Origin of the sequence: Streptacidiphilus sp. EB103A (assembly GCF_041261405.1) — a bacterium.
In the GTDB taxonomy this organism is placed as follows: domain Bacteria; phylum Actinomycetota; class Actinomycetes; order Streptomycetales; family Streptomycetaceae; genus Streptacidiphilus.
In genome coordinates this window covers 399,334-454,879 of sequence record NZ_JBGCAQ010000001.1, presented here as the reverse complement: position 1 = coordinate 454,879, position 55,546 = coordinate 399,334, and the positions used below count along the sequence as shown (strand labels likewise).

General features: G+C 72.5%; 58 protein-coding genes (2 of these 58 running past the window's edge). 28 read left to right on the top strand and 30 right to left on the bottom strand.

The genetic code is table 11. From position 1 onward, the window contains the following. On the bottom strand, positions 1-635 hold the beginning of the coding sequence (pgm, locus tag ABH941_RS02060) for a phosphoglucomutase (alpha-D-glucose-1,6-bisphosphate-dependent) (protein ID WP_370126773.1). The gene continues 1,009 nt to the left of window position 1, outside the view; 635 of the gene's 1,644 nt are visible here — the first part of the coding sequence; it begins with the start codon at positions 633-635; its stop codon lies off the left edge, out of view. A 289-nt stretch (positions 636-924) separates the two neighbouring features. Between pgm and ABH941_RS02055 the strand changes: the two genes are divergently transcribed. Then, positions 925-1,806: a phosphatase PAP2 family protein gene (locus ABH941_RS02055; RefSeq protein WP_370126772.1), complete on the top strand. Its 882-nt coding sequence runs from the start codon at positions 925-927 to the stop codon at positions 1,804-1,806. 22 nt (positions 1,807-1,828) lie between these two features. Here ABH941_RS02055 and ABH941_RS02050 read toward each other — a convergent pair whose 3' ends face one another. The 6 genes from ABH941_RS02050 to ABH941_RS02025 all read right to left on the bottom strand — a co-directional run bounded on the left by ABH941_RS02050 (position 1,829) and on the right by ABH941_RS02025 (position 7,905). Further along, positions 1,829-3,085 (bottom strand): RNA polymerase sigma factor, encoded by a 1,257-nt coding sequence (locus tag ABH941_RS02050; protein WP_370126771.1) that lies wholly within the window; start codon positions 3,083-3,085, stop codon positions 1,829-1,831. An 87-nt stretch (positions 3,086-3,172) separates the two neighbouring features. Next, the gene (sthA, locus tag ABH941_RS02045) at positions 3,173-4,576 is read right to left on the bottom strand and encodes a Si-specific NAD(P)(+) transhydrogenase (protein WP_370126770.1); all 1,404 of its coding nucleotides are present in this window, start codon (positions 4,574-4,576) and stop codon (positions 3,173-3,175) included. Between the two features lie 47 nt (positions 4,577-4,623). Next, the gene (locus tag ABH941_RS02040; protein ID WP_370126769.1) at positions 4,624-5,067 is read right to left on the bottom strand and encodes a nuclear transport factor 2 family protein; all 444 of its coding nucleotides are present in this window, start codon (positions 5,065-5,067) and stop codon (positions 4,624-4,626) included. 63 nt (positions 5,068-5,130) lie between these two features. Next, positions 5,131-5,568, bottom strand: a complete 438-nt coding sequence (locus ABH941_RS02035) for a VOC family protein (RefSeq protein WP_370126768.1) — start codon at positions 5,566-5,568, stop codon at positions 5,131-5,133. A 51-nt stretch (positions 5,569-5,619) separates the two neighbouring features. Further along, positions 5,620-7,377, bottom strand: coding sequence for a cholesterol oxidase substrate-binding domain-containing protein (locus tag ABH941_RS02030; RefSeq protein ID WP_370126767.1), 1,758 nt, complete (start codon positions 7,375-7,377; stop codon positions 5,620-5,622). A 117-nt stretch (positions 7,378-7,494) separates the two neighbouring features. After that, positions 7,495-7,905: a PPOX class F420-dependent oxidoreductase gene (locus tag ABH941_RS02025; protein ID WP_370126766.1), complete on the bottom strand. Its 411-nt coding sequence runs from the start codon at positions 7,903-7,905 to the stop codon at positions 7,495-7,497. A gap of 503 nt (positions 7,906-8,408) precedes the next feature. Between ABH941_RS02025 and ABH941_RS02020 the strand changes: the two genes are divergently transcribed. Both ABH941_RS02020 and ABH941_RS02015 read left to right on the top strand, forming a co-directional pair. Further along, complete coding sequence (locus ABH941_RS02020) at positions 8,409-9,251, top strand: xanthine dehydrogenase family protein subunit M (protein WP_370126765.1); 843 nt, start codon at positions 8,409-8,411, stop codon at positions 9,249-9,251. Next, complete coding sequence (locus tag ABH941_RS02015; protein WP_370126764.1) at positions 9,242-11,989, top strand: molybdopterin-dependent oxidoreductase; 2,748 nt, start codon at positions 9,242-9,244, stop codon at positions 11,987-11,989. The genes ABH941_RS02020 and ABH941_RS02015 overlap by 10 nt, the downstream gene beginning before the upstream one ends. Here ABH941_RS02015 and ABH941_RS02010 read toward each other — a convergent pair. After that, entirely contained in the window at positions 11,950-12,885 is a 936-nt protein-coding gene (locus ABH941_RS02010) for an alpha/beta fold hydrolase (RefSeq protein WP_370126763.1), read from the bottom strand. The genes ABH941_RS02015 and ABH941_RS02010 overlap by 40 nt on opposite strands. Before the next feature lie 159 nt (positions 12,886-13,044). Next, positions 13,045-13,953 (bottom strand): aldo/keto reductase, encoded by a 909-nt coding sequence (locus ABH941_RS02005; protein ID WP_370126762.1) that lies wholly within the window; start codon positions 13,951-13,953, stop codon positions 13,045-13,047. 119 nt (positions 13,954-14,072) lie between these two features. On the opposite strand from ABH941_RS02005, the gene ABH941_RS02000 reads away from it, so the two are divergent. From ABH941_RS02000 to ABH941_RS01985, 4 genes are all read left to right on the top strand, one after another. Further along, a complete protein-coding gene (locus ABH941_RS02000) occupies positions 14,073-14,573 on the top strand; it encodes an AAA family ATPase (RefSeq protein WP_370126761.1) in 501 nt (166 codons plus the stop codon). 67 nt (positions 14,574-14,640) lie between these two features. After that, entirely contained in the window at positions 14,641-15,582 is a 942-nt protein-coding gene (locus ABH941_RS01995; protein WP_370126760.1) for a C45 family autoproteolytic acyltransferase/hydolase, read from the top strand. Between the two features lie 90 nt (positions 15,583-15,672). Next, the gene (locus ABH941_RS01990; protein ID WP_370126759.1) at positions 15,673-16,470 is read left to right on the top strand and encodes a phosphodiesterase; all 798 of its coding nucleotides are present in this window, start codon (positions 15,673-15,675) and stop codon (positions 16,468-16,470) included. A 69-nt stretch (positions 16,471-16,539) separates the two neighbouring features. Continuing rightward, a complete protein-coding gene (locus ABH941_RS01985; RefSeq protein ID WP_370126758.1) occupies positions 16,540-17,529 on the top strand; it encodes an Lrp/AsnC family transcriptional regulator in 990 nt (329 codons plus the stop codon). Between the two features lie 58 nt (positions 17,530-17,587). Here the strand turns inward: ABH941_RS01985 and ABH941_RS01980 are convergent, their stop codons facing one another. Further along, positions 17,588-18,334, bottom strand: a complete 747-nt coding sequence (locus ABH941_RS01980) for a class I SAM-dependent methyltransferase (RefSeq protein WP_370126757.1) — start codon at positions 18,332-18,334, stop codon at positions 17,588-17,590. A gap of 126 nt (positions 18,335-18,460) precedes the next feature. Here ABH941_RS01980 and ABH941_RS01975 point away from each other — a divergent pair, with 126 nt between their 5' ends. Next, entirely contained in the window at positions 18,461-19,216 is a 756-nt protein-coding gene (locus ABH941_RS01975; protein WP_370126756.1) for an EI24 domain-containing protein, read from the top strand. 1,034 nt (positions 19,217-20,250) lie between these two features. Here ABH941_RS01975 and ABH941_RS01970 read toward each other — a convergent pair. Continuing rightward, entirely contained in the window at positions 20,251-20,754 is a 504-nt protein-coding gene (locus ABH941_RS01970) for a hypothetical protein (RefSeq protein ID WP_370126755.1), read from the bottom strand. A gap of 175 nt (positions 20,755-20,929) precedes the next feature. Between ABH941_RS01970 and ABH941_RS01965 the strand changes: the two genes are divergently transcribed. The 5 genes from ABH941_RS01965 to ABH941_RS01945 all read left to right on the top strand — a co-directional run bounded on the left by ABH941_RS01965 (position 20,930) and on the right by ABH941_RS01945 (position 24,009). After that, on the top strand, positions 20,930-21,676 hold the full coding sequence (locus ABH941_RS01965) for a hypothetical protein (protein WP_370126754.1): 747 nt from the start codon (positions 20,930-20,932) through the stop codon (positions 21,674-21,676). Between the two features lie 62 nt (positions 21,677-21,738). Continuing rightward, positions 21,739-22,260, top strand: a complete 522-nt coding sequence (locus ABH941_RS01960; protein ID WP_370126753.1) for a histidine kinase — start codon at positions 21,739-21,741, stop codon at positions 22,258-22,260. A gap of 39 nt (positions 22,261-22,299) precedes the next feature. Further along, the gene (locus tag ABH941_RS01955) at positions 22,300-22,641 is read left to right on the top strand and encodes a GNAT family N-acetyltransferase (RefSeq protein WP_370126752.1); all 342 of its coding nucleotides are present in this window, start codon (positions 22,300-22,302) and stop codon (positions 22,639-22,641) included. Between the two features lie 166 nt (positions 22,642-22,807). After that, a complete protein-coding gene (locus ABH941_RS01950) occupies positions 22,808-23,398 on the top strand; it encodes a hypothetical protein (RefSeq protein ID WP_370126751.1) in 591 nt (196 codons plus the stop codon). After that, entirely contained in the window at positions 23,398-24,009 is a 612-nt protein-coding gene (locus tag ABH941_RS01945; protein ID WP_370126750.1) for a hypothetical protein, read from the top strand. Before ABH941_RS01950 ends, ABH941_RS01945 begins: the two co-directional genes overlap by 1 nt. A gap of 12 nt (positions 24,010-24,021) precedes the next feature. Here ABH941_RS01945 and ABH941_RS01940 read toward each other — a convergent pair whose 3' ends face one another. Together ABH941_RS01940 and ABH941_RS01935 are read right to left on the bottom strand one after the other, a co-directional pair. Further along, entirely contained in the window at positions 24,022-24,477 is a 456-nt protein-coding gene (locus ABH941_RS01940) for a response regulator (protein ID WP_370126749.1), read from the bottom strand. Then, a complete protein-coding gene (locus ABH941_RS01935) occupies positions 24,474-24,878 on the bottom strand; it encodes a hypothetical protein (RefSeq protein WP_370126748.1) in 405 nt (134 codons plus the stop codon). The genes ABH941_RS01940 and ABH941_RS01935 overlap by 4 nt, the downstream gene beginning before the upstream one ends. Positions 24,879-25,049: 171 nt before the next feature. On the opposite strand from ABH941_RS01935, the gene ABH941_RS01930 reads away from it, so the two are divergent. Both ABH941_RS01930 and ABH941_RS01925 read left to right on the top strand, forming a co-directional pair. Next, positions 25,050-25,280 (top strand): hypothetical protein, encoded by a 231-nt coding sequence (locus tag ABH941_RS01930; protein WP_370126747.1) that lies wholly within the window; start codon positions 25,050-25,052, stop codon positions 25,278-25,280. A gap of 115 nt (positions 25,281-25,395) precedes the next feature. Beyond that, on the top strand, positions 25,396-26,385 hold the full coding sequence (locus tag ABH941_RS01925; RefSeq protein WP_370126746.1) for an LLM class flavin-dependent oxidoreductase: 990 nt from the start codon (positions 25,396-25,398) through the stop codon (positions 26,383-26,385). Positions 26,386-26,407: 22 nt separating this feature from the next. Here the strand turns inward: ABH941_RS01925 and ABH941_RS01920 are convergent, their stop codons facing one another. Both ABH941_RS01920 and ABH941_RS01915 read right to left on the bottom strand, forming a co-directional pair. Further along, positions 26,408-26,869 (bottom strand): HIT family protein, encoded by a 462-nt coding sequence (locus tag ABH941_RS01920; protein ID WP_370126745.1) that lies wholly within the window; start codon positions 26,867-26,869, stop codon positions 26,408-26,410. A 7-nt stretch (positions 26,870-26,876) separates the two neighbouring features. Next, complete coding sequence (locus ABH941_RS01915) at positions 26,877-28,370, bottom strand: MFS transporter (protein WP_370126744.1); 1,494 nt, start codon at positions 28,368-28,370, stop codon at positions 26,877-26,879. Between the two features lie 138 nt (positions 28,371-28,508). Between ABH941_RS01915 and ABH941_RS01910 the strand changes: the two genes are divergently transcribed. The 3 genes from ABH941_RS01910 to ABH941_RS01900 all read left to right on the top strand — a co-directional run bounded on the left by ABH941_RS01910 (position 28,509) and on the right by ABH941_RS01900 (position 31,047). Beyond that, positions 28,509-29,093 carry a DUF421 domain-containing protein gene (locus ABH941_RS01910; RefSeq protein WP_370126743.1) on the top strand — a complete coding sequence of 195 codons (585 nt, stop codon included), beginning with the start codon at positions 28,509-28,511 and terminating at the stop codon, positions 29,091-29,093. Between the two features lie 260 nt (positions 29,094-29,353). Continuing rightward, a complete protein-coding gene (locus ABH941_RS01905; protein ID WP_370126742.1) occupies positions 29,354-30,151 on the top strand; it encodes a class I SAM-dependent methyltransferase in 798 nt (265 codons plus the stop codon). 26 nt (positions 30,152-30,177) lie between these two features. Continuing rightward, positions 30,178-31,047 carry an arylamine N-acetyltransferase gene (locus tag ABH941_RS01900; protein WP_370126741.1) on the top strand — a complete coding sequence of 290 codons (870 nt, stop codon included), beginning with the start codon at positions 30,178-30,180 and terminating at the stop codon, positions 31,045-31,047. Here the strand turns inward: ABH941_RS01900 and ABH941_RS01895 are convergent. From ABH941_RS01895 to ABH941_RS01880, 4 genes are all read right to left on the bottom strand, one after another. Next, positions 31,001-32,260, bottom strand: coding sequence for a low temperature requirement protein A (locus ABH941_RS01895; RefSeq protein WP_370126739.1), 1,260 nt, complete (start codon positions 32,258-32,260; stop codon positions 31,001-31,003). The two genes, ABH941_RS01900 and ABH941_RS01895, sit on opposite strands and share 47 nt — an antisense overlap. A 56-nt stretch (positions 32,261-32,316) precedes the next feature. Continuing rightward, a complete protein-coding gene (locus ABH941_RS01890) occupies positions 32,317-33,492 on the bottom strand; it encodes a cation:proton antiporter (protein ID WP_370126738.1) in 1,176 nt (391 codons plus the stop codon). 90 nt (positions 33,493-33,582) lie between these two features. After that, positions 33,583-35,367, bottom strand: a complete 1,785-nt coding sequence (locus ABH941_RS01885) for a gamma-glutamyltransferase family protein (RefSeq protein ID WP_370126737.1) — start codon at positions 35,365-35,367, stop codon at positions 33,583-33,585. 71 nt (positions 35,368-35,438) lie between these two features. Further along, a complete protein-coding gene (locus ABH941_RS01880) occupies positions 35,439-35,780 on the bottom strand; it encodes a hypothetical protein (RefSeq protein WP_370126736.1) in 342 nt (113 codons plus the stop codon). 180 nt (positions 35,781-35,960) lie between these two features. Here ABH941_RS01880 and ABH941_RS01875 point away from each other — a divergent pair, with 180 nt between their 5' ends. Together ABH941_RS01875 and ABH941_RS01870 are read left to right on the top strand one after the other, a co-directional pair. After that, a complete protein-coding gene (locus ABH941_RS01875) occupies positions 35,961-36,248 on the top strand; it encodes a hypothetical protein (RefSeq protein ID WP_370126735.1) in 288 nt (95 codons plus the stop codon). After that, positions 36,245-36,661, top strand: coding sequence for a type II toxin-antitoxin system VapC family toxin (locus ABH941_RS01870; RefSeq protein WP_370126734.1), 417 nt, complete (start codon positions 36,245-36,247; stop codon positions 36,659-36,661). Before ABH941_RS01875 ends, ABH941_RS01870 begins: the two co-directional genes overlap by 4 nt. A gap of 12 nt (positions 36,662-36,673) precedes the next feature. Here the strand turns inward: ABH941_RS01870 and ABH941_RS01865 are convergent, their stop codons facing one another. From ABH941_RS01865 to ABH941_RS01850, 4 genes are all read right to left on the bottom strand, one after another. Then, the gene (locus tag ABH941_RS01865; protein WP_370126733.1) at positions 36,674-39,034 is read right to left on the bottom strand and encodes a glycoside hydrolase family 65 protein; all 2,361 of its coding nucleotides are present in this window, start codon (positions 39,032-39,034) and stop codon (positions 36,674-36,676) included. Next, on the bottom strand, positions 39,031-39,807 hold the full coding sequence (locus ABH941_RS01860; protein WP_370126732.1) for an HAD family hydrolase: 777 nt from the start codon (positions 39,805-39,807) through the stop codon (positions 39,031-39,033). The genes ABH941_RS01865 and ABH941_RS01860 overlap by 4 nt, the downstream gene beginning before the upstream one ends. 74 nt (positions 39,808-39,881) lie before the next feature. Beyond that, positions 39,882-40,988: a S1C family serine protease gene (locus ABH941_RS01855; protein ID WP_370126731.1), complete on the bottom strand. Its 1,107-nt coding sequence runs from the start codon at positions 40,986-40,988 to the stop codon at positions 39,882-39,884. A gap of 103 nt (positions 40,989-41,091) precedes the next feature. After that, positions 41,092-42,105, bottom strand: coding sequence for an ABC transporter permease (locus tag ABH941_RS01850; RefSeq protein ID WP_370126730.1), 1,014 nt, complete (start codon positions 42,103-42,105; stop codon positions 41,092-41,094). Between the two features lie 119 nt (positions 42,106-42,224). Between ABH941_RS01850 and ABH941_RS01845 the strand changes: the two genes are divergently transcribed. Then, on the top strand, positions 42,225-42,686 hold the full coding sequence (locus ABH941_RS01845) for a MarR family winged helix-turn-helix transcriptional regulator (protein WP_370126729.1): 462 nt from the start codon (positions 42,225-42,227) through the stop codon (positions 42,684-42,686). A gap of 142 nt (positions 42,687-42,828) precedes the next feature. Further along, positions 42,829-43,311: a hypothetical protein gene (locus ABH941_RS01840; RefSeq protein ID WP_370126728.1), complete on the top strand. Its 483-nt coding sequence runs from the start codon at positions 42,829-42,831 to the stop codon at positions 43,309-43,311. Positions 43,312-43,315: 4 nt separating this feature from the next. On the opposite strand, the gene ABH941_RS01835 is transcribed toward ABH941_RS01840, so the two are convergent. The 4 genes from ABH941_RS01835 to ABH941_RS01820 form a co-directional block, all read right to left on the bottom strand. Then, the gene (locus ABH941_RS01835) at positions 43,316-43,846 is read right to left on the bottom strand and encodes an NUDIX domain-containing protein (protein WP_370126727.1); all 531 of its coding nucleotides are present in this window, start codon (positions 43,844-43,846) and stop codon (positions 43,316-43,318) included. Between the two features lie 64 nt (positions 43,847-43,910). After that, positions 43,911-46,046: an alpha-galactosidase gene (locus ABH941_RS01830; protein ID WP_370126726.1), complete on the bottom strand. Its 2,136-nt coding sequence runs from the start codon at positions 46,044-46,046 to the stop codon at positions 43,911-43,913. Positions 46,047-46,170: 124 nt separating this feature from the next. Continuing rightward, a complete protein-coding gene (locus tag ABH941_RS01825) occupies positions 46,171-46,911 on the bottom strand; it encodes a DUF2470 domain-containing protein (RefSeq protein ID WP_370126725.1) in 741 nt (246 codons plus the stop codon). Positions 46,912-46,971: 60 nt separating this feature from the next. Further along, entirely contained in the window at positions 46,972-47,694 is a 723-nt protein-coding gene (locus ABH941_RS01820) for a transglycosylase SLT domain-containing protein (protein WP_370126724.1), read from the bottom strand. 67 nt (positions 47,695-47,761) lie between these two features. Here ABH941_RS01820 and cobF point away from each other — a divergent pair, with 67 nt between their 5' ends. The 3 genes from cobF to ABH941_RS01805 all read left to right on the top strand — a co-directional run bounded on the left by cobF (position 47,762) and on the right by ABH941_RS01805 (position 50,016). Further along, a complete protein-coding gene (cobF, locus tag ABH941_RS01815) occupies positions 47,762-48,532 on the top strand; it encodes a precorrin-6A synthase (deacetylating) (protein WP_370126723.1) in 771 nt (256 codons plus the stop codon). Next, a complete protein-coding gene (locus tag ABH941_RS01810; protein WP_370126722.1) occupies positions 48,529-49,302 on the top strand; it encodes a cobalt-precorrin-6A reductase in 774 nt (257 codons plus the stop codon). Before cobF ends, ABH941_RS01810 begins: the two co-directional genes overlap by 4 nt. Positions 49,303-49,446: 144 nt before the next feature. Then, positions 49,447-50,016 carry a hypothetical protein gene (locus tag ABH941_RS01805; protein ID WP_370126721.1) on the top strand — a complete coding sequence of 190 codons (570 nt, stop codon included), beginning with the start codon at positions 49,447-49,449 and terminating at the stop codon, positions 50,014-50,016. On the opposite strand, the gene ABH941_RS01800 is transcribed toward ABH941_RS01805, so the two are convergent. Then, entirely contained in the window at positions 50,010-50,657 is a 648-nt protein-coding gene (locus ABH941_RS01800; RefSeq protein WP_370126720.1) for a DUF6629 family protein, read from the bottom strand. The two genes, ABH941_RS01805 and ABH941_RS01800, sit on opposite strands and share 7 nt — an antisense overlap. A 69-nt stretch (positions 50,658-50,726) precedes the next feature. On the opposite strand from ABH941_RS01800, the gene ABH941_RS01795 reads away from it, so the two are divergent. After that, positions 50,727-51,356, top strand: coding sequence for an NADPH-dependent F420 reductase (locus ABH941_RS01795; RefSeq protein WP_370126719.1), 630 nt, complete (start codon positions 50,727-50,729; stop codon positions 51,354-51,356). Between the two features lie 2 nt (positions 51,357-51,358). Here ABH941_RS01795 and ABH941_RS01790 read toward each other — a convergent pair whose 3' ends face one another. Continuing rightward, on the bottom strand, positions 51,359-52,186 hold the full coding sequence (locus ABH941_RS01790) for a putative protein N(5)-glutamine methyltransferase (RefSeq protein WP_370126718.1): 828 nt from the start codon (positions 52,184-52,186) through the stop codon (positions 51,359-51,361). Between the two features lie 334 nt (positions 52,187-52,520). Here ABH941_RS01790 and ABH941_RS01785 point away from each other — a divergent pair, with 334 nt between their 5' ends. Continuing rightward, positions 52,521-52,736 (top strand): hypothetical protein, encoded by a 216-nt coding sequence (locus ABH941_RS01785; RefSeq protein ID WP_370126717.1) that lies wholly within the window; start codon positions 52,521-52,523, stop codon positions 52,734-52,736. A gap of 55 nt (positions 52,737-52,791) precedes the next feature. Here ABH941_RS01785 and hrpB read toward each other — a convergent pair whose 3' ends face one another. Continuing rightward, positions 52,792-55,401 (bottom strand): ATP-dependent helicase HrpB, encoded by a 2,610-nt coding sequence (hrpB, locus tag ABH941_RS01780; protein WP_370126716.1) that lies wholly within the window; start codon positions 55,399-55,401, stop codon positions 52,792-52,794. A gap of 62 nt (positions 55,402-55,463) precedes the next feature. Between hrpB and ABH941_RS01775 the strand changes: the two genes are divergently transcribed. Further along, on the top strand, positions 55,464-55,546 hold the 5' portion of the coding sequence (locus tag ABH941_RS01775) for a carbohydrate kinase (protein ID WP_370126715.1). Its footprint extends 832 nt past the window's final position; 83 of the gene's 915 nt are visible here — the first part of the coding sequence; the start codon lies at positions 55,464-55,466; its stop codon lies beyond the right edge, outside the window.

Genomic DNA, 55,546 nt, shown 5'->3' with positions numbered 1-55,546 from the left:
ACATAGGAGCCCAGGAAGTCGAAGCGTCCGGTGGTGTCGGCGGCCAGCGCCCGGGCGTAGGGGATCCGGCGGACCTCCGACATCCCCTTCTCGATCAGCTCGTTGGCGCGGTCCTGGATCCAGGAGGTCGCGGTCGAGTCGGCGGGGCCGCCGTGCGGGGGGTTGTACTTGAAGCCGCCGTCGCCGGGCGGATTGTGCGAGGGGGTGACCACGATGCCGTCCGCAAGGTCCGAGGTGCGGCCCCGGTTGTACGAGACGATGGCGTGCGAGACGGCGGGGGTGGGCGTGTAGCCGTCCTCGGTGTCGATCAGGACGGTGACGCCGTTGGCCGCCAGCACCTCCAGGGCGGTGGCCCGGGCCGGCTCGGAGAGGGCGTGGGTGTCGATGCCCAGGAACAGCGGCCCGGTGGTGCCCTGCCTGGCCCGGTAGTCGCAGACGGCCTGGCTGGTGGCGGCGATGTGCGCCTCGTTGAAGGCGGTGTTGAAGGAGGAGCCGCGGTGGCCCGAGGTGCCGAAGGCGACCCGCTGGGCCGGGTCGGCGAGGTCGGGGGTGAGCGCGTAGTAGGCGGTCACCAGTCGGGCGACGTCCACCAGGTCCCCGGGCTGGGCCGGCTGTCCTGCTCGGTCGTGCACCATCGCTGCTCCTTCGTCCGTGCTGTCGGTCGCGTGTCGTGAACCGCTCCACCATGCTCGCGCAGAGCGGGATGTGATGCCCCAAACATCAAGCCCGCCGACATCATGCCCGCCGACCGGACCCGCGACTCTCCGGATCGGCGACGTCAGCGTCCCGACCAGCGCGTACCCCGGGACTGACCTGCTCATTTCCCCTCATCTCGACCCGAGTGCAGCGCGTTGCACAGCCAGGGGAGAAGATACGCGGGTGTCTAATGACCTGCCGGTACCGCCCGGCCCCGATGAAGCTCCCGTGAACTCGCGGGAGAGTGCGTCAAACGGCGCGCGAACCCCGAAGGTCCGGCGCCTCAGATGGCGCTGGCGCTCGACCTGGCAGTGGGAGATCCTCCTGGTGGTCTACGCCGTCTACGACGGCAGTCGGCTGCTGGTCCACGACAAGCAGGACGTGGCGGAACGGCACGGCCGGGACCTGCTCTCGGCCGAGCGGCATGTCGGGCTGAGCCCGGAGCACTGGCTCAACCACAGCTTCTACCACCATGGCTGGCTCGGCATACCCGCCGACTACATGTACGCCACCCTCCACTACATCCTCACCGTCGGCGTGCTGTTCTGGCTGTGGAAGTTCCACCGCCAGCACTACCGCCAGGCCCGGACCTGGCTGGGCCTGACCACCATGTTCGGCCTGGTCGGCTTCATCACCTTCCCGACCGCGCCGCCGCGGATGCTGGACGGGTCGTACGGCTTCGTGGACACCCTGGCCGAGCACGCCTCGATCGGCTGGTGGGGCGGCGGCGGTGGGACGCCGAAGGGATTCGGCGATGTGACCAACGAGTTCGCGGCGATGCCGAGCCTGCATGTCGGCTGGGCGCTGTGGTGCGGGCTGCTGCTGTTCCGCTACAGCAGGTCGCGGGTGGTGCGGGTCCTGGGTCTGCTGTACCCGGCGGTGATAGCCGTGGTGGTGATGGGCACCGCCAACCACTACCTGCTCGACGCCGTCGCCGGCGTCGGGGTGACACTGCTGGGGCTGTGGGTCACCGGCCCGCTGCTGCGGCTGACCGGCCGCCTGCGCCGCCGCGGGGGCGGCGCAGGCAAGGTGGCGGCAGCGCATCTGCCGTCGCAGCGGACACCGCTGGAGGACGAGGAGAACGTGCAGGCCGCCGGGCGCCGCAGCTGAGACCGCTCGGGCCGAGGCGACGTCAGAGCAGTCTGCGGGCCCGGGCGTCCAGGTAGCGCTGCTCCGGCAGGCTCCTGGTGCGCCGCGCCGCCGCGCGGTATGCCTCCCTGGCCGCGACCGGCTCGCCCACGGCCTCCAGCAGATGGCCGCGCACGGCGTGCAGCATGTGGTGGTCGGCGAGGGCCGCGCTCTGCTGCTCCAGGGCCGCCAGCAGGTCGAGACCGGCGCGCGGACCGTGCACCTCGGCCAGGGCGACCGCCCGGTTGAGGGTGACCACCGGGTTGGGCGCGAGCCGTTCCAGCGTCTCGTACAGGGCCAGGATCTGCGGCCAGTCGGTCTTCTCCGCGGACGGCGCCTCGGCGTGGACGGCGGCGACGGCCGCCTGCACCTGGTACGGGCCGAGCCGGGTGGTGGTCAGCGCATGGGTGACCAGGGCGACGCCCTCGTCGATCTGCTCGGCGTTCCAGCGGCTGCGGTCCTGCTCCGCGAGCGGCACCAGGTTCCCCTGGTCGTCGGTGCGGGTCGCCCGGCGGGCGTCGGTGAGCAGCATCAGCGCCAGCAGGCCCTGGACCTCGCCGTCCAGCGGGGCGAGGGTGCGCAGTTGCCGGGTCAGCCGGATCGCCTCGGCGGTCAGGTCGAGCCGTTGCAGGCTGCTGCCGGCCGAGGTGCCGTACCCCTCGTTGAACACCAGGTAGAGCACGTGCAGCACGGCCTTGAGGCGTTCCGGGCGGTCCTCGGGCCCGGGCATGGCGAAGGTCGCGCCGGCGTCGCGGATCCGCTGCTTGGCGCGGCTGATGCGCTGGGCCATGGTGGCCTCGGGGACCAGGAAGGCCCGGGCGATCTCCGCGGTGCTGAGCCCGCCGACGGCGCGCAGGGTCAGCGCGATCTGCGAGGGCGCGGTGAGCACCGGGTGGCAGCAGAGGAAGAGCAGCGCGAGGGTGTCGTCGGTGCCGTCGTCGGCCCGCTCGTCCGGCGCCGGGGCCAGCAGCTCGGCCGCGGGTGTGGCCGCCACGACGCGCTGCTCGCGCTCGCGGCGGGCGCTCTCGCTGCGGATCTGGTCGATCAGCCGCCGCGAGGCCACCGTGAGCAGCCAGCCCTGCGGATTGTCCGGCACGCCCTCGTCCGGCCAGCGCAGCGCGCCGGCGAGCAGCGCCTCCTGGACGGCGTCCTCGCAGGCGTCGAACTGGCCGTGGCGGCGCACCAGCGCGCCGAGGACCCGCGGCGCGAGCCGCTGCAGCAGGTCCTCGACGCGCCGGTCGCCGGGTCGTTCCGTGGTCACAGCTGGGAGACTCCTCGCGGCGGTCGGTACCCTGCTGGGAAGCCTTCCACAGGAGGGCCGGCGCCGCACCGCAGCTCGTTCCCTCCCTCAGTCCCGCATCCGGTCGATCTGGCGGATCTTGTTGGTCGCGTCCAATGCCGCCACCTTGTAGGACTCGGCCAGGGTCGGGTAGTTGAACACGGCGTCCACCAGGTAGTCCACGGTGCCGCCGCAGCCCATCACCGCCTGGCCGATGTGGATCAGCTCGGTCGCCCCGGTGCCGAAGCAGTGCACCCCGAGCAGCCGCCGGTCCTCCGGGGAGACCAGCAGCTTGAGCATGCCGTGGGCGTCGCCGATGATCTGGCCCCGGGCCAGCTCGCGGTAGCGGGCGACGCCGACCTCGAAGGGGACGCAGTCCTCGGTCAGCTGGTCCTCGGTGCGGCCGACATAGCTGATCTCGGGGATGGTGTAGATCCCGATCGGCTGGAGCTCGGGCATCGGGTTCACCGGCTCGCCGCAGGCGTGGTAGGCCGCCGTGCGGCCCTGCTCCATGGAGGTCGCGGCCAGGGCCGGGAAGCCGATGACGTCGCCGACGGCGTAGATGTGCGGGACCGCCGTGCGGAAGTGCTCGTCCACGGGTATCCGGCCGCGCGCGTCCGCCGACAGCCCCGCCTTCCCCAGGTCGAGGGCGTCGGTCAGCCCCTGCCGTCCGGCCGAGTACATCACCGCGTCGGCGGGGATCTTCTTGCCGCTCTCCAGGACCGTCAGGGCCCCGCGCGGATGCCGCTCCACCGCCGCGACCTTCTCGCCGAAGCGGAAGGTCACCGCCAGGTCCCGCAGGTGGTACTTGAGCGCCTCGACGACCTCCATGTCGCAGAACTCCAGCATCCTGGCGCGCTGCTCGACCACGGTGACCTTGCTCCCCAGGGCGGCGAACATGGAGGCGTACTCCAGCCCGATCACCCCGGCTCCCACGATCACCATGGAGCGCGGCACCCGTTCCAGGTTGATCACGTTGTCGGAGTCCAGGATGGTCTGCTCGTCGAACTCCACCAGGTCGGGGCGGGCCGGGCGGGTGCCGGTGGCGATGACGATGTTCTGGGCCGTCAGCAGCCGTTCCTGGCCGGTCACATCGCAGACCGAGACGGTGTGGTCGTCGACGAAACGGCCCGTGCCGGCCACCAACGCCACCTGGTTGCGGGAGAGCTGACTGCGGATCACATCCACTTCCCGGCCGACCACATGCTGGGTCCTGGCGGTCAGGTCGGCGACGGTGATCTCGTCCTTGAGCCGGTAGCTCTGCCCGTAGAGGTCGCGCTGGGTCAGCCCGGTGAGGTAGAGCACCGCCTCCCGCAGCGTCTTGGACGGGATGGTGCCGGTATGGATGGACACCCCGCCGACCCGATCGGGGCGTTCGACGACGGCGACCCTGCGGCCGAGCTTGGCGGCGGCGATGGCGGCCTTCTGGCCGCCGGGTCCGGAACCGATCACGAGCATGTCGAATTCGGGCACGTTGTCGAGTCTGACAGCGGATCATGTCCCAGCGGAAGAACGGGCTGTTACGAGTGCTCGTCGGACGGTTGCGGATTCAGCACCGCCGAGTAGGCCTTGTCCTCGGAGCGCTCGCTCAGCCGCCAGCCGTCCGGGGTGCGCACCAGCGTGTCCACGTACCAGAGCCCGCACAGCAGCACCGACTCCGAGTCGGAGACGGCCATCGGGTTGTGGCACATGGTTCGGGCCGTGGCGCGGTCGCCGTCCAGGGTGACGGCGCAGTTGGCGACCAGGTGCTGGGTGGCCGAGAACAGCGGCATGGTGAGCTCCAGGAACGAGGTGACCTCGTCCACGCTGCCGCGCGGGCCGCCGAAGGCGGAGTAGTCGATGACGGCGTCGTCCGTGAACAGCTCCTTGAAGAGGGTCCACTCACGGGTGTCCACGGCATGGGCGTAACGGACCATCAGATCCTGGATCTCCAGCCGGTCGGAGATCTCCTGAAGTGTCAGCATGGCCGCCAGTGTGCGGACGGCGGCCGGAGAAGTGAAGGGCGAGGAGACGGGAACCGGGGCCGGTTACCGCGCCTCGCCGCGATAGGTGCCGAAGGACCAGCGGTTACCCTCCGGATCGCGGGCGGCGAAGTCCCTGGAGCCGTAGTCGGTGTCGTGCAACTCCGCGGTGATCTCGGCACCGGCCGCGCGGGCACGGGCGCACAGCGCGTCCGGGTCGTCGGTGACCACATAGGCGCCGAAGCCGCCCGGACGCAGCGACCAGTTGTCGGCGTCGTCGTCCGGGCGGGCGGAGCCGAGCATGATCCCACCGCCGGGCGGCCAGGCCAGCTCCGCATGGTGCACGATGTCGCCGTCGCCGTAGCGGCAGCTGACCTCAAAACCGAAGGCGTCGACCAGGAAGGCGATCAGCGCCGGGGCGTCGGCCGCCCGCAGGGTCGGCCAGACCTGGGGCGGGGGCGTCTTGTCAGTCGGCGTCTTGTCCGTTGAAGTCGTGGCAGTCATGGTGGGGACCTCCTCGTCGAGTGCCGCTCCCAGTCTGGCCCCCTCAGGCCGTCACTGCAGGACGCGGTCCAGGAACGCGCTGCTGAACACCCCGGACGGGTCAAGCGCCTTCAGGGTCGCCACCGCGGCGTCCCAGCCGTCCCCCGTGGCCTGGCCGGCCCGGTAGGAGTCGGGGATGGCGCCGCTGATGACCGAGGCGTCGGTCCAGGCGCCGGAGGAGGTGTTGGCCCACTCCTTGGACCACTCGGCGTGGACCTGCCCGTAGGCCCCCATGTTGCTGCGGATGAATGCCTCCATCTCGCCGGCGAACCGGTGGTCGTCGGGGGTCGCCGGAATGGTCGTCATGTCGAACCAGACCGCGGTGTCCCACTCGGGGTGGTCCGGGCGCGGGCGCAGGGTGGAGAGCTGGGCCCCGAGCGCGCCGGTGACCTGGCAGTCGGCCGGGTCGTCCAGGCCGGTGACCCGGATCTCCAGCGGCCCGTTCATCGGGTACAGGCCCTCGGCCGCGTACGCGGCGAGCCTGGCCGTGTAGGCGGCGTAGAACTCGCTGACGGCGCGCTGGACGTTGGCCCGGCTGGTGACGACGTTCCAGCAGGTCGAGGTGATCCGCAGGGTGGTCGGGCGGACGTAGAGCAGCACATCGCTGGACCATCCCCAGATGTCCCAGCTGGCGGTGGAGATCAGCCCGGCGCTGACGCCGGCCATCTGCGCGGCGGTGAAGCTGGGGGTGGCCGCGGCGTCGCCGCCGATGATCTGGGCCAGCAGGTCCGAGATGCCCTTGGGGACGATGTCGTTGAACGGGAAGTTGTAGGGGCCGGTGACCGCGCGGCTGGTCCACGGCTGGGTGGGGGTGGGCGTGATGACCCGCAGCCAGGGCGAGTCGGTGTTGGGGAACCAGATGCAGACCACCCGGCCCGAGCTGTTGACGTAGCTGGCCAGCGACTGCGATCCGGCGCTCGCGGGCGCGGCGAACAGGTTGGCGGCGGTGACGTTGAACCAGCTCTGGCAGCGCAGCCGCTGGTCGGCGCCGACGCGCAGGGTGACCTCGGTGACGAAGGCCCGTCCGACGTGGGTGATCAGGGCCTGGATCTGCGGGTCGGTGCGCTGGAAGGTGCGCAGCACATAGGCGGAGGAGGCCGCGTCCCAGACGACCGCGGTGAGGCTGGTGACCAGGTTGCCGACCGAGCCGTAGGTGTGCCCGGGCACCTTGGTCTCGCCGGTGGCCGGGACGCCGGTGCCGCGGCCGCCGGTGGCCAGGACGCCGCCGAGGGTGGCGGCGCCGAGCACCGGGAAGCCGGTGAGACCGTAGCCGGCGGTCTTGAGGGTGCCGAGGAAGGTGTCCATGGTGACGCCGGGCTGCGCGGTGACGCCGGCCGGGGTACTGCCGCCGGCGGCGTGGACGGTGACCGCGGTGAGGTGCTGGGTGCAGTCCACCAGCAGGGTGTTGGCGGCCGGGGTCGCCGGGTCGACCACCACCGGCGACCAGCTGTAGGCGGCGCCGAGCGGACGCAGCCGCCAGCCCTGCGCATGCGCCCAGTTGGCGAGGGTGACCACGTCCGCCGGGGTGGCCGGGGCGCAGCTCCACAGCCCGTTGACGGTGACCTCCTCGGACCAGTTCTGGAAGGTCTGCTGGTAGAGGCTGATGCCCGAGGGGAAGGACGGCGGCGTCGCCAGAGTGCTGGCCGCGCTGGCTGCCGGTATGCGTCCGAGCGGCGTCCACTGCACGGCGGTCGCGGCCAGGGCGGCCGCCGCCCCGCCGAGCAGCGTCCTGCGGCTCGGACCGGTGGCGTCATGGCTGGTCAGGTCCATTGCTGCGGCCCTCCGGGCGTCAGTCGCACCGTTTCTGACGGTACGTCAGCTGACAACCTGGAACCTTGACCCTGAGAAGTCAAGGCATACGCGGAGGGCCGCGGCAGCCGAGCCGTGTCAGGCGTTGCCCTCCGGGGTGCTCTCGTCCAGGGTGATCCGGATCGCCACGGTCCCCTCCGCGCCCCGGCGCAGCCTGCTGCCGAGCAGGGTCGCCCGGCCCAGCAGGCCGTACTTGCGCTTCAGCAGGTCGCGGTAGTGCCCGGTCTGCTCATGGGGGAGAATCTCCGCCCTGGCCGGAACGTCCTCCCCGGACCGCTTGCCGCGCACGTCGCAGGGCGCCACAAGCACCTCGGCCCGGTTGCGGATCCGCTTCACCTTGCCCGAGTCGGCGGTCGTCCACACCCCCAGCGCGTCGCCGTCGCGCACCGTCCAGACCGGGGTCGGCACCGTCCTGCCGTCCTTGCGATAGGTGGTGACCAGCAGGTACTTGCCGGAACCGAGTCGGTCGAGGGTGCTGGAGTCAGTCATGCCGACAGCCTAGAGGGCCGTCGGCCGGTTCTGCCGCGGCACGCAGAGCAGGACGGCGCGGACGTTGGCCCGGCCGGGCCGTGCCTGTCTCCGTTTCGGGGACGGGTTCGGAGGCGGCGCCGACAGCGGAGTCGGCGCGTGCGGGCGGTGGCGGGTGCGGAGACTGTAGGTGGCTTTCATGGCGCCACCGTTGCGCCCGCCCCCGCCCGTGGCTTGTTGCTGCTGCTCGCTGCGCTCGCGGGCCGCAGCAGGTCTCCCACGATCATGCGTAGCTCCTTGTGGTGCCGCGCACTCCCTGCCGGAACCGGGGTGTCCATCCGCAGAAGCGAGGGCAGGGTTCGCTCCAGCATCGTAGATGCGAGCCGGATCGGCGCATGTCCCTCTTGGTTGATTCACCAGTTCCACTGCCGGATGATCGTGGTCTCGGACAGTCGTCGCCCGTAACAGGCCGCTGATTCAATCGGCTGGTCGGGACCGGACATCGGGAGAGGAGCGGGAGCCGGATGGATCTGCACACCGTGACCGAGGCCGGGCCGGTCCACTGGGCCGAGCCCTGGCGGCCCGGCGACGCCTGGCTGGGCGGGGGCACCTATCTGTTCTCCGAGCCCCAGCCGTGGCTGCGCCGGCTGCGGGACCTCTCCACGGCAGGCTGGCCGCCGCTGACCGAGCACGCCGACGGGCTGGAGATCGCCGCGACCTGTACGGTCGCACAACTGTCGCGGCTGGTGCTCCCGGACCGCTGGGCGCACAACCAGCGGCTGGTCGAGCAGTGCTGCCGGTCCTTCGTCGCCTCGTTCAAGATCTGGAACATGGCCACCATCGGCGGCAACCTCGCCAACGCACTCCCGGCCGGCCCGATGATCTCACTGACCGCCGCCCTGGACGGGGTCTGCACCCTGCGGGCCATGGACGGCTCCGAGCGCCGCCTGCCGGTCACCGAGCTCATCACCGGCAACGGCCGCAACGCCCTCGGCGAGGGCGAGCTGCTGCGCGCCGTCACCCTGCCGGACGCCGCGCTGCGGCAGCGCACCGCCTTCCGCCGGGCCTCACTGCACGAGCACGGCCGCTCGGCCGCCCTGCTGATCGGCCGCAGCGACCCGGCGGACGGCTCGCTGACGCTGACGATCACCGCGTCGACGGTGCGCCCGGTCCGGCTGTGGTTCCCGCTGCACCCCGGCGCGGCGCAGCTGCGGGCGGCCGTGGAGGCGGCCGTGCCGCGCGGGGAGTGGTTCGACGACATCCACGGGCTCCCGGAATGGCGGCGCCATATGACGCTGCGGCTGGCCGAGGAGATCCGCCGGGAGCTGCGGGGCGCAGCGGAGGAGAGGGGCGCCGCATGCGGCTGACCGTCAACGGCGAGGAATCCGACCTGCCGGTGCGTCCGGGCCAGTGCCTGCGCACGCATCTGCGCGAGCGCGGCTGGTTCGGCGTCAAGAAGGGCTGCGACGCCGGCGACTGCGGCGCCTGCACGGTCCATGTCGACGGCGAGCCGGTGCACAGCTGCCTCTACCCGGCCTTCCGGGCCGAGGGGAGGTCCGTCACCACGGTCGAGGGCCTGGCCAGGCCGGGCGGGGAGCTGCACCCGGTGCAGCAGCGATTTCTGGACGCCCAGGGATTCCAGTGCGGTTTCTGCACGGCCGGCTATCTGATGACCACCGCCGCCCTGGACGACGAGCTGCGGGCCGACCTGCCGCGTGCCTTCAAGGGCAACCTGTGCCGCTGCACCGGCTACCGGGCCATCGAGGACGCCGTCCGCGGCCGCTGCAACGTCGAGGAACCGGAGGCCGGCGAGGCCGTCGGCCGCGGTCTGGCCGCGCCGGCCGGACCGCAGGTGGTCACCGGCGCCGCCCGCTACACCTTCGACCTGGAGGTCGAGGGCCTGCTGCACCTCAAGCTGCTGCGGTCACCGCATCCGCACGCCAGGATCCGCTCCATCGACACCGCCGCCGCGCTGCGCGTCCCGGGCGTGGTCGCGGTGTTCACCCACGAGGATGCCCCGGAGCGGCTGTTCTCCACCGCCCGGCACGAGCACCCGGACGAGGACCCCTACGACACCCGGGTCCTCGACGACATCGTCCGCTACGTCGGCCAGCGGGTCGCCGCCGTGCTGGCCGAGAGCGAGGGCGCCGCGGAGGAGGGCTGCCGGCGGATCGAGGTCGCCTACGAGCCGCTGCCGTTCGTGGTCGACCCCGAACTGGCCATGGCGCCGGACGCACCCGTGATCCACCCGGTCTCCGGGAGCACCGTGAACGCCGTCGGCGAGGTGCACGGCGAGGTCGGCGACGTCGCGGCCGGGTTCGCGCGGGCGGCCGTGGTCTACGAGGAGGAGTTCCGCACCCAGCGGGTGCAGCACGCCAGCCTGGAGACCCATGGCGCGGTCGCCTGGTTCGAGGAGGACGGGCGGCTGGTGGTCCGCTCCAGCACGCAGACCCCGTTCCTGACCCGGCGCGCCCTGTGCACCCTGTTCGACCTGCCCGAGGACCGGCTGCGAGTGCTGGCCGGGCGGGTCGGCGGAGGTTTCGGCGGCAAGCAGGAGATGCTGGTCGAGGACATCGTGGTGCTGGCCGCGCTGCGGACCGGACGGCCCGTCAAGCTGGGGTACACCCGCGCCGAGCAGTTCACCTCGGCAACCACCCGGCACCCCTTCACCGTCCGGGTCAAGGCGGGCGCCTCCGCGGACGGGCAGTTGACCGCCCTTCAGCTGCGGGTGGTGTCCAACACCGGCGCCTACGGCAACCACGGGCCCGCCGTGCTGTTCCACGGCTGCGGCGAGTCGCTGTCGGTCTACCGCTGCCCCAACAAGAAGGCCGACGGCTTCGCCGTCTACACCAACACCGTTCCGGCCGGGGCCTTCCGCGGCTACGGGCTGGGACAGGTGGTGTTCGCCATGGAGCAGGTGATGGACGAGCTGGCCCGCCGCCTGGGCATCGACCCGCTGGAGTTCCGGGCCCGCAATGTGATCGGCCCCGGCGAGCCGATGGTGACCGCAGGCGGCGAGGAGGAGGACCTGCAGATCGCGTCCTACGGCCTGGACCAGTGCCTGGACATCGTCCGCGCGGCGGCGGCCGAACCGGTGGGCGGGTCCGAGCTCCGGGACGACGGCTGGCTGGTCGGCGAGGGCGCGGCGCTGGCGATGATCGCCACCGGTCCGCCCGGCGGCCACTTCGCCGACGCGACGCTGAGCCTGCTCCCCGACGGACGCTACGACCTGGCCGTGGGCACCGCCGAGTTCGGCAACGGCACCACCACCGTGCACAAGCAGATCGCCTCGGGCGCGCTGGGCACCGTCGCCGAGCGGATCACCGTCCGCCAGTCCGACACCGACGTGGTGCGCCACGACACCGGCGCCTTCGGCTCCACCGGCACCGTGGTGGCCGGAAAGGCCGTGCTGCAGGCGGCCGGTGGGCTGGCCGAAGCGCTGCTGGCCTTCGCCGCGGAGCACACCGGCAACCCGCTCGCCGACTGCCGGCTGGAGGCGGACTCGGTCCGCTGCGGCAGCAGCCGGCGGCTGGCGCTCAAGGACCTGCACGCCGCCATGGTCGCGGCAGGGCGGGAGACCTCGGCGGCCGGCCACTGGGGCGGCAGCCCGCGCTCGGTCGCCTTCAACGCGCAGTGGTTCCGGATCGCCGTCCACCCGGACACCGGGGAGCTGCGGATCCTGCGCAGCGTCCACGCCGCCGACGCCGGCAAGGTGATGAACCCGATGCAGTGCCGGGGCCAGGTCGAGGGCGGCATCGCCCAGGCGCTGGGCGCCGCGCTGTGGGAGGAGGTACGGATCGACGAGCGCGGCACGGTGCAGACCGCGTCCTTCCGCCGCTACCACCTCCCCGCCTTCGCCGACGTCCCGCGCACCGAGGTGCACTTCATGGAGACCTCGGACGCGATCGGTCCGCTGGGCGCCAAGTCGATGAGCGAGAGCCCGTTCAACCCGGTCGCCCCGGCGCTGGCCAACGCCCTGCGGGACGCCACCGGGGTCCGCTTCACCCAGCTGCCGCTGACCCGGGACCGGATCTGGCGACGGCTCGCCGAAGCCGAAGTGGCGGCTCAGCCTGCGACGGAGGGGCACTCCGGCGGAGTGCAGTAGGGCAGCGCGTCGATCGGACAGTCCGTCAGGAAGTGCGCCAGCAGGTCGGTGAACTCCTCGATGCGCTCCATGTGCACCAGGTGGTCGGCGTCCTTGACGGTGGTGAACACCGCGCCGGGGAGCACGGCGGCCACCCCGCGCCCCAACCCGGGCGGGGTCAGCGAATCGTGCTCGCCGGTGAAGACCAGCGTCGGCACCGCCGGGACCGGCTCAGGGCGGTACCACTCGTGGCGCATCAGCCGACGGTTGTGGTCCGCCACCGCCATCTCGAACTGACGGGGCGTCTGCTCCAGGAACTGGCGGTGGATCAGCCGCCCGATCGCGGCCTGCCTGCGGATGGTCCCACTGCCGGCCGGGGCCATGAAGCGGGACACCAACTCCCTGGCCATCTCCTCGTAGCGGCCCTCGTCCAGCATGCCGAGCCAGCGGGTGGCCGCCTGCTCGTACTCGGGCGGGACCGTGGTCGTCATGCCGACCAGCACCAGGCGCTCCACCAGCTCCGGGTAGTGCTGGGCGAAGCGCAGCGCGATGGATCCGCCGAAGCAGCCGCCGAACAGGTTCACCTCGCCCAGGCCGAGGGCGTCCACCATGTGCCGGGTGGCGGCGGCCAGGAAGTCGGTGCCGTAGCGGGGCGGCAGCTGGTCGGCGTCCCCGTAACCGGGGAGGTCGACGGTCACCACGTCGCACAGCGGCAACAGCGCGGCCTGGTGCCGGATCCACGAGAAGCGGTCCTGGGACGAGCCGCCGAGCAGCAGCAGCGGCGCCGTGACGCTGTCGCCCTGCCGGACGACCCGGGCGACGTAGCGGAAGCCGTCGAAGGTCAGGGTGTGCTCGGACACCACCACCGGGGGCGCTTCCAGCTCGACCTGCGGCGGCAGGGCGGTGTCGATGGACATGTCGTGAAGCTCCCCGTGGTTCGCGGACGTCGAATCCGAAGATGTATCACCGCGAAACGGGTCCTCCCCGGCAATGTCACTCAAACGTGGTCGCGCCCCGGGACCTCCTTCGAACTCCCCTGCGCAGGCCATGCGGGGACCGGCCTGTCGGCCGGTGGGTCAGGCGCGGTGAACGGCGTCGAGGCGGGCCAGTTCGTCGCCGGAGAGCCGGATGGCGCCTGCGGCCACGTTGGCCTCCAGATGCGCGAGGTTGCCGGTGCCCGGGATGGCCAGCACGTGCGGTCCCTGGTGCAGCGACCAGGCCAGCCGGATCTCGGGGGCCGACACGCCGTGGGCGGCCGCCGCGGCGAGGACCTCGGCATCCTGGACGGCGTCGGCCGCGCCGCTCTCACCGGCGTGCCCGGCGATGGCGTAGAACGGGACGAAGGCGATGCCCTGCTCGCCGCAGGAGCGCAGCAGAGCGTCGCTCTCCGGACTCGCCGCGCCGAGACCGTACTTGTTCTGCACGCAGACCACCGGCGCGATGGCCTGGGCCTCGGCGAGATGCTCGGGGCCGACGTTGGACAGACCGAGGTGGCGGATCAGTCCTGCCTCGCGCAGCTCGGCCAGTGCGCCGAAGTGCTCGGCGATCGAACCGGGCCGCTGCCGACGGTAGTTGACCACGTCGAGGTGGTCCCGGCCGAGCTGGCGCAGGTTCTCCTCCACCTGCCCGCGCAGCTGGGCCGGGGTGGCCGCGTTCATCCAGTCGCCGTGCGGGTCCCGGCCGGGACCGACCTTGGTGGTGATCACCAGGTCGTCCGGGTAGGGCGCCAGCGCACTGTTGACCAGCTCGTTGGCGGAGCGCAGCCGGGAGAAGTAGAAGGACGCGGTGTCGAGGTGGTTCACCCCGAGTTCGACCGCCCGGCGCAGCACGGACAGCGCCCGGCCGCGGTCGCTGGGTACCGACTCGGTGTTCAGCGCCGCGCCGTACTGGGTGAGCCGCATCGTGCCGAAACCGATCCGGTTGACCGTCAGGTCGCCCAGCTTCCAGGTGCCGGCGGCCGTCGCGGTGATCGTCTCTGAGTTCATCGACCGAGTCTCCCATTCACCGGCGGCCCGTTCGATCTTCATGCCCACAATTCCGACAAAGGCCCGTTCCGGTGCGTAAACCCGGTGAACGTCGCTGGTCGGACGGCTACTCTCGAACCATGGACGATCTCGTTGCGGAACCCGGCCTCGTCGTCCTGATGTGCGGAATCGCAGGTTCCGGGAAGAGCACCTACGCCCGAGCCCTGGAGCGCCGCGGCTTCGTCCGGCTGTCCGTCGATGAGGCGATCTGGCAGCGACTCGGCCACGACGCCGCGGAATTGGCCCCCGAGGAGTACGAGCGGCTCAAGGCCGCCGTGGAAGCGGAGCAGTGGCAGGAGCTGATCCGCCTTCTCGACTCCCGGCAACCCGTCGTCGTCGACTACAGTTTCTGGAGCCGGGCCCGCCGCGACCGCTACAAGGCCCTGATCGAGAGCCACGACTGCCGCTGGGAGCTCGTCCACCTCAAGGCGGACCCGGACACCCTGCGGCGGCGCCTCGCGCCGCGCAACCAGCAGCAGGGAGCCGACAGCGTCACGGTCTCCGTGGAGCTGCTGGAGCGCTACCTCGACGGCTTCGAGGAGCCGACCGGCGAGGGCGAGCGCGTCGTCGTGCAACACTGACGCCCGGTCCGCGGTATTTCGTTCATGGCACAGCATCCGATCCGACCGGCACCAGGGGGTAGCGGCGATGGGCCAGCAGCAGATGACGTTCCGTGCCATCGAGGTGGGTGACGGTGGCGACGGCCGCTGGGCGGCTCATACGCAGCCGCTGTGGCCGGTCGCCGAGACCTGGATGACCGACGAGGGACGGACCCCGGAGGGCGCGGCCCGGGCCCGGGCGCTGTTCGAGACGCACATGCCGGAGCTGGTCCCGGCGCTCGACCGGCTCACCGGTCAGCTGGACCGTCCGCATGCCGAGACCTTCCTCACCCTCGCCACGGTGCGGCCGTTCTTCTCGGGCTGCACCCAGATCGGCGGCGAGGGCAGGCTGCTGCGCAACTACGACTTCAACCCGGACGAGTGCGAGGGGACCATCGTCTCCTCCCACTTCCTGCGCCCGGTGATCGGCATGCAGGAAGCGGTCTGGGGTCTGCTGGACGGGATGAACGACGCCGGGCTCGCGGTCTCGCTCACCTTCGGTGGGCGGTTCGTCCAGGGCCCGGGCTTCAGCATCCTCCTGGTGCTGCGCTATCTGCTGGAGACCTGCGACACCGTCGACGAAGCCGTGGCCAAGCTGGCGACCATCCCGATCTGCCTCGCCCAGAACGTCACCCTGATCGACCCCGAGCAGGCGATGACGGTGTTCGTCGGCCCCGACATCCCGATGACTCCGGCTCCGGACGCCTGCGCGACCAACCACCAGCACCTGCCGGTGCCCGACCAGCAGGAACAGTTCACCCGAACCCGGCAACGCCTCTCCGCCGTCCGCGCCTCGGGCGCCGACGTGGCCGCGATGCTGAAGCCGCCGCTCTACCAGTTCGCCTACCACGAGGGCCTGGGTACGGTCTACACGGCGGACTACCGACCCTCCGAGGGCCGGGTCACCTACCACTGGCCCGAGGAGAGCTGGGAGCAGTCCTTCGACGCCTTCACTCCCGGATCGCGCACCGTCACCCTCGGCGCCCCGTAACCGACGGCCTGACGTCACGTCACCAGCTGTTCGTTACGCCGTCAGCTTGACGGGTTGTCCGGGAAGGGTGGGCTGGGGAAGCGTTCAGGCATGACTGCCACACTTTCCATCGCGCATCTCAGTGACCCGCACATCACCACAGGCCCGCTGGGCGCCGGTCCTGCCGCCGGCCTGCACCTGGCGCTCGCACGGGTGCTGGCGCTGGAGCCGCAGCCGGTGGCGGTGGTGATCAGTGGGGACCTGGTGGACCAGGGCCGACCCGAGGAGTACGAGGAGCTGCGGCGGATCGTCGGACGGTTCCCGCTGCCGCTGCACCTGGTCGCGGGCAACCACGACAGCCCGGACGTGATGCTGGCCGCCTTCGGCGGGAGCGGGCTGCTCGCGGGCGGCGAGCACGGGGTTCACTACGCCGTGGAGCACGACCGGGCCACCGTGGTCGTGCTGGACTCCAACCTGCCGGGCAAGCCCAGTGGCCTGCTCGGCCCGGAACAGCTCGGCTGGCTGGACACGGTGCTCGGCGAGCGTCCGGACGTCCCGGCCTTCGTCGCCGTGCACCACCCGCCGATGGCGGTCGGCATCCCCTTCCTGGACGGGATGCGCCTGGAGGACGGCGATGCCCTCGCCGAGGTGGTCGCCGGGCACCCCCGGGTGGTCCGGGTTCTGGCCGGGCATGTGCACCGGCCGATCACCTGCGCCTTCGCCGGCAGCACGCTGGCGGTCGCACCCAGCACCTACCGCCAGAGCTCGCTCTCGATGACCGACGGCGCCCCCATGGGCTATCTCGACGAACCGACCGGCTTTCTGCTGCACCTGCTCACCGCCGACGGCGGCTGCGCCACCCACACCGTCCAGGTCAGCCACGCGGCCGCGCTGCTCGGGCCGTTCTGACATTTCCATCCGCACAGCGAAGTTGCGTGATTTCTTCCATCGCCGGGGCCGATGGCCAAGAATGGCTCCATGCTCGACGCTATCGACCGGGGCCTGATCCATGCCCTGCACATCGACGGCCGCGCCCCGTACGCCAGGATCGCTGCCGCCCTCGGCGTGTCCACACAGACCGTGGCCCGACGCTACCGGAAACTGCGCGGCACCATCGCGCTGCGCGTGGTCGGCCTGCCCGACCCGCACCGCGCCGGACAGGCCCAGTGGCTGGTCCGGCTGACCGCGGTCCCGCACCAGGCACAGAACGTGGCCGACGCGCTGGCCAGACGCAACGACACCTCCTGGGTGAAACTCGCCTCCGGCGGCACGGAGATCGTGGCGATCATCCACACCCCCACCGGGGCGACCGCGAGCAGCCACTCGCTGCTGCTGCGGGACATACCGCATACGGCCAGCGTCACCTCCGTCTCGGCGCACTACGTCCTGCACACCTACTTCGGCGGCCCCACGGCCTGGCGCGGACGCACCGGGGCACTGGACGAGAAGCAGCAGGCACTGCTGCGCCCGGCGGCGCCGACGCCCGAGGGCGACGCCGCGATCACCGACGCCGACGGTCCGCTGCTGGCCACGCTCCAGCACGACGGCCGCGCCGGCAACGCCGAACTCGCCGCCGCCACCGGCTGGACCCCGGCCGCCGTCGCCCGCCGGCTGGCCGAACTGCGGGCCAGCGGCGCGCTGTTCTTCGACGTCGAACTCGATGTCGCGGTCTTCGGCGCGGGCACCCAGGCCCTGCTCTGGATGGCCGTCGCCCCGGCCCAGTTGGAGCGGATCGCGACCACCCTGGCCGGCCACGAGGAGCTCGCCTTCGTCGGCGCCACCACCGGCCCCACCAACCTGGTCGCCCAGGCCCTCTGCCCCGACCCGGCCTCACTCCACCGCTACCTCACCCACCGCCTGGGCGCCCTCGACGCCATCCACACCCTGGAGACGGCGCCGGTGCTGCGCACCATCAAGGCGGCCGGCCCACTCGTGACGTACCCGGCCGGCCCGGGGCGGCCCCGATGAGCCGGACGGCGTCGGGACGGAGGGCTCGGCCGCGGGACACCCCGCCGCTACCGCCCCCTCACCCCGAGCGCCGACCCGTCACCACCAGGAACGGCGGCAGGCCCTCCCGGAGGGGCTGTTCGGCGCGGACCGGTTCGGGCGGGGCGGGTTCGGCGATGGCCTCCAGGGCGAAGCCCTGGGCCAGGAGGGCGCCGAGGTAGGTGGAGAGGGTGCGGTGCTGGTTGCCGGCGCGGCGGGCGCCCTCGGGGTTGGTGGAGCGCCAGAATCCCTCGGTCAGGTAGTCGCCGACGGTGCGGCGACGGCGGCGGGTGTCCGGGGGGTCGTCGTCGACCGCCTCGGGGGCCCAACTCGCGCCCGGGGCCTCGAAGCAGGGGTGCGGGATGGTGAACACCAGCCGCCCGCCGGGGAGCAGCACCCGCGAGACGGCGGCGAGAGCCGCCTTGAGGTCACGGACGTTGTTGAGGGAGAGCCCGGCGGTGACGCAGTCCGCCGTGCCGTTGCCGATGGTGGCGAGGGTGCAGCCGTCGTCGACCGTGTAGACGGCGCCGGTCGGGCGCTCGGCCTCGGCGATCCAGGCGTGCGCGATCATGCGCGGGGCGAGGTCCACACCCCGCACGCCGGCTCCCCTGAGAGCGAGCGCGCGGGCCACGATCCCCTCGCCGCACCCCAGGTCCACGATCCGGAGCCCGGTCAGGTCGTCCGGCAACTGCTCCAACAGGATGTCGCGCGCGAACTCGTGCATCGCGGAGCCCTTCCGCAGGCGCTCCGCGTACGAGTCGGCGATGGTGTCCCAAGTGTCAGTCATCGAGATCTGGAGCGTACGCGACAAGAGGGAGAGCGGGCCAGAAAATCCGAAGCTTCGGCGGCGGGCGTCCAGTAGGTCTACCGACCGGATGCGCGGTCTGTCGGTCCGCTACGGCAGACTGCGCGCATGCGTGATCTCGGAAAGGGCCTCGGACACCTCTTCAAGGGCCAGCGGTGGGTGGTGCGGCACGGCCGCTGGTGGGGATTCGGGCTGCTGCCCGGGCTGGTGGCGCTGGTTCTCTACATCGCGGCTCTGGTCGCACTCGCGACCTACGCGGGCGATATCGCCACCTGGGCCACCCCGTTCGCCGACAGCTGGTCCACCGACTGGCGTTCGGCGGTACGCGCGCTGCTCGCCGTACTGCTGGTCTGCGGCAGCCTGCTGCTCGCGGTCGTCACCTTCACCGCCGTCACCCTGCTGATCGGCCAGCCGTTCTACGAGTCGCTGTCCGAGCGGGTGGAGGAGATCGAGGGCGGCGCCCCGGATGCGCCGAGCCAGTCGGTCCGGCAGCAACTCGGGTTCGCCGCCCGGGAGGGCGTGGCCTCGGTGCTGCTGACCGCCGGCATCGGTCTGCTCCTGCTGGTGCTGGGCTTCGTGCCCGCGATCGGACAGACGGTGGTCCCCGCTGCCGCGTTCTGCGTCTCCGGATTCTTCCTGACCGAGCAGCTTGCGGCAGTCGCCCTGCAGCGCCGGGGCCTGAGCTTCCGTCAGCGGATACGCAAGCTGCGGAGTCGGCTAGCACTCACCCTGGGCTTCGGTGTCCCGCTGGTGCTGCTGTTCCTCATCCCCTTCGTCGCCGTGGTCGCCATGCCCGGCGCGGTGGCCGGAGCGACCCTGCTGGCACGGGAGTTGGAGCCGGCCGTGCCACCCGCAGCCGATTGACCCGTTTCCGCGATCGCTTGCGCCCCACACGCAGCACGGGAAACACTGAGGCCGGGGCGGGAATTCAGAGGTACGAGGAGACGTGCGTGGTCGCGACCGAGGTCCGACCAGGTGGGGACGCGCGGGTCCGGAGGCTGCCCGGGTCGGTGCGACGGTCCGCGCACCATGGGCTGGTGCTCACCGCCGTCGCCGTGACCGTACTGCTCGCGGCAACTGTGCTGGCGGCGTTGGCCGCGCTGGCGGGCAACGCCGTCGACCAGGGGGCGGGAGTGCGGCTGGCCGCCGACCCCAGGGCCCAGGTGCAGGTCAGTGCCGGATTTCAGGCCACCGGTCTGGCCGCTGCCGACAGGGCGGTGCGAAGCGCCACAGCGCAGGTGTTCGGCGGCGTGCCCGAGCAGACCTACCTTGGACTGCTGGGCGTCGGGCCGCTGATCGTCAACGGCGGCAATGGTGACGGCAGCAACGGCAAGGGCGCGGTACTGCATCCGGTCGCGGTCCAGGGCGCGGCGCGCTTCGGCCGCCTCGTCTCCGGCGCCTGGCCCGCAGGCGTGGCTGATGTTCCATCAACTTCCTTCACCAGCCTGCCAACCGTCTCCCCCGGAGCCTCGGCGCCGGGTGCGTCCTCGACCGTGGACGCGGCGCTGCCCCAGCAGCTGGCCCAACTGCTCGGCGTCCGCCCCGGGGCGAGGCTCACCCTCGGCGACGCCTTCGGACGCCCGGCCACCGTACGGGTCACCGGCGTCTACACGGCCCAGGGCAACGCCGGGTTCTGGCCGGGCATGGCCGGGGACCCGACCGCCGCGCAGGGGGCTGCCGACTCCCTCTTCGTCGTCTCCCCCGCCGCACTCAACGGCACCGCCGCGCTGAACGGCCAGGTCACCGTGTACTGGAGCGCGCAGGGCGAGTTCGCCGGCGTCGGCGCGAGCCAATTGGCGGGTTTGCGGGACCGGGCCGGCGCCTTCGCCGGGAGCCACGCCGACCTCTCCGTGTTCCACGGGGCGCAGCCGCCGCTCAGCCGCATGACGGCGGTGTCCTCACTGCCCCAGGCCGTCGACGCACTGGCCGCACCCATCGCGGTCGCCCGCTCCGCGCTCTACCAGCCGACCGCCCTGCTCGCCGTACTCGCCCTCACCGCACTGGTCCTGACGGCACGTCAACTCGCGGAGCACCGAAGCGGAGAGCTGGCGCTGCAGCAGGCACGCGGCGCCGGGACCGGTCGGCTGCTGGCGGCGGCCGCTGCCGAGTGGGCGCTGACCGGCATCCCCGCGGCGGTCGCCGCACCGTTCCTGGCGCAGTTGCTGGTGCACGGTGCGCTGGGCCCGGCCGGGTGGACCGCCGCCGTACTGACCCTGGCCGTGCAGGGCGCGGCCGTGCTGCTGCCGGTGCTCAGTCCGGCCCTGCGGCCCCTCTTCAAGCGAATATCCATCCCGCACCGCCCCAACGCTCGCCGCCGTGTCGGCGCGGTGGCGGTGCAGCGGGCCGGGCTGGATCTGGCGCTGGCCGTGGTCGCGCTGCTGGGCTGGCTGGAGCTGGCGCACCACCACGCCGTGGTGCAGGGCGCCTCGGTCGCGGCGGGCCCGGTGTCGGTGCCGGCGGTCGATCCGGCCGCGCTCGCCGCCGCCGACCCGGGATCGGCCGCCGTCCGCGCCCTGAGCACGGCGCTGTCCGCGCCCTCCCGCACCCTGCCGGACGGCACGGTACAGTTGCCCGCCCTTGGCTCACCCGACCTACTGGCGCGCGCACCGGGCGGCAGTCTCAGCGCCACCGTCCAGCCGTACGGGAAACCGGTGGTCCATCTGCGCTTCAGCCCCACCGGCAGGCTCACCGCCGATCCCGGACGGCACCCCCCTGCTGATCACCACTGCGGGGGCGGAGCAGCACCTGCCGCAGCTGTCCTCCGGGCACACGGCGGTGCTGCTGTTCGGCGGTGGCGCGCACACGTCCGCGACTGCGCTGCACGCCGCCGGCGGACGGCTGCTGGGACCGCTGGCGCAGGTCACGGTGCGCACCGAGGCGCTGGCCGCGCTGCGCGGGGACGGGCTCACCCGGGGCGTCGGCGTCCTCTACACCGCGAGCACGCTGCTGGCGGTGCTGTTCGCGCTGCTCGCCGTCACTCCGGAGCTGGTGCTGACCGCGCCCGAACGCGGAAGGACCACCTCCTACCTGCGCACTCTCGGCCTGACCGGCCGCGGGGCAGCCGTCCTGCACCTGGTGCAACTGCTGCCGCTGGTCCCCGTCGCCGCGCTGGGCGGAGTCGTGCTGGGCCTGCTCGAACCGCGGATCCTCGGCCCGGCCCTGGACCTGCGGGCCTTCACCGGCGGTCCCGGCCGGCCCGCGCTGCACACCGATCCGGCGCTGACCGTGGCCCTGGGCCTGGGCGCGGCGCTGCTGGTCCTGGCGGCCGCGGTGGTGGAGACGCTGCTGGCCCGCACCAGGACACTGGCGGCACGGATCAGATAGGTGGAGGATCAGCCGTCGGTGAACGAGACTGGGCAGGTCCGTCCGCCACGAAAGGAACCACCGTGTCCGCTGTCCACAGCGTGCTGTTCTTCGAGTTCGACGACCCCGACGCGGCGCTGCCCGCCCTGCAGGAGGCCAAGAAGCTCCCCGGCGTGCACCAGGCGGCGGCACTCACCCGCTCGGCCGAGGGCGAATTCGACATCGCCGAGAGCTGGATCCACCGCGTGGGGGCGGCGACCGCCGCCGGGGGCGCGGTCGGCGCCCTGATCGGTCTGCTCGCCGGTCCGATGGGCTCGTTCGTGGGGGCGACCGCGGGTGCCTGGCTCGGCGGCACCACCGAGGCGCACCAGGCGCAGGACTCCTTCGCCACGCTGGTCCTCTTCGGCGCCGAGGTGGAGGACGACACCAGCCAGCTGATCGTCGACATCACCGAGGCCGACCAGGGCCCGGCGGACGAACTGGCGGCCCGTCACGGCGCGGCGCTGCACCGCCGCCCGGCCGAGGAGGTCGAGGCCCGGGTGAAGGCCGCCGAGGAGGCCGCGGACCGCGCCAACGCCGAGGACGAGGCCGCCAAGTGGCGCTGACGCCACCGGCCTGACGAAGCAACGAGAGAGATGGACGACATGGCAGACATCGAGTTCGACGACGACGGCCGCCGCCGGCTCCGGGCCCTGCAGGGGGACCACCAGGTGGGCAAGATCGACTACTTCGTGCTGGAGCAGCCGCCGACCGCCCGGGTCGGCGTGCACACCGAGGTCGACCCGGACCATCAGGGTGAGGGCATCGCCGGAATGCTCGCCGCCGAGTTCTACCGCCGCGCCGCCGAGGCCGGACAGGGCGTCGTCCCGCTGTGCCCCTACCTCAAGCGCTGGTCGCTCGCCCACCCCGAGCAGGCGCCCGCGCCGGACCAGGAACTGACGGACCGTGCGCTGCGGAAGCTCCGCGAGGACCCCGCGACGTGGTGACGCTGCGTCAGTACTGAACTACCGCTGCCGCGGGCCCCGGCGAACTGCGCCGGGGCCCGCGTCTTTGGCTGGACGCAGACCGTTTGCTCCTGTCGGATTCGGCTAGTCGCCCTACAGAGGGGCACGTTGACGACCCGCGTACCCCAGTCCGCAGGAGAGGATCGGCATGTCCACAGGTCTGATCATCGTGATCGTGGTTGCGCTCGTTGCCGTGGCCGCGCTGGCCGCCATGGCCGTGATGCGTCCGCAGCAGCGGAACCGGAAGCTACGACAGCAGTTCGGCCCCGAGTACGACCGCGAACTGGCCCAGCACGACGGCGACATCAGGGCGACCGACCAGGTACTGGAGGAACGGGTCAAGCGCGCCGGCGACCTGGACATCCGTTCACTGGACGCGGCACAGCGTGAGCGCGCCCTGGCGCGGTGGACCACGCTGCAGGAGCAGTTCGTCGACTCGCCGGCCAAGGCCGTCATCGACGCCGACCACCTGCTCGGCGAGGTCCTGCGGGACCGCGGCTTCCCGGCCGCCGACTCGTACGACGAGCAGTACGCGGCACTGTCCGTGCACCACGCCCCCGCGCTGCCGGGGTACCGCGCCACGCAGCAGGCCGCCGAGCGCGCCCAGCGGGGCGAGGCCACCACCGAGGAACTGCGCCAGGCATTCGTCAACGCCCGTGAGACCTTCGACCAGTTGATGGGCGAGGAGACCGCGGCGCCCGCCACCACCACCAGCAGCAGCCACGAGAGGACGGCCTGATGTCCGACCGACGTTTCCCCGAGCAGCACGAGGACCTGCAGGACCGGGCCCGCTGGGACGAGGAGTCCCCCGAGCGCCCCGGCTCCCCCGAGCCCGGCGACACCGACCTGAAGGCGGACGAGGACGCGAACGCCGAGCAGCCGGAGGTGGCGAAGCCGGACCTGGAGAAGCCCGAGCTGGCGAAGCCGCACGCCGAGACCACGGTCGCCCACCCGGACGTGGACGCCGCGCGAACCGAGCTTCCGCTGCCCGCCCCGGCGGCGGCGCCTGTCGTCTCCCCCGCTCCCACCGCTCCCACCGCCGCCCCTGCGGGCACGGTCGGCCGGCTCTTTCCCGAGGGCGCGGGTGAGAAGCTGCGCGACCGCTGGCAGCACATCCAGATCGACTTCGTCGACGACCCGCGTCACGCCGTCGAGGAGGCCGACGCCCTGGTCGACCAGGTGGCCGCTCGGCTCACCGAGTCCATCACCGCCAACCATCGTGCCTTGCGCGACAGTTGGGACAAGCAGGGGGCCGGCAGCGCCGCCGACGACAGCGGCTTCCCCACGGAGCAGCTGCGGCTGACGCTGCAGCAGTACCGGTCCATGCTGAACCGCCTCCTCGACGCCTGACCGGGAGGGGGCTCAGCCCTGATCCCACTCCTTCGGCACCCGGGTCGCCGTGTCCAGGAAGAACGCGTCGATGCTGCGCACGGCCTGGGCGAACTCGTCCAGGGTGACCGGCTTGGTGATGAAGGCGTTGGCGTGGCTCCGGTAGGCCTCGGCGACGTCCTGGGGTGCGCTGGAGGTGCTGAGCACCACCACCGGGATGACCTTGAGCTGCTCGTCGGTCTTCAGCACCGCGAGCAGCTCACGTCCGTTCATCCGGGGCATGTTGAGGTCCAGGACGATCAGGTCGGGCCGGTCGACCCCTGGCGTCCGCAGGTGTTCGAGCGCGGCGACGCCGTCCACCGCTTTGTGCAGGATCCGGGCGGTCCCGTGCTCCAGCAGTGCTTCTTCGATCAGCATGGCGTCGGCTGCGTCGTCCTCGACCAGCAGGATGTCGCATCCGCGCGCGGCGGCGGGCGCGGCCGTGGTCACGTGTCCCCGTCCCGGGCGGCCGAGCGGGCGGCCGGGCCGGCCGACGAACCGGTGACGCCGTGCGGATGCCTGGCCGGTGCGACCAGTCCGGGCCAGCGTCGCCGCGCGCCCTGACGGCTCATGTTGCAGGCCTGCCCGAGCTGCGGATATCCGGCGCCGACGTCGGCGGCATGCTCAGCCGCCCGGTCGACCTGCCGCTCCACCGCCCGCTGGAGGTGCACCAGGGCGTGCAGATGCGCCAGCGCGTCGCTCTCCGCCGCGCCACCGGGCAGCGCCCCCGGATCGCCGAGCGGGCGGAAGGCGCGGATGGCCAGCCGGTGCGCCAGATCCGCGACCGTGGCGTCGGCGACGGCGGCGATCTCGGCTTCGGAGAGGACGAGGGCGAAGTGGGTGCCGGGCATGCGGCTCAGGGTAGGCCCTGGCCTGATCCCGCGACAACGTCCGTTGTCCGTCACGCGGCTGGTGTCCATCACCCGGCTGGTTTGGACCGTGCGCATCAGGCAAGTCGCTTGAGTGTAAGCAGTGGCATCACCTCGTGTCGGCTGCTCCACCACACAATGGAGGTCTCGACCATGGGTATCGGCGGCTGCATCATCGTGTTCGCCCTGGGGGCGATCCTGACCTTCGGCGTCAACTGGCATATCAGCGGTATGAACGTCCAGGTAGTGGGTGTGATCCTGATGGTCGCCGGCCTGCTCGGCCTGGTCACCTACGCCGGCGTCTACCGCCGCCGCTTCCCCGGCGGACGCGGTGGGCGCCCCGAGGAGATCGTCGAGGAGCGCCGCTACTACGACGGCCCCTGACGTACCGGCGGCCCTGAACGCAGCAGGGACAAGGTACGCGTCCATTGAGGTCGCACCCGGGGAATGGTAGGCATCTCCTTGTCTGACACACCGTCAGCTCTGGAGGTGCGTGCACATGACCATCACCACCCTGCGCTTCAACCAGGTCGCCCCCGGCCTGGACCGCCGCGACCTCTCCGCCCGCTACCGGGCCACCGTGGAGATGTCCGTCTTCGCCGACGAGGCCGGATTCGACCTGGTCACCCTGGAGGAGCACCACGGCGCGGACAACGGCTGGAGCCCGTCGCCGATGCTCACCGCGGCCGCGGTGCTGGGCTCCACCCAGCGGCTCGGCGTGATGCTCTGCGCCCTGATCACGCCCCTCCACGATCCGCTGCGCCTCGCCGAGGACATCGCGGTCCTGGACCACCTAGGCGCCGGACGGATCACCGTGGTCGCCGGGATCGGCTACCGCCCCGAGGAGTACGCGATGCTGGGCCGGGAGTGGTCCGAGCGCGGCAGGCTCCAGGACGAGGTGCTGGAGACCCTGCTTGCCGCCTGGACCGGCGAACCGTTCGAGTACCGGGGCCGGACGGTGCGGGTCACCCCGCCGCCGCGCACCACCCCGCACCCCGGGCTGATGGTCGGCGGCTCCTCACGGGTCGCGGTCCGCCGGGCGGTGCGTCTGGGACTGCCGTTCTTCACCTCGGCCTTCCAGCCCGAACTGGTCGCGTACTACGACGCCCTCGCCGCCGAGGCGGGCTTCGAGGGCGGCTTCGCGACCCTGCCCCCGGAGCGCACCGCGATGATCCACTGCACCGAGGACCCCGACAAGGCCTGGGCCGAGTACGGCGAGTGCTTCCTGCACGAGGCCCGCACCTACGCCGGCTGGCAGACCTCCGACATCCACTCGGCCATGGCCTCCGCCTCGATCACCCCCGAGCAGCTGCGCGCCGAGGGCATCTACGCCTGTCTCACTCCCGAGGAGTGCCTGGCCCTGGCCGCAGCGGAGGGGCCGATGGGCAGCCTGCTGCTGCACCCGCTGTGCGGCGGACTCCCGGTCGACGCCGGCTGGGAGAGCCTGCGGCTGTTCCGCGACCGGGTGATGCCCCACCTGGGGACCTGACCGCGGACGCTGACCCACGTGGCTACCGCAGCGCCGCTCCCAGCGCCACGGCGAGCTCGTCCATCCGGGCGGTCGGCACCCGCTGCTCCGGCGGGCTGTTGAGGAGGGCGAAGACGCCGGGGCCGCGGAGCTGCTGCGGCAGGTCGGCCGTGCGCGGGACGAGGTGGAAGTGGACATGGCCGAAGCCCTCGGCCTCCGCGAACTGGACCACATAGGTCTTGGCGCAGCCGGTGACGGCCGCCAGCGCGCGGGAGAGCCGGACCTGCCACAGGCCCAGCCCGGCAGCCTCCTCGTCGGTGAGCCCGCCGACCGTGGTCACATGGCGGCGCGGGAGCAGGACCAGCCAGCCCGGCAGCGCCGTGTTCATCGCGTGCGCCACCCGCCAGTACCGGTCGGCGGCTATGCGTTCGCGCGGCGGGAGGTCGTCGTAGGCCCCGTCCATCCCGCAGCTGTAGCAGTCCTGGACGTGCTGGTTCTCCGTCACGGCCCCATCATGCCGGGTGGGACTCCGGCTCCGGCCCGGATTCCGCGTCCGCTCCCGGCCCAGGTCCCGGCCCAGGCTCAGCCCCAGGTTCCGCCCGCTCCGGCGGCCGGGGCGGGATGGCCGTCCAGGAGAGCAGCGCCGCTGCGGCCAGCAGTCCCGCACAGCCGACGACCGCCGCGCGGAAGGCATGGTCGACCGCGTGGGCGGACCGGTACTGCTCGCCGCTGAGGCCGACCAGCGCCGGGAGCGCGGCGACGGCGAGCAGGCTGCCGGTGCGGGCGGCGGCGTTGTTGACGCCGCTGGCGATACCGGCCCGACGGGTCTCCACGGCGTTGAGGACGGTCTCCGTCAGCGGGGCGACCAGCAGCGTCATCCCGGCGCCCAGCACGACCGAGGCCGGCAGCACATCGGTCAGGTACGAGGCGTGCGCGCCGATCCGCAGCATCAGCAGCGCACCCGTACCCGCCAGCAGCGGGCCCAGCGTGAGCGGGACGCGCGCGCCCACCCGCTCGCCCAGCTTCGCCGCCGTGGGCGAGAACAGCAGCATCAGCAGGGTCAGCGGAAGGGTGCCGAGCCCGGCCAGCAGCGGCGAGAACCCGGCGGTGATCTGCAGTTGCAGCACCAGGAAGAACAGCAGCCCGCCCAGCGCCCCGTAGATCAGCACCGTGACGATGTTCACCACGGTGAACAGCCGGGAGGCGAACAGTCCCAGCGGCAGCATCGGCGCCGCCGTCCGCCGCTCCGTCCGGACGAACAGCGTGCCCGCCACCACCGCCAGCACCCCGGCCACGCCCGCCCCGACCGGGTCGCCCCCGGCGCTGGTGAGCGCCGCCGTGAGCGCGCCGAGCGCCAGCGCCGCCAGCACCGCGCCGCGCAGGTCGAACCGGCCGGTCTCGCTGTCGTCGCGGTTCTCCGGGACATGCCGCAGGGCCGTCACCACCACGGCCGCCGCCAGCGGCAGATTGATCAGGAACACCCAGCGCCAGCCCGGGCCGCCGACCAGCCAGCCGCCCAGAACGGGGCCGGCCGCACCCGCGACGCCGCCGAGACCGGACCACAGGCCCACCGCCGCGGCCCGGTCGTCCGGATGGAACACCGCCTGGATCAGCGCCAGCGAACCGGGCGTCAGCAGCGCGCCGCCGACGCCCTGCAGGGCCCGCGCGGCGATCAGCACCTGCACATCGGGCGCCAGACCGCACACCGCCGAGCAGACCGCGAACCAGACCACCCCGACCACGAACACCCGGCGGCGGCCGTAGCGGTCGCCGAGCGCCCCGCCCAGCAGGATCAGCCCGGCCAGGGTCAGCAGATAGGCGTTGACGACCCATTGCAGCGCGCCGATGGAGGCATGCAGGCTGGCGCCGATATGGGGCAGCGCGACATTGATCGCGGTGCCGTCCAGCATCGCCATGGCCGAGCCGAGGACGGTCGCGAGCAGCACCCAGCGCCCGGCCGTCCCGGACAGCCGGACACCGCCCGCCGCGACGTCACCGCTGATCACTGGCTCATCACCTGCCTTCACCTGCCCGTCGTGGGAGAGTGCGGTGTGCCGACGAGAGGACAGTGACCGTGACCACTGATCCGGTACGTTACAGCGCAGCCCGGCCGGTGGCGGCCCGGCATCCCGGGAGGCCGTCCGATGATCAGTCATGACCTGTGGGTCGTCCAGGTTCCGATCCTTGAGAAGATCCTTCGCACCGTCCTGGTGTACGCCCTGGTGCTGCTGCTGTTCCGGGTCGCCGGCAAGCGCGGCCTGGCGACGCTCAACACGTTCGACTTCGTGGTGATGTTCCTGTTGTCGAACGTGGTCCAGAACGCCGTCATCGGCGCGGACAACAGCCTGCTCGGCGGAGTGATCGGGGCGGTCACCCTGGTCGCCGTCAACGCAGCGATGAACCGCTGGGTGGCCTCGGACGAACGTGCCGAACGGCTGCTGGAGGGCACCGCCACCACCGTCATCAGCGACGGCGCCTTCGTGCCCGACGCGCTGCGGCGGCTGGCCCTGCGCACCAGCGAGATCGAGCACGCGGTGCGGGTGCAGAACGGCGACAGCGTCGAGGAGGTCGCCGACGCGCGGCTGGAGCCGGGCGGCCAGCTGATCGTGACCCTCAAGGAGGCGGACCAGACCGCGACGCACAGCGACATCGAGGCCATCCAGGCCCGGCTCGCGGCGATCGAGGAGTTGCTCGCCACCCTGGCGGCCCAGGGCGGCAAACACCTCTGAGGTGAGCTCAACCCTGCGATTTTCAGCCGTTTATTCGCCACAGCTGACTGAATCCGCACCACTGGCCCCACCCCTAACAGGCCCTTAATTCGCAGCTCAGTCCTGATATGTGCGGACCGCACTGTTCCGCTTGCCCGCAATTGCCCTCCCGGGCGGCCCTCCGCCGCCCCCGGGAGCGCGGACAGGCGACGTGGTTATGCTCTGCCCGGCCTTGATCACCCATCTTGATCACCCATCAGGACGAAGGACGGCGGACGCCCGTGCAGGACACCGCAACGCTCAGCGCCGAACGGCTCATGCCGGGTGTGATCTCGTACGAGACCCCGCGCGTCGCCGACGACTACTGCCGCTGGGACGACTCCGGCAGCTGGCTGCTCGGCTACCCGTTCCTCCCCCTGGCACTGGGCCTCGACGAGCTGCCCGGCGCGCACCTGGTGGACCTCGGCTGCGGCCCCGGCGACCTCACCTGCTGGATCGCCGACCGCCACCCGATCCGGACCACCGCCGTCGACGCCTCGGCGGCCATGCTCGACCTGGCCCGCTCCCAGCACCCGCACCCGGCGGTGGACTACCGGCTCAGCCTCGACAACGGGATGCCGTTCCTCGACGACGGCTGCGCCGACGCGGCGATGGCCTCCTTCCTCTTCACCTGCATCGACGACCGGAAACTGATGCAGATCCTGGTCGACGAGGTGGCCCGGGTGCTGCACCCCGGCGGGCGCTTCACCATCCTGATGCCCAACCCGGACCAGGTCCACGACGCCGCCTTCGAGGGCTTCCACCGCGGCGAGCCCGGCGTCCGCTACCGCTCGGGCGACACCCTGCCGGTCCGGCTCCGCCGCGAGGACGGCAGCTGGGCCAGCATCACCAACACCTACTGGGCCCGGGAGACCTTCCAGGAGGTGCTGGCCGAGGCGGGGTTCACCGGACCGACCACCGAGCTGACCCCGCTGCTCGCCGACGCGTACGGCGTCGCCGACCCCGCCCTGATCGCATCCCGCCCCTGGACGGCCGAGCGCGAGCGTCCCCCGTTCATCCTGATCACTGCCACCCGCTGAGCGGCCCTGATGGCACAATCGCCGTCATGGGGACAGAAGATCAGCCGCAGCCGGCGGACGAGTGGGAGAACCACCTGCTCGACCTCGACGCCTACCTGAAGCGCGTCGGCCACACCGGGAGCGTCGCACCCGACGCCGCCACCCTCACCGCCCTGCACCGCGCGCATGTGGCGACCATCCCGTTCGAGAACCTGGCGCTGATGCTGGACCGCCCGGTCCGCACCGACCTCGGCAGCGTCCAGGACAAGCTGGTGCACCAGGGCCGCGGCGGCTACTGCTACGAGCAGAACACCCTGTTCGGCGCGGTGCTGCAGCGCCTGGGCTTCCGACTGGACCGGCTGCTCGCCCGGGTCGGATCCGACCAGGAGCCGCTTCGCCCGCGCACCCACATGGTGCTCTCGGTCGAGGTCGACGGCCGCCGGCTGCTCGCCGACACCGGCTTCGGCAACGGCCTGCTGGAGCCGATCCCGCTGGACCCGGACGGCCCGCGGCAGCAGGGCGTGTGGACCTACCGGACGCTGGGTCCCGACGCGACCGGGGTCCGCCGCTTCCAGGAGCTCGCCGCGGGCGAGTGGCAGACCCGCTACCGCTTCACCGACGAGCCTCAGCACGCGGTGGACGTGGCGATGTCCAACCACTACACCACCACCTGGCCGACCTCTCCGTTCCTGCAGCGGCCGATCGTGATCCGCCGCGAGGCCGGGGGCACCCGTGAGCTCATCGGCCGTCAGTTCTCGCTGCTGGTGCCGGGCCGGGCGTCCGAGAGCGTGGAGCTGTCGGACGCCGGGGTCATCAGCGCCCTGCACGACACCTTCGGGCTGGACTTCACCCCGGAGGAGCAGGCCGTCCTCAGAGCTCGACTGCCATCGCCTCTGACGCCGCCTCAGCCTCGGTGATCCTGCGCACCGCCACCACGTCCGCCCCGGCCACGGCGACCAGCACGACGGCTGCCGCCATGAACACCGCCAGCGGCGGCAGCACCGCGCCCAGCGGGACGAGCAGAGCCAGCGCCACCAGGCCGACATGGCGCGCCCGGTTGAAGTAGCCGAACATGATCCGCTTCAGCAGCAGGTGCCCGGCCAGGAACAGGGCCGGGCCCGCGACCAGCACGAACGCCGTGGTGAATCCGGCCGCGTGGGCGCCGGAGTGGCTGATGACGATCTCGTCGCCGACGGCGGTGACGATGACGCCGGCCACGATCGGCAGATGGACATAGGTGATCCGCAGCCCCATCCGACCGGTGTCGGCGGTGGTCTCGACGACGGAGTCCACCGCTCTGCCCGCCAGGGCGAAGTAGATCCACCACATCGTCACCGCGATCGCGAACGCCGTGACGAAGGCCGCCGTGCGCCCGGCGTCGAACCGGGCGCTGCCGAAGGTCTGCCCGCTGACCAGGATCGACTCCCCCAGCGCGATGATGACGAACAGTCGGCACCGCTCGACGAAGTGCTCCCCCGAGATGTTCCAGGCCGTGGTGCTGGACCGCCCCAGCCCGGGCACCGGGAAGCCGATCGCGGCCGCCAGGTACTCGACCAGCGCCGCGACCGCCCACAGCCCGGCCCTCGCGGCCGGGCCGTGGACCAGCGCGCCGGCCAGCCAGAACACCGTGCTGAGGCCGAACCACACCAGCGCCCTGGTGTACTCGCGGGAGAGCTGCTGACCGCGCAGCGCGACCGCCGCGAAGAGGTGCCGACCGAGCTGGATGGCCAGGTAGGCCAGCACGAAGACCAGCCCGCGACCGCCGAACGCCTGCGGCAGCGCCGCCGACATCACCAGGCCCGCCAGCATGATGCCGACGATGGCCAGTCGCACCGCGAGCTGGTCAGGATCGAACCAGTTGGTGAACCAGGCGGTGAAGTTCCACGCCCACCACACGGCCGTCAGCAGCACCAGGGTCTCCGCCGCCCCGGCCCAGTCGAGGTGGGCGAGCAGCAGATGGGACAGCTGGGTGACGGCGAAGACGTACACCAGGTCGAAGAAGAGCTCCAGGAACGTGACCCGCTGCGCGGCGCTGCGGTCCCGCAGCAGCGCGGTCCCCGGTTCGGAGGCCTCGCCGGGGATCGGTTGTGAGCCCGGTTCAGGACCGGTCGCCGAGGTCGGTATCGCCACCAGCGCACCCTATCCCGGGCCTGGCTCCTCCCTCAGTCCCGACGCACCGTCCTGTCTCAGTGGCGCGCGGCAGAGTCCGCGCCCGCCGGTGCTGCGGCCACGCCTGTCCCCGTCGCTTTCGCGGTCACCGCGCCCGCGGCCGTCGCCGCTGCGATGGTCAGCAGCGCGCCGAGCATCAGCGCCGACGGCTCCCCCGGCGCCAGCAGGTGCAGCTGCGTGCCCAGCGCGGCCGCCGCCACCGGCACGCCCAGCTGCGCGGCGGCCAGCACGCCCAGCGCGATCGGCTGGCCGCTCACCCGCATCACCGCGTGCACCGCGACCGCGCCCGCTCCCAGCCCCACCCCGAGCAGCACGAACGAGGGGTGCCGTCCCAGCTCACGGAGATCCAGCGAGGCCCCCAGCCAGAGGAAGAACAGTGGTCCGAAAAAGCCCTCGGTCAGTGCGAACAGCTGCTTCGCCAGCCGCCTCGGCTCCCCGACCGCCGCCACGACCAGCCCGAAGGAGAAGCCGGCCAGCATGATGGACACATGCGTCCGGACCGCGAGCGCGGCCAGCGCGAACAGGATCATCAGGCTGATCCGCAGCTCCAGCGCGAACTGCCGGTCCTGCGACAGCCGGTGCAGCTTCCGCCGGTAGCCGTTCCGCTCCAGCCGACGCAGCGCCGGGAACAGCGCCCCGGCACAGCCCAGCACTGCCAGCGCCCCCAGCGCCGCCCGGGCGGCGTGGCCCGGGTCGATCACCAGCGGCAGAGCCACGATGCAGAGCGTGTCCGCGACCGCCACCTGCGGCAGCAGCCCCAGCACCTGCGGGCCGCCGAGTCCCAGCGCGTCCACGATCGGCAGCACCAGCGCGGCGGATGAGGAGGCCATCAGCACCGCGTACAGGGCCGCGTGCCCGGTGCCGAAGCCGTCGGCGACCGCCAGCGCCGGCCCGACGGCGACGGCCCCGACCGCCAGAGCCCGCAAGGTCCCGGTCCGCAGGCCGGCCCGCAGGCTCGGGTCCCGCAACGGGACATGCGCCCCCGCCACGAACATCACCAGCGCGAAGCCGATGTCGGCGAGAAAGCCGAAGGTGGCGTTGCCCGCGTGCAGGAACCCGACGACGGTCGGCCCGAGCACCACCCCGGCGACCAGCTCCCCCAGCACCACCGGCAGGTGCCACCGCCGAGGGAGTGCCAGCAGCGGGCCGAGCAGCCCGGCCAGCGCGATCACCGCCAGCGTCGAGAACCCCATGGGACCGGCCGCCTCCCTGGGCGTCGACGTGGACGGGTGGACGACCAGTGTCGCGCACGGAGGACCGGCGAACCTGTCGCCACGAGTGCCTTACCGCCCCACGGCGTACCCCTGCATCCCGCGCGGGTTAGCCGCCGCCGACAGCACCCCGGTCCACGGGTCGCGGGCGACCGCGCACATGCGTCCCTCGGACCAGGGGTCCGCCACGGTGACGAGGTGCCCGCGCCGCCGCAACTCGGCGACGGCCGCCTCGCCCACCCGGGATTCGACGGTGACGCTGCCGGGCTGAGTGGTCCTGGGATGGAACGAGCTGGGGAAGCTGTCGGTGTGCCAGTTCGGCGCGTCGATGGCCTCCTGAAGGCTGAGCCCGCCGAGGGCCACGGCCAGGAAGAAGTGCAGCGACCACTGGTCCTGCTGGTCCCCGCCCGGCGTCCCGAAGGCGAGCACCGGCTCGCCTTCGCGCAGCGCCAGCGACGGCGAGAGGGTGGTACGCGGACGACGGCCCGGCATCAGCGAGTTGGGGAGACCGGGTTGCAGCCAGGCCATCTGCAGCCGCGTACCGAGCGGGAATCCCAGCTCAGGAATCACCGGGCTGGACTGCAGCCAACCGCCGCTGGGCGTCGCCGCGACCATGTTCCCCCAGCGGTCGACGATATCGAGATGGCAGGTGTCGCCCCGTGTCGAACCATCCAGACGAGTCGTCAAACCATCGACAGAGACGGTCGGTTCACCCAGCCCGAGCCCCAACTCAGCTCCCTCGACCGGAAACTCCGGCAGCACGGCCTTACGCCCACCAGGGCTGCCCGGCCGAAGCTCGAACGAAGCGGTCTCCCCGATCAACTCCCGCCGCTCGTCGTTGTACTCACGCGACAGCAGGTCGGCCAACGGGACGGACTCACCGGCCCCGCCCTCCCCCGCGTCCCCATACCAGGCCTCTCGGTCGGCCATGGCGAGCTTGGTGCCCTCGATCAGCGTGTGCCGGTACTCGGGCGAGTCGTATCGCAGCCCGTCCGGCAGCAACGCAAGCTGCTGGAGGAAGACCGGACCCTGGCTCCACCCACCGGCCTTGCATACCGTCCAGCCGTTCCAGTCATACCTCGCCGGCTCCTCGTACTCGGCCCGGTACCCGCTGAGGTCGTCGCCGGTAAGAGTGGAGGCGTTCCGACGTCCCGAACTGTCCATCGCAGGCCGACCGGCGAACTCCACCATCGCCTCCCCGATGAACCCCTCCCGCCAGATCCGCCGGGCCGCGTCGATCGCAGCCTCCCGCGACAACCCAGCCGTCTCGGCCAGCAACCGCCGCCAGGTCGCCGTAAGCGCGGGGTTCCGGAACAGCGCACCCGGCCGCGGCACCGGAAGGTACAACTCCGCGGAGCTGGTCCACTCCCTCTCAAACAGCTCCCGCACGGCCTCCACCGTCGCGGTGACATTGGGCGCCAACGGATGTCCCCGCTCGGCATACCCAATGGCGTAGTCCAACACCTCCGCCAGCGACTTGGTGCCGTAGTCCCGCAACAACACCATCCAGGCATCAAACGCCCCAGGCACAGCCGCAGCAATCGGCCCGGTCCCGGGCACCAGCTCCAACCCCAGCGACCGGTAGTGCTCGACAGTCGCCCCAGCCGGAGCCGCCCCCTGCCCACACAACACCCGCACCCGGCCCCCGTCCCCCGCAGCCGCGAACACCACGGGCACCTCCCCACCGGGCCCATTCAGATGCGGCTCCACCACATGCAGCACAAACCCCGCCGCCACAGCCGCATCAAAGGCATTCCCCCCGCCCTCCAACACCGCCATGGCCGACTGCGACGCCAGCCAGTGCGTACTGGAAACCATGCCGAAGGTGCCCTGCAGAGTCGGTCGAGTGGTGAACATACGGATGGACTCCCCTTCGCGAACAGCCGGAATCGATGAGCCTGACCACCGGAGCAACCGCTCACAGGTGGCTACTCACTATGGAGCAGCTCCATCAGCTCGTCCGTGCTCATCGTGGTGGTCGCCCGCCCCCGCATGCCCCGCGCCAACCGCTGCCCGGACGTCTCGCCCTGCTCGCGAATGCAGTCGTCGTGGTGCCCACACAGGTCCGCTGGGCCATCGACGCTACCGATCAGAGCAAGCAGGCTCTCTGGCACTGCCCCCGCCTCGGGTGAGTCGGCCACAGGCAGCGTCTGGGCAACCCTCGACAGCTCCTCGTCCTGGGTGACGAGCAGGCGCAGGCGTCGCACTTGGGTCGGGGAAAGCCGGTCCACCAGCTGGTGCATGACCTGGTAATCGTGTGCATCGACCACCCCAGCAGTCTAGGACGGCCACACGGCCCGGTCCGCCCGATTCACCGACGTTCACCCCTGCTGGCAACCGGCAGCGGCCGTTCAGCCGTCGCACCAATGGTCCGCGAGATGGGCGACTCGGTTCCGAACGGGCTCACAGAATCCGTACCACGCCGTGGTACGGCGCGCTACCCTGGTCACATGGTTCTTCCGAAACGCCACCCCACAGACGTCAGCGTGCGGCAATTCGTCGCCAACTCCGGCACCGTCACGCGCGGCCTCCGCCAGGGCCGCCCCTATGTCCTGACTCTCAACGGCGAACCCCTGGCCCAGATGATCCCGATTCGTCGCCGCCGATCCGTTCCCAAAGACGAAGCGCTGGCAATCTTCGCCACAGCCCCCCTCCTCGACGCCGCCGATCTGCGCGACGACCTGGACGCCACGGTGGAGCAGGACCTGCGCGACCCCTATGAAGGAACAGATCTGTGACCCATGAGGAGGGAGTGCTCGACACCAACATCATCGCGGCGCTCGGGGCCTACGGATCCGCAGGGCTCCCCGAGGAGCTCCTGATCACAGCTGTCACCCTCGGTGAGCTCTCCCACGGACCGCACGCAACCGACGACCCTGCCAAACGCGCCAAGCGCGTGGCGGTCCTCCAATATGTCGAGGCCACCTTCGATCCCCTCCCCTACGACCGTGACGCAGCAAGGATCTACGGCCAGATGTGCGCCGCCGTGATCGCCATCGGTCGCCAGCCTCGCGGGCGCTCAGCCGAGCTGATGATCGCCGCTACAGCAGCGAGCAATGGACTCCCCCTCTACACCTCGAATCCAAAGGACTTCCAGGGCCTGGATGATCTGGTGGAGATCGTTGCCGTCACCCGCCCTTCAGCCGCCTGAGACGCGCAGACCTCACGGCAGCGGCCCCAGGCGGCGCTTCAGGGGCTCGCGGCCCTTGGGCTGGGACGTGTCCGGGAGGTGCGGTAGGGGGTGCAGGTCGCAGCTGACTGGCTTGTCGGTGGTGATGGTGATGCGTTCGCCGCAGTGGTAGAGATCCAGTGGCGGGCCGGAGGCCAGGGTGTAGTCGGCGCCGGACGGGGTGATCTGCACCTGGAGTCTGCGGCCGCGGAACTGGAGCCGGAAGGCCAGGCGGGTGAGCCGTTGCGGGAGGCTGGGGGCGAAGGCCAGGTGGTGGCCGCGCAGGCGCATTCCGCCTAGTCCGGCGACCAGGGCCGTCCAGGTGCCGGCCAGCGAGGCGATGTGCAGGCCGTCGCTGGTGTTGTTCTCCAGGTCGTTCAGGTCCATCAGGGCGGCCTCGCCCAGGTAGTCGTAGGCCAGCTCCAGATGGCCGACCTCGGCGGCCATCACCGCCTGGCAGTAGGCGGACAGCGATGAGTCACGGACCGTCAGCGGCTCGTAGTAGGCGAAGTTGCGCGCCTTCTGGTCCGGTTCGAAGGCCTCGCCGCGCAGGTACATCGCCAGCACCAGGTCGGACTGCTTGATCACCTGCTTGCGGTACAGGTCGAAGTAGGGGAAGTGCAGCAGCAGCGGGTACTGCCCCGGATCGGTGTGCTCGAAGTCCCAGGTCTGGTGCCCGGTGAAGTCGGCCGACTGCTCGTGCACGTCGAGGTCGTGGTTGTAGGGGAGGGCGATGGCCGCCGCCGCGTCGCGCCAGACCGCGGTCTCCTCGTCGTCCACGCCGAGGGCGTGCGCCTGCTCCGGGTGGCGCTCGGCCGCGTCCGCCGCCGCGCGGAGGTTCGCCTGCGCCATCAGGTTGGTGTAGACGTTGTCGTCGGCGACGGCGCTGTACTCGTCCGGGCCGGTGACCCCGTCGATGTGGAAGGCGCCGGCGCTGTCGTGGTGGCCCAGCGAACGCCACAACCGCGCGGTCTCCACCAGCAGTTCCATGCCGACCTCGCGCTCGAAGTCGGGGTCGCCGCTGATCGCGGTGTAGCGGACCACCGCGTCGGCGATGTCGGCGTTGATGTGGAACGCGGCTGTCCCGGCCGGCCAGTAGCCGGACCCCTCCTCGCCGTTGATGGTGCGCCAGGGGAAGGCCGCCCCGGACAGCCCCAGCAGCCGGGCCCGTTCGCGGGCGGCGTCCAGGGTGGAGTGCCGCCAGCGCAGCGCGTGCGACACCGCGTCGGGATGGGTGGCCGCGAGGACCGGCAGCACCACCGTCTCGGTGTCCCAGAAGCTGTGCCCGTCGTAGCCGGAGCCGGTCAGGCCCTTGGCGCCGAGGGCGCGCTGCTCGGCCCTGGCCCCGGCCTGCAGCACATGGAACAGGGCGAAGCGCACCGCCTGCTGGATCTCCGCGTCGCCCTCGACCTCGACGTCGGCACGGTCCCAGAAGTCGTCCAGGTAGTCGCGCTGCTGCCGCAGCAGCTCCTGCCAGCCGGTGCTGCGGGCGCCCGCCATGGCGGCCTCGGCCTGGTCCCGCAGGGCCGGCAGTGAGCGCTCGGCCGACCAGCCGTAGGCGACGAACTTCTCCAGCCGCAGCCGCTGTCCGGGCTGCACCACCGAGGTGACGAGCAGTCGGCTGACGTTCTCGCTGGACTCGGCGAAGGTGGTGGTGCCCTCCGGACCGTCCACCCGGTGGTCCGCGGTGACGGCGATCTTCAGCCCGCTGCGCAGGGTGGAATGGGCCAGCGCGAGCCGCGTCCCGGTCGCGTACCCGGCCTCCGGCTGCAGGGTGCGGTCCAGCGCGGCGGCGATCCGGGGGTCGCCCGACCGGAGGGGCATCTCTTCGGACGCGACCAGTTCGGACTGCACCACGATCCGCGCCATGCCGTCGATCGGCTCGACCTCGTAGGCGATGGCGGCGACGGCTCGCTGGCTGAAGGAGACCAGCCGGGTGGAGCTGACCCTGACGGTGCGTCCGGCCGGCGAGGTCCATTCGCAGCTGCGGCGCAGCACTCCCGCGCGCAGGTCGAGCACCCGCTCGTGGTTGTGCAGCACGCCGTAGCGGAGGTCGAAGGGCTCGTCGTCGACCAGCAGCCTGATGATCTTGCCGTTGGTGACGTTGACGACGGTCTGCCCCGACTCCGGGTTGCCGTAGCCGGCCTCGGCGTAGGGCATGGGGTGCAGCTCGTGGAAGCCGTTGAGGTAGCTCCCCGGCAGTCCGTTGGGCTCGCCCTCGTCCAGGTTGCCGCGCCAGCCGATGTGGCCGTTGGAGAGCGCGAACAGCGATTCGCTCTGGGCCAGCATGTCCAGGTCGAGCTCGGTCTCGCGCAGCGTCCAGGGGTCGACGGTGTACGCGGGGTGGGGAATCATCCGTGGCTCTCCAGCAGTTCGGCGAGGTCCTGCACAACGGTGTCCGCGCCGTGGGCGCGCAGCTCGTCGGCCTGGCCGACGCGGTCCACGCCGACCACGAAGCCGAACCGGCCCGAGCGGCCGGCCTCCATGCCGACCAGGGCGTCCTCGAAGACGGCGGCGACGCCGGGCCCGACGCCCAGCTCCCGGGCGGCCTCCAGATAGGTGTCCGGGTACGGTTTGCCCGGCAGCCCGAGCCGCTCGGCGACGCCGGCGTCCACCCGTACGTCCAGCAGGTCCTCGATCCCCGCCGAGACCAGTACGTCGTGGCAGTTGGCGCTGGACGAGACCACGGCCGTGGCCAGCCCGGCCGCGCGGACCGCCTTGAGGTAGCGCACGGTCCCCTCGTACGCCTGGACGCCATCGGTGCGGATCTTCTCCTGGACCAGGATGTTCTTGCGGTTGCCCAGGCCCTGCACGGTGTCGCGCTCCGGGGGGTCGTCCGCGGCGCCATCGGGCAGCTCGATGCCGCGCGAGGCCAGGAAGCTGCGGACGCCGTCGGCGCGGGGGCGGCCGTCCACGTACTCGTCGTAGTCCTCGACCGCGTCGAAGGGCGTGAAGCCGTCGCCGTAGCGAGCGTGCAGGAACGCGTCGAACATCTGCTTCCAGGCCGCGGCATGGACGACGGCGGTACGGGTCAGCACCCCGTCCATGTCGAACAGGCAGGCCGAGATGGACTCGGGCAGGCCGAGGCCGAGGCCATTGCGGGAGCTCGGGGTGCTCGGGGTGCTCATGCGGCGCGCATTCCCCGTTCCTGCGATCTTCATGCCTCTGCCGGCCGGGCCGCGCCCGTTCGGCAGAGGCTGTGTCAGTCCGCAGGCCCTGCCGCCAGCGTCACTGACTTGCTGTGGTTGCCGCCGGCCTGGTCGGTCCACTGGACGGTGACCCGGTCCCCGGGGCGGTGGCCGGTCACCAGGGTGGTGAGTGCGCCGGGGCCGGAGACGGACCGGCCGTCGAACGAGGTGACCAGGTCTCCGGCGACCAGGCCCGCCCCGGCCGCAGGGGATCCGTCGACCACTCCGGCGACCAGGGCCCCGGGAGAGCCGTCCGTGAAGGTCTCCACCTGGAGCCCCAGCATGGCGGTGGGCCCGATGTGGATGCCGTCGGCCGTCCGGCCGCTCTCGATGGCGTCGGCCACGGAGCGGGCGGTGGCGATCGGCGTGGCGAAGCCGACCGTACCGGGGCTGCCGCCGTCCGCGCCGCCCCGGAAGCTGAAGCCCTGGGACGCGGCCGTGTCCACACCGACCACCGAGCCGGACGCGTCCAGCAGCGGACCGCCGGAATCCCCCGGCTGCACCGCGGCGTCGACCTGGATCATGCCGGTCAGCTGCTCGGACTCGCCGGTGGCGTCGTCACCGGCGGTGATCGACCGCTGGAGTGCCGTCACCCGGCCCGGGGACGCCTGCGGGACGTTGCCGCGACCACCGGCATTGCCCACGGCGGTGACCTGGTCCCCGACCCCCAGCCCGGACGAGTCCCCGAGCCGCACCGTCGCCAGCCCCGAGGCTCCCTTCAACTGCAGGACGGCCAGGTCGTGGCCGCGGTCGTAGCCGACCACGGTCGCGGTGTAGCTGCGCCCGTCGCCGATGTCCACGGCTGAGATCTCGGTGGCGCCGTTGATGACGTGGTTGTTGGTGAGCACCTCGCCCGAGGGGGTCAGCACCATGCCGGTGGCGGCGGCCCGGATGTCCTGGTAGCCGAGGACGACATTGATGTCGACCAGGCCCTTGTCGACCGTGGTCACCGCGATGGTCGTGCCGGCGGAGGGCGATGCGCCCTTCGACCCGGTCGCGCTGCCGCTGCCGCGCCCGTCCCGGGTGCTCGCCCAGACGGCCGCCACCAGGACGACCACCAGCACCAGCAGTACGAAGGGCCTGCGCCTGGGCGCGCGGCGCCCCATGTCCGTCCCACTCATGCCTGTCTTGTGCCCCGTGGGGGGTGATCGTGCGCGGAATCGTCCGACCGAATCTCTTTCTCAGGTTTCTCGGACAGTCCGGTTTCTCAGACGGTGCGCTTGCTCAGACGGCGCGCTCCCGGGCCGCCCGCACGTCGCGGTGCCACAGGATGCCCGCGCACGCGGCGATCCAGAGCACCAGCACCACGATCCCCCTGATCACGCCGTCGTTGTGGAAGTAGGCCACGCCCTGGATCGCACGGACCCCGACGCCCACCGGCAGCACCGAGGAGAGCGGGTGCAGCCAGGCCGGCAGGAAGTCCGGGGGCAGTATGCCGCCGCTGGTGGCGTTGCCCAGGATGAGCAGCAGCACCGAGGAGACGCTCACCCCCGCCGGGCCCAGCAGCCGCACCAGCGCCATGGTCGCCCCGCCGACGGCGGCCGCCATCAGCGCGGTGAGCCCGGCGATGGCGAGGAAGGGGCCGGGCAGCGCGCCGAAGACGGTGCCCGCGATGGCGGCGACGGCCAGGCCGCCGGCCGCGCTGAAGAACGCCAGGCCGGCCATCCGCCAGCGGAACTCCAGCCTGGGGGCCATCTGATAGGTCATGGTGCCGAACAGGAAGCCGGCCAGCACCAGGCCGAAGGCGGAGTAGAAGACCGACAGGCCGCGGGTGTCACCGCTGGAGGCCGGCTGGACGTCCTGCGCGGCCGAGACCTTTCCGTGCAGGAAGGTGCCCTCCAGCAGGGCGGTGACGGAGGGTCCGTTGGCACTGCTGTAGAGCAGGACCGGGCTTCCGGTCGGGCCCGACGCGTCGTAGGCCGCGTAGACCTCGCGGTGCTGCACGGCGCTGCGGGCGGAGGCCAGGTCGGGGTAGCTGCGCAGCTCGAAGCCGGCGTACTGCTCGGTGGTGGCACCGACGACGGCCACCGGCAGTTGGTGCGGCTTGGGCGCGTGGAAGGCGGCGAGGTAGACGCTGACGAAGATGGCCCCGATCGCCAGCACGATGAGAGCGGGCAGCAGCGCGCCCTTGGCCCCGGTCGCGCCGACACGGGCCTCGGGCGCGTCCACGACATGGTCGTGCGGGTGCGGCTGGGGGCGGGCGTGGCGCGCCGCGGCTTCGGCATCATGGTCGGACACGACGGGGGACACGGACACGTGCGGCGGCCTCTCGTTTACCAGCTGAATATAAGGCAACTGTTAATCATGATAGACAACCATCAGTTTCCTTACAAAATTCCGGAGCCAGGAGTCCCCAGGTGATCGACGACCCGTCCACCCGAACCGGCTATCTGGCCTGGCAGTTCGCCCAGGCCGTGGTGCTGCGCCTGGAGCGCGGGCTGCGCCCGCTGGACCTGAGCCTGGCCCAGCACAACGCCCTGGTGCAGGTGGGCCTGTCGCCCGGGATCTCCAGTGCCTCCGTCGCCCGGCGGGTCGGGATGACCGCCCAGTCCATGGGCACCGCCGTCAACGGGCTGCTCGACCGGGGGCTGCTGGAGCGCCGGCCGCACCCCACCAACCGCCGGGTGATGCAGCTCCACCTCACCGAGGCGGGGCTGGCCCTGGTCGAGCTCTCCCAGGCGGCCCTCAACGAGGCCCACGCGGGCCTGTTCGAGGCCCTGTCCGCCGACGACGAGGCCGTCCTCGGCGGACTGCTGCGACGGCTGGTCCAGCACACCAATCCGGAGGCCCTGGACCTGAGCCGCCCGCGTCCGGAGTGAACAGGCCGCGGAGCGTCAGGATTGCGTATGGATCGGCGGCGGGCCCGTCAGGAGGCCGTCAACGCCGGCTGCCGCGAGCCCGTACCGGCCTGTAATGGGGGTGCACACGTGCAGCCCTTGACCAGGCGATCGGGAGGCCACCATGTCGTACACACTCCTCCGCCCCGCGGCCCGCGGTTCCGCCCTCCCCGCGACCACCGCGGCCGGCCGGCGGGCCGGTCTGCGGGCGCCGTTGCTGACCGTGCTCTCCTTCGCGGCCGCGGCGCCGCTGTCGATCCTGCTCACCACCGCCGGCGGGCGGCCCCACCCGGTGTTCGAACTGGTGGTGCTGTGCGTCGCGGCCTTCGCCGTGGGCTGCGCCGCCGACCTGGCCGGGAGCGTGGTGATCGGCCTGGTGTTCTGGCTGTTCTTCGACGGTTTCGACGCCGACCGGTGGGGAGTCCTCGGCTGGGACGCGCACAGCTCGGCGATCCGGCTGGCCGTGCTGGTGGCAGCCGGTGTGGTCGGCGCGTTGATCGGCGCGACGGTACGGACGGTGCACCACGACGAGAGCGGTGATCTCGACGACAGTGTCGTGATCGACCGGATCGAGGAGATCCCCGGCGCCCCGACGCCTACAGGCTGAGCGCCTACAGCCGGAAGGCCGCCAGCAGGATCGCGCTCACGCTGCCGGCCTCGGTGACCGCGCCCTCCCGCACCGCCGCCACGGCCTCGTCCAGCGTCCGCCAGTGCAGCGTCATCCCGGCCTCGCTCGCCTCCCGGGCCAGCGTGCCCGGGGCGAGCTCGCGGGCGAGGAACAGATGCGCTCGGGCCGGGGTGGCAGTGGGCAGCTGCTCGATGACGCCGAGCGGGTCCAGCCGCCCCGCCCGCCAGCCGGTCTCCTCCTCCAGCTCGCGACGGGCGGCCGCCGCCGGCTCCTCGGCGCGCTCCACTCCTCCGCCCGGCACCAGCAGCAGCCGGCGCCGCTGCAGGTAGAACTCGTCCTCCACCAGGGCGATCCGCCCCTCCGCGTCGACAGCCACCACCCGGACGGCGTCGGCCACGTCGACCCACTCCCAGGTGCCGGTGACCCCCTCGGCGAGGAGCACCTCGTCCTGGAAGGCGCTGACGAAGCGCCCTTCGGTGAGTCGGCGTCGGCTGACTGTGGGCCAGGGACTCATCTGCGGCGGCCTTCCGTCGGACGGGATCGGTTCCGCCAACTCTCCCATCAGCCACGGCATTCCGTCAGACGGCGGTGAGATGCACCAGGGTGCTGGCCCAGTCGCCCTCCGGCAGGTCCAGCGGCAGGCCGCGGGCGAGCAGGACCGCTCCGTGGTGCAGCCGGCCGGTGGCGGTGTCGCGGTAGCGGGCGTCCGGACGCAGTCCCTGCAGCCGCAGCACGGGGTTGCCCTCGCCCATGGAGCGGGAGCGCCGGTAGGCGAGGACCGCGGTCCCTGACCCGTCCGCCGCCACGAACTGGACCGCGCTCAACTCCTGCTCCGGCCCCCGCAGTCGGTACTGCACCCCGTGCTGCACCAGCGGCCGGACGGTCTTGTAGGCGGCGACCAGCTCGGCGGCGCGCGCCAGTTCCTCCTTGGTCCACTCGGCGAGGTCGCCGCCGATGCCCAGGACGCCGGCCATCGCGGAGTGGAAGCGGAAGTCCAGCGGGGTGCTGCGGCGGGTGAACGGGTTGGGGCTGTCGGTCACCCAGGCGCTCATCACCTGCGCCGGGTACAGCTGGGAGAAGCCGTGCTGGATGTGCAGGCGGTCGGCGGGGTCGGTGTTGTCGGAGGTCCACACCTGGTCGGTGCGGGCGAGCAGGCCGAGGTCGATCCGGCCGCCGCCGCTGGCGCAGTCCTCGATCCGGACCGACGGATGGTCGGCCCGCAGCCGGTCCAGGACGGCGTAGAGGTTCCGGGTGTAGTCGGTCCAGAGCCGGTCGTCGCCGCCCGCGCCGACCGGTCCGGCCTCGGTGAAGGGACGGTTCATGTCCCACTTGAGGAAGTCGACGGCGTTGTCGCGCAGCAGCCCGTCGATGGTGGCGTGCAGCCAGTCGGCGACCTCCGGCCTGGCCAGGTTGAGCACCAGCTGGTTGCGCATCTCGGTGCGTTCGCGGTGCGGCTGGTGCAGCACCCAGTCCGGGTGGGCGCGGTAGAGGTCGCTGTCCGGGTTGGTCATCTCCGGCTCGACCCAGAGGCCGAAGTCCATGCCGAGGCCGTGGACGTGGTCGATCAGCGGCGCCAGGCCGTCCGGGAAGCGGTCCGGGTTGGGCGTCCAGTCGCCCAGCCCGGCGGAGTCGTTGGTGCGGGAGCCGAACCAGCCGTCGTCCATGACGAACAGCTCCACGCCCATCGCGGCGGCGCGGTCGGCCAGCGACTTCTGGTTCTCCAGGCCGATGTCGAAGTAGGTGGCCTCCCAGGAGTTGTAGAGCACCGGGCGCAACTCGTCGGGGTGCTCGAGCACCTGGGACCTGATGTGCCGGTGCCAGGCGCGGCTGGCGGCGCCGAACCCGCCCTCGCTGTAGAGGCCGAGGCTGGCCGGGGTTTCCAACTCCTCGCCGGGGGCCAGCACCTGGATCATCGGCGTGTGCTGGGCGCCGGCCGAGACGGACGCCTGCCCGTCGGGGAGGCGCTGCAGGGTGAGCTGCCAACTGCCGCTCCAGGCCAGGGCGCAGCCGTAGACCGCGCCGCCGGTCTCGGTGGCGGTGCCGTCGTCGAGCATGGCCCAGGGCTGGGCGTGGTGGCTGCTCACCCCGCGACGGCTGGTCAGCACGGTTTCGCCGTAGGCGAGTTCACTGCGGGTCAGCTGGGTCTCGGCGGCCCACTGGCCGTGCACCTGGCTGAGCCGGTAGCCCTCCAGCGGCGGCAGCACCCAGGTGGCCGAGTCGGCGCGCAGCACCGTCACCGGCTCGGTGGCGGCCTCGCCCCCGGCGGGGCCGGTGTGCCGCAGCCGCAGCCGGCGCTCGATGACGTCGCTGTCCGGGCGCAGCAGATAGCGGGTCTCGACCGCCAGCGGGTAGTAGCGGTCGGCGAACTCCAGGACCAGTTCCGACGATCCGTCGGCGACCTGGTCCACCCGATGACCTGTCAGTTCCAGCTCCAGGTCCCGGGTTCCGTCGGCGAAGCGGACCTGGAGGCCGGCATGGCCGAAGCGCGCCCCGCCCGCCGCCGCGAGGTCGAGCCGGCCGTCGGCGGCGTCCTGGTAGCCGCGGCGGACCGGCGCGGGGAGGTCGAGCAGCGAGACGGCCTGCTCGGCGTCCAGCCGTGGGCCCCAGTGCAGTCCGTGCAGCAGGCCCTCGCGGTCGAGGTGCAGGACGTAGCTGGACTCCGGCCCGCTGAGGATCCAGAGCTGCTGGTCCGGGACGTGGACGATCTGCGGCACGACGACTCCCACTTTGGGCCCGATTGCCTGACTGTTGGGCGACGACGTTGGGCGACAACAGATCAGGTCAGAGACTGGCAAACAGCAGTCAACATACTTCAACACGTGACGTGATCGTCAGGGCTCAGTCGTGCGGACGACCTGCCCCGGAGCCGGTCGGCGCCGCCGCTGCCGCGGCCATCAGGGCGTGCAGACGGTGGCCGACCTGATCCGCGTCGGGCAGCGGCTCGCCGAAGGCCAGCCGGACGTCCTGGTGCGCGCCGGCGTACTCCAGCCTCAGCACGATGCCGTACCGGTCCAGCGCGTACGGCACCATCCGGCGGGCGCCGCGGAGCAGTTGCGGGCCGATCAGTCCGGCCAGGGCCGCCACATGGTCCTGGTGGTCCTCGTCGAGATGCAGCAGCAGCGCGGCCTCGACGCTCGCCAGCGGGTCCGGTTCGGCCCTGACCAGCTGGACCGGGTCGACCAGGGTCTCGCTGCCGTCGACGTCGAGGACCACCTGGTGCACATCGAGGCGCAGCAGCCGCAGGCCGTCCCGGGTCGGCCGCGAGGCGCGCAGCCGGCCCGCGACGCACACCTGGGCGCGGACCCGGTCGCCGACCGGGAGCGGGGCGAGGTCGGTCCACTCCAGCAGCACCGGCAGCCCGGCCGAGCCCGCGACCACGGTCTCCCGGGTGAGCCGGCACTCCGCCGGAGCGCGCAGGGCCAGGCCCGCGGCGTCGGCGGCGAGCAGGTCCGGACCGTGGAAGTCGTGCCGACCCCCGTTGGCGGCGACCGTCAGCGAGGTGGCGGCCTGCAGCACGCTGCGCACCCGCTCGGCTTCGGTGGGCTCGACAGGCTCGACGGCGTTCTCGGCAGGCTTCACTCGATCCTCCACTTGATTAGGTAAGGCTTACCTTAGCCAAGCGGAGGAACCCTGCCAACCTCACCCCGCCGTCGCGGACGCGACCGCCTTCCCGGCCTTGTCCCAGTTCTGGCGGAGGGTGTCCAGGTAGGACTGGGCCATCGAACCGAGCGTCACCCCGCGCGCGAAGGCCCGCATATTGGAGGCGCCGGTGTTGTAGCCGAGGGCCAGCAACTCGTCCCTGGTGAGGCTGCTGGTGTGCTGCGCGGGCAGCTGGGCCCTGAGGTCGTGCAGGAACCAGGCCTCGGCCTCGATCGCGAGGTCGGGATGGTCCGGCAGCTCGGTCCAGCTGCGCCCGGCGAAGTCGCGGCCCCGCTTGGTCTCGTCGAAAGCCGCCTCGTGCATGTTGGCGATGCCGAAGGACGCGCTGGGCTTCAGCTTCTGCCAGGCCCGTTCGCTGGCCGCGTCGTGCGGCTTGTAGGACTCGTTGTAGAGGATCGCCATCAGCAGCTGCGGGTCGATCCCGGCCTGCTTGCCGTATCTGACGGTGTCGGCGGCGTAGTGCGCCGGATCGTACGGCTGGACCACGCCGGTCTCCGCGGCGGAGGCGGATGCGGAAGCGCTCCTGGACGCGGAGGCGGCCGACTGCGACGGGGCCGCAGCCGCCGCGCCGGAACCATGGCCGCTGCCAGGTCGGGCGATCCAGCCGATCACCACGACCGCCGCGAGCAGCAGGAACCAGCCCCACCGCGACTTCCGCTGCTCCCCCGGCATCCGCCCGCCTCCCGCCGTTCCGGCCGCCATCGTGGCTGCTCACCGGGCGATGACCCGGTACCAGGCAACCTATCTCCTGCCTGGCAGACTCTCGGCCATGAACGACAGAAGGATGATCTGCATCGTCGGCATCGGCGCGGGCGACCCGGACCACCTCACCCTGCAGGCGGTCAAGGCGCTCAACCGTGCCGAGGTCTTCTTCCTGCTCGACAAGGGCCAGGAGAAGTCCGACCTGACCCGGCTGCGCGAGGAGATCCTGGACCGGCATGTCGACCACCCCTACCGGGTGGTGCAGGCCACCGACCCCGAGCGCGACCGCACCGCCGCCACGCCCGGCTACACCCCGGCCGTCGACGACTGGCGCAGCCGCCGCGCCGACATCTACGAACGGCTCGTCAGGGACGAACTGCCGGAGGGGAGTTGCGGCGCCTTCCTGGTCTGGGGCGACCCCGCCCTCTACGACAGCACGCTGGCGATCCTGGAGGAGGTTCGCGACCGAGGCACGGTGGACTTCGACTACGAGGTGGTCCCCGGCATCAGCAGCGTCTCCGCGCTGGCCGCCCGGCACCGCACCGGCCTGAACCGGGTGGGCCGTCCGGTGCAGATCACCACCGGACGCAGGCTGGCCGAGGCCGGGGCGTTGCCGGAGGGCGTGGACGACCTGGTGGTGATGCTGGACGCGCACCAGTCCTTCGCCGGGCTCGACCCCGAGCTGGAGATCTTCTGGGGCGCCTACATCGGCACCGCCGACGAGATCCTGGTCTCCGGGCGGCTGGCCGAGGTGGCCGAGCGGATCCTCGCGCTCCGGGCCGAGGCCAGGACCCGCAAGGGCTGGATCATGGACACCTATCTGCTCCGCCGGCCGTGACCGGCTCCCGCCACATCCTGCTGCTGGGCGGCACCGACCAGGCCAGGCAGCTCGCCGGCGAGCTCGCCGACGATCCGTCGCTGACCGTGACCAGCTCGCTCGCGGGCCGGGTGGCCGAACCGCTGCTGCCGCCCGGCCGGGTCCGGATCGGCGGCTTCGGCGGCGTCGACGGTCTGGCCCGCTGGCTGCGGGAGCACCGGGTTACGGCGGTCGTCGACGCCACCCATCCCTTCGCCGCCGCCATCAGCGCCAACGCGGCCGGGGCAGCGGCGGCGACCGGCGTGCCGCTGCTGGCGCTGCGCCGGCCCGGCTGGACGGCCGGGCCGGGCGACCGGTGGCATCCGGCCGCCTCGCTGGAGGCCGCAGCCGCGCTGCTGTCCGCACCGGAGCTGACGCCGGGTCCGGCGGCCGACCGGCGGGTGTTCCTGACCACCGGGCGGGGCGGGCTCGCGGCCTTCGCCGGGCTCCCGCAGCACTTCCTGGTGCGCTCCATCGACCCGCCAGGGCCGCCGCTGCCCGCCCGTGTCGAGGTCCTGCTCGACCGGGGCCCGTTCACCCTGGAGGGCGAGTGCGCGCTGCTGCGCCAGCACCGGATCGACGTCCTGGTCACCAAGGACAGCGGCGGCACGGCCACCGCCCCCAAGCTGGCCGCCGCCCGCGAGGCCCGGATCCCGGTGGTCGTCGTGAGCCGTCCCGGCCCGCCCCCCGGCGTCCCGACGGCCGCCGACACCGCCGCGGCCCGCGCCTGGCTGCACGGGCTGCGGCACTGAACGACAGCTGGACGGATACTGGAAGGACACTGAACCCGCACCTCTGCCTGCGCGTACCTCAGGGTGCGGACCCGCCTCGGCGGGCCGGTGGACCGGCCGTGACGCACCGGGCGCGGCGGCGGTCCCGGCGGAAGAAGATCCGTCATGATCAGAAAGAATCGCGTCATCACCGGGGTGCTCGCGGCGGGCGCCGTAGCCGCCCTCGCGGCAGGCTGTTCCAGCAGCGGCACCAGCAGTGCCTCCTCGTCGACGGCGCCCAGCACGGCCGCGACGAGCGGATCGGCGGGCGGAGCGGCGGCGGGGGGTGCCACGCTGAAGACCGCCTCCTCGCCGGACGGCCAGATCGTGGTCGACGGCTCCGGACGTGCGCTCTACCTGTTCAAGGCCGACACCGGCTCCACCTCCACCTGCAACGGCTCCTGCGCCGTCGCCTGGCCGCCGGACCACACCACCGGGACACCGGTCACCAACGGCCTCACCGCCTCGCTGGCCGGCACCACCACCAGGGCCGACAAGTCGACCCAGGTCACCTTCCACGGCCATCCGCTGTACTACTTCGCGAACGACACCAAGGCCGGGGACATCAACGGTCAGGGCCTGACCGCCTTCGGTGGCGCCTGGTACCTGGTCGACCCCGACGGCAGCGCGGTCACCGGCATGGGGAGCGCCCCCGGCACCTCGCCCAGCACCTCCGGCGGCAATGGCGGCTACTGAACGGTCCTGGAGCGGTGCAGCCAGCGCAGCACGAGCAGGCTGGCGACGGCCGCCAGCGCGCACCAGGTCGACACAAAGGCCGCCTGCCACAGGAGCAGACAGACCACCGCCCCCGCGCCGCAGGCCAGCCCCACCAGATGGATGTCGCGCTGCCCGCTCGCGAGCAGCGCACCCACCGTGGCCAATAGGTAGCCGACGCCGATCAGCACCGGATGGGTGACGCCGACGCCGTACCGCAGGGTGTGTCCGTGGACCTGCGCACTCACGTCGTGCCGGAAGACCGCCACGGCCAGCGCCGCTGAGACCACCACACCGAGCGCCACCAGCGCCAGCAGCAGCCGACGCCGAGCCGGCGCGGCCGCCGCCCCCACCGCGAGCAGCACCCCGACCGGCACCAGCACCGGCAGCAGCGGATAGGCGATCACCGCCCAGGCCGTCCGGGCCACCGCCGCCGTGCCAGCCCCGACGTCGCCATCCTCACCCCGCCAGACCACCGCCTCGATCAGCTGGTGCGCGCCCAGCACCAGCGGCAACGCGGCCAGCAGCAGATCACGGCCGTGGCGCACCGAGGCCAGCGCGGCGACTCCGACGACGGCCACGGCGCTGCCCGCGACCAGATCGGCAGTGGAACTCCAGCACACCGGACCAACGTAGCCGCCGTACGGGGGGATCGCTGGTTCAGCGTCGTCCCACGGGGGAGGACTTCCTCCATGGCAACCATCGGACTCATCGGCAGCGGCAACATCGGCCAGGTCATCGCCAGGCAGGCGGTCGCCCACGGACACAGCGTCGTCCTCAGCAACTCGCGCGGCCCGGAGACCCTGGCCGACATCGTGGCCGCACTGGGCCCGCTGGCGAGCGCGGCCACGGCGGCGGAGGCGGGCGCGGCGGGCGACCTGGTCGTGGTCACCGTCCCGTTCAAGGCCTACACCCGGATCCCGGCCGAGCCGCTGGGCGGCAAGACCGTGATCGACACCAACAACTACTACTTCGAGCGCGACGGCCACTTCCCGGAGATCGACAACGGCACGGCCACGGTGAGCGGGCTGCTCGCCGCGCACCTGCCCGACTCCAAGGTGGTCAAGGCGTTCAACAACATCGCCGCCCCGGCGATCGGCGACGACGCCGCCCCGGCCGGCACCCCGGGCCGCCGCGCGCTGCCCATCGCCGGGGACGACGCCGAGGCCAAGAAGACCGTGGCCGCCCTCATCGACGAGTTCGGCTTCGACGTGGTCGACGCCGGCCCCCTGGTCGAGGGCCGACGCTTCGACCGCGACAAGCCCGCCTACGGTCCGTACCTGACCGCCGAACAGCTGCGGGAGGCCCTGGCGCAGGGGTGAGATCAGGGTTTGGCGCCGACGACCACAGTGGCGTCCAGTTCGTCCGAGCCCACGATCCGCGCGACCAGTCCGCACTCGGCGAACACCGCGGCAGTGTGCCGGGCCTGGCGCTCGCTGGTCTCTATCAGCAGGTGTCCGCCCGGCGCCAGCCATCGGCTCGCCCCGGCGGCGACCCGCCGCTGCTGGTCCAAGCCGTCCGAGCCGCCGTCCAGGGCCACCCTGGCCTCGTGGACCCTGGCCTCGGTCGGCAGCAGCTCGATCTCCCCGGTGGGCACGTAGGGGGCGTTGACCACCAGCAGGTCGACCCGGCCGAGCAGACGGTCGGGCAGCGGGTCGTAGAGGTCGCCCAAGTGGACCTGGCTGCAAGGGGCACCGCTACCGTCCGGAGCGGTGAGGTTGCGGCGGGCGCAGCGGACGGCCGCCGGGTCGATGTCGGCGGCGTGCAGTTCGGCGGCGGGAGTGCCGGCCGCGGCCAGAGCCGCGAGCAGCGCGAGGCCGACGGCGCCGGTGCCGCAGCACAGGTCGACCACCACCGCGTGCGGCCCGGCGAACGCGGCGGCCTGCCGGACCAGGAACTCGGTGCGCACCCGGGGGACGAAGACCTGGAGGTCCACGGCCACCCGCAGGCCGCAGAACTCGGCCCAGCCGAGGACGTGCTCCAGCGGGAGGCCCTCAGCGCGGCGCCGGACCATCGCGTCGAGTTCGGCGGGGGTGGGGGCGGCGGCGACCAGCAGCGCCGCCTCGTCCTCGGCGAAGACGCAGCCCGCGGCACGGAGCCGGGAGACCACGGCGTCGAAGACATGTGAAGCAAGTACGGGAGAGGAGGACACAGAAAGCCTTTCGGGATACCGAAGGGCGCTCGACCCGCTAGAACCCCGGAAGATCCTGGAGGTCTCGGGAGGGGAGCACCCGGACTGCGACAGCGGTAATGGGTCCCACCTCCTCGGTCGGTGTCTCTACTGGCCGAGCGCCACAGTACCCGATCACCGCCCGCCGCACCGCCCCGGTCCCCGGCCGGATTCCCGGCATCTGGCATATGCGCCCAACTCTCCCGCATTGGCGTACTCTTGGGCCCGGCCAGAACCCACGGGGGCGGGTGGTCCGACGGCTGTTCGAGGCCGCCCGGGGCGTAGCAGCACACCCCTGGGGCGAAGGAGACCGACCGTGGTACCGCAGCGGCACTCGAGGGACACCCGCAGGCCGGGCCCGGCTACCGGGTCCGTCGAGGACAGCGGGTCCGGACGCGCGCAGCTGCGCGCCTACGACCGGATCGTCCTCGGCATGGACCCCGGCACCATCCCTGGCTCGCCCCTGACACAGCTGACGCCGCCGCGCCCGGCCCCCCGGGCCTCGGGGCTGTTCGGCCTGCTGTGGTGCTGACAACACTGGTGCTGACAAGACTGGTGCTGGCAAGACTGGTGCTGACAAGACGCCGTCAGGCGTCCCTGCGCGGGTTGGCGCGCCGGGTCGGCTGCGCGGTGGTGGGGTCCTCGGGCCAGGGGTGGCGCGGGTAGCGGCCGCGCAGGTCGGCCCGGACGGCGCGGTAGCCGTCGCGCCAGAAGGACGCCAGGTCGCCGGTGACGGCAGCCGGACGGCCCGCCGGCGACAGCAGATGCACCGTCAGCGGGGCGCGTCCGCCCGCCAGTCGCGGGGTCTCCTGCCAGCCGAACAGCTCCTGCAGCTTGACGGCGAGGACCGGCCGGTCGGCGGAGTAGTCGACCCGGACCCGCGATCCCGAGGGGACGGTGATCCGCTCCGGCGCGAGCTCGTCCAGCCGTCCGGCCGCGCCCGAGGCCCAGGGCAGCAGTCTGGCCAGCGCCGAGGTCGTCCCGATGCGCTCCAGGTCGGCACGGCGCCGGGCCCGGGACAGCTCGGGCTCCAGCCATTCACCGGCCCGGTCGAGCAGCGCCCGGTCCGAGACGTCCGGCCAGGGGTCGCCGAGCTCACGGTGCAGGAACGCCAGTCGCTGCCGCAGTCCGGTGGCCTCCGCCGACCAGGTGAGCAGCCGGTCGGCGCCCTCGGTGGCCAGTCCTTCCAGCAGGGCCGCCCGCAGCAGGGCGCGGTCCGGGGCCGGCAGCGGCTCGGCGGCGAGCTCGACCGCCCCCAGCGACTCGACCCGGCGCGCGGCCACGTCGCCGCGCCGGGTTCCGGGCGGCACCGCCCAGCGGACCTCCTCACGAACCGTCAGCAGCGGGGCGCCCGCGCGCCGGGCGGTGGCCTCGTCGAGGGCCGCGGCCAACTGCACCCGGGCGGACGGCGATCCGGCCGGACGGTCGGCGACCGCCACCGCGATCCATTCGGTGCCGGACAGGGCCGAGCCCGCGGCGGTCTCGGCCGCGGTGCCGGAGGCCATCAGATAGGAGGCGCGGGCACCCGGCTCGGGGGCCGCGCCGCGCGCCCTCGCGATGCGCTCGGGGAAGGCCAGCGCGACGAGCAGACCGGCCGCCGTCGCATCCGCCACCGCTCCGTCCGCTCGCCCTCCGTCCACTCCCCCGGCGCCCGGCTCCTCCGCGTCCGGCTGCCGACGCAGCCTGCGGACCTCCTCGCGCCAGCGCGCCGCATAGGGGTCGCGCCCGGTCCGGACGGTGCGCCAGACGGCGGTGAGGTCGTCGCCGAGGGCCCGCGGCGGCTCCTCGGAGAGCAGCGCCACCAGCTCCGCCGCCCGGCCCTCCCCCACCAGCGGCGCACCGTCGAGCAGGGCCCGGCCGAGCCGGGGGTGCAGCCCGGTGCGGGCGATCCGCCTGCCCCGTGCGGTCGCCCGCCCGTCGGCGTCGAGCGCGCCCAACGCGGTCAGCGACTCCCGGGCGGCGGCCATCGCGCCGTCCGGGGGCGGGTCGGGCAGGGCGAGCCCACGGGCGCCGGGGGCTCCCCAGCAGGCGGCCTGCAGGGCGAAGGAGACGAGGTCGGCCTGCAGGATCTCGGGCGTCGGCAGGGCCTTGGCCCGTGCGTCCTCGACCTCGGCCCAGCAGCGGTAGACGGCGCCGGGGGCCTCGCGTCCGGCCCGTCCGGCCCGCTGCCGCCCGGTCGCCAGCGAGGCCCGCACGGTGACCAGGCTGGAGAGCCCGCGGGCATGGTCCGTGCGCGGCTCCCTGGCCAGCCCGCAGTCGACCACGCAGCGCACCCCCGGCACGGTCAGCGAGGACTCGGCGACGGAGGTGGACAGCACGATCCGGCGGCGGTCGCCGGCCGGGCTCAGGACCGCGTCCTGGACGGCGCGGTCCGCCCGGCCGTGCAACTGCAGCACCTCGACCGCTCCTCCGGCACCGCCCAGCAGGCCGGCGACCCGGGCGATCTCGCCGGCGCCGGGCAGGAAGCACAGTACGTCCCCGTCCCGCTCCCGCAGCGCCCTGAGCGCGGTCACGGCGACCTGCTCCAGCAACGCCGGGTCGGTGCGCAGGCCCTGCGGGGGCCGCACCGGGCGCGGCGGTGGCGCCCAGACCACCTCGACCGGGTACTGGATCCCCTGCGCCGCCACCACCGGCGCCGGAGCGCCGTCCCCGAGCAGGGCGGCCCAGGCGGCGGTGTCCGAGGTCGCCGAGGCGCAGACCAGCTGCAGGTCCGGGCGGAGCGCGGCCCGTACGTCGAGCAGGAAGGCCAGCGCCGTGTCCGCGTCCAGATGCCGCTCATGGCACTCGTCCAGCAGCACCACATCCACGCCGTCCAGTTCCTGGTCCCGCTGGAGGCGCTGCAGCAGCACGCCGGTGGTGACCACCTCAACCACGGCGCGCGGCCCCACCCGGCGCTCCCCGCGCACGGTGAAACCGACGTCCTCGCCCACCGGTGTCCCCAGTAGCCAGGCCATCCGCCGCGCGGCCGCCCGCACCGCCAGCCGTCGCGGCTCGGCGACCAGCACCCGCCGTCGGCCACTCGCGCCGCCGGGGCCGCCCGGTTCGCCGTCGACCAGCCCGGCCAGCACCAGCGGCACCAGCGTGGTCTTCCCGGTGCCGGGCGGCGCCGCGAGCACGGCGGAACCGCGCTCCACGAGCGCGCGCCGCAGCTCGGGCAGGGCCCTGCGAACGGGAAGGTCCAGCCAGGCGGGGTTCACCCCGGCAGTCTCGCACCCGGCCTCCCTGCTCCCGCGCTCCCCCGGCTGTGGAGAATGGCCCGATGACCGACTTCCTGGTGATCGGCGAGAGCGTTGCCGACATCGTCCGAGCGCCCGGGCAGGCCGATGTGCCGCACCCCGGCGG

Coding starts and splice junctions, on each gene's coding strand:
- ABH941_RS01950 (WP_370126751.1), top strand. CDS start 22,808: ATGTCCACAGGTCTGATCATCGTGATCGTGGTTGCGCTCGTTGCCGTG.
- ABH941_RS01875 (WP_370126735.1), top strand. CDS start 35,961: ATGGTTCTTCCGAAACGCCACCCCACAGACGTCAGCGTGCGGCAATTC.
- ABH941_RS01945 (WP_370126750.1), top strand. CDS start 23,398: ATGTCCGACCGACGTTTCCCCGAGCAGCACGAGGACCTGCAGGACCGG.
- ABH941_RS01900 (WP_370126741.1), top strand. CDS start 30,178: ATGGGGACAGAAGATCAGCCGCAGCCGGCGGACGAGTGGGAGAACCAC.
- ABH941_RS01980 (WP_370126757.1), bottom strand. CDS start 18,334: ATGACTGACACTTGGGACACCATCGCCGACTCGTACGCGGAGCGCCTG.
- ABH941_RS01840 (WP_370126728.1), top strand. CDS start 42,829: ATGTCGTACACACTCCTCCGCCCCGCGGCCCGCGGTTCCGCCCTCCCC.
- ABH941_RS02035 (WP_370126768.1), bottom strand. CDS start 5,568: ATGACTGCCACGACTTCAACGGACAAGACGCCGACTGACAAGACGCCC.
- ABH941_RS01935 (WP_370126748.1), bottom strand. CDS start 24,878: ATGCCCGGCACCCACTTCGCCCTCGTCCTCTCCGAAGCCGAGATCGCC.
- ABH941_RS02010 (WP_370126763.1), bottom strand. CDS start 12,885: ATGTCCATCGACACCGCCCTGCCGCCGCAGGTCGAGCTGGAAGCGCCC.
- ABH941_RS02020 (WP_370126765.1), top strand. CDS start 8,409: ATGGATCTGCACACCGTGACCGAGGCCGGGCCGGTCCACTGGGCCGAG.
- ABH941_RS02005 (WP_370126762.1), bottom strand. CDS start 13,953: ATGAACTCAGAGACGATCACCGCGACGGCCGCCGGCACCTGGAAGCTG.
- ABH941_RS01885 (WP_370126737.1), bottom strand. CDS start 35,367: ATGTTCACCACTCGACCGACTCTGCAGGGCACCTTCGGCATGGTTTCC.
- ABH941_RS01990 (WP_370126759.1), top strand. CDS start 15,673: ATGACTGCCACACTTTCCATCGCGCATCTCAGTGACCCGCACATCACC.
- ABH941_RS01805 (WP_370126721.1), top strand. CDS start 49,447: ATGATCAGAAAGAATCGCGTCATCACCGGGGTGCTCGCGGCGGGCGCC.
- ABH941_RS01975 (WP_370126756.1), top strand. CDS start 18,461: ATGCGTGATCTCGGAAAGGGCCTCGGACACCTCTTCAAGGGCCAGCGG.
- ABH941_RS01910 (WP_370126743.1), top strand. CDS start 28,509: ATGATCAGTCATGACCTGTGGGTCGTCCAGGTTCCGATCCTTGAGAAG.
- ABH941_RS01930 (WP_370126747.1), top strand. CDS start 25,050: ATGGGTATCGGCGGCTGCATCATCGTGTTCGCCCTGGGGGCGATCCTG.
- ABH941_RS01985 (WP_370126758.1), top strand. CDS start 16,540: ATGCTCGACGCTATCGACCGGGGCCTGATCCATGCCCTGCACATCGAC.
- cobF (WP_370126723.1), top strand. CDS start 47,762: ATGAACGACAGAAGGATGATCTGCATCGTCGGCATCGGCGCGGGCGAC.
- ABH941_RS02030 (WP_370126767.1), bottom strand. CDS start 7,377: ATGGACCTGACCAGCCATGACGCCACCGGTCCGAGCCGCAGGACGCTG.
- ABH941_RS01855 (WP_370126731.1), bottom strand. CDS start 40,988: ATGAGTGGGACGGACATGGGGCGCCGCGCGCCCAGGCGCAGGCCCTTC.
- ABH941_RS02025 (WP_370126766.1), bottom strand. CDS start 7,905: ATGACTGACTCCAGCACCCTCGACCGACTCGGTTCCGGCAAGTACCTG.
- ABH941_RS02015 (WP_370126764.1), top strand. CDS start 9,242: ATGCGGCTGACCGTCAACGGCGAGGAATCCGACCTGCCGGTGCGTCCG.
- ABH941_RS01995 (WP_370126760.1), top strand. CDS start 14,641: ATGGGCCAGCAGCAGATGACGTTCCGTGCCATCGAGGTGGGTGACGGT.
- ABH941_RS02040 (WP_370126769.1), bottom strand. CDS start 5,067: ATGCTGACACTTCAGGAGATCTCCGACCGGCTGGAGATCCAGGATCTG.
- ABH941_RS01955 (WP_370126752.1), top strand. CDS start 22,300: ATGGCAGACATCGAGTTCGACGACGACGGCCGCCGCCGGCTCCGGGCC.
- ABH941_RS02000 (WP_370126761.1), top strand. CDS start 14,073: ATGGACGATCTCGTTGCGGAACCCGGCCTCGTCGTCCTGATGTGCGGA.
- ABH941_RS01860 (WP_370126732.1), bottom strand. CDS start 39,807: ATGAGCACCCCGAGCACCCCGAGCTCCCGCAATGGCCTCGGCCTCGGC.
- ABH941_RS01865 (WP_370126733.1), bottom strand. CDS start 39,034: ATGATTCCCCACCCCGCGTACACCGTCGACCCCTGGACGCTGCGCGAG.
- ABH941_RS01795 (WP_370126719.1), top strand. CDS start 50,727: ATGGCAACCATCGGACTCATCGGCAGCGGCAACATCGGCCAGGTCATC.
- ABH941_RS01890 (WP_370126738.1), bottom strand. CDS start 33,492: ATGGGGTTCTCGACGCTGGCGGTGATCGCGCTGGCCGGGCTGCTCGGC.
- ABH941_RS01925 (WP_370126746.1), top strand. CDS start 25,396: ATGACCATCACCACCCTGCGCTTCAACCAGGTCGCCCCCGGCCTGGAC.
- ABH941_RS01820 (WP_370126724.1), bottom strand. CDS start 47,694: ATGGCGGCCGGAACGGCGGGAGGCGGGCGGATGCCGGGGGAGCAGCGG.
- ABH941_RS01835 (WP_370126727.1), bottom strand. CDS start 43,846: ATGAGTCCCTGGCCCACAGTCAGCCGACGCCGACTCACCGAAGGGCGC.